This window comes from Campylobacter volucris (genome assembly GCF_008245045.1).
Lineage (GTDB): Bacteria > Campylobacterota > Campylobacteria > Campylobacterales > Campylobacteraceae > Campylobacter_D > Campylobacter_D volucris.
In genome coordinates, this window is sequence record NZ_CP043428.1 from 916,083 (window position 1) to 973,753 (window position 57,671).

Consider the following 57,671-nt stretch of genomic DNA (forward strand, 5'->3'; position numbering starts at 1 on the left):
AATCTAAATTCGCTTGGATATTTTCTTCATTAATCTCAAGTTTTTTTTCAATAACTTTTTTTACAGCTCTTACTATTTCATCTTTTCCACCATAAGAAATAGCTAAATTTAAATTTAAAGCATTGTGGTGTTTGGTTTGATCTTGAACTTTATTAATCTTATCTAGCGTTTTTTTATCTAAATAATCAAAATTTCCTATCGCCTTAAAACGCACATGATTGGCTAAAAATTTTGGCAATGCATCATCTAAATATCTATCTAATAAACAAAATAAATACTCAATCTCCTCTTTAGGTCTTTGCCAATTTTCAGTGCTAAAAGCATAAAGTGTAAGATGAATGATTTTTTCTTCTATGCAAACTTCTATAATCTTTTCTATGGTTTTAGCCCCTTGTTCATAACCGACTTTTTCTAAAAGTCCATTTTTTTTAGCCCATCTCCTATTACCATCCATTACCACAGCTAAATGCTTTAATTCATTCATATTTAGCCTTTAATATCCATCAATCTTTTAAACACAAACAAAGGTGATAAAATAGAAACAACTTCAAATTTAAAATACTCGTGTAAAAATTGCGCTACTTTTGCAAAAGGAGTTTGTATGCGTATAACTTTACCATCATTAATATAAATTTTTAAAGCACCAAAAATCTCAAAATACAAATAAACTTCTACATTTTTTCCACTTTTTTTTGCCTCAAACAAAGCTCTTTCTGAGCCATACACAAAAGGTATATGATAAATTCCCTCAAAAAAAGCAAAAAACATTTCTTTGTAAATTTCATACTCATATGCATTTTTACTTTCTATGATTTTATTGACAATGTAGTTTTTATACCAAGAATTTTCATCTCCATGTTCTAATAATTTTTCTATGATTAAATTTCCTTCTTCAAAAAGCTTTATATTAGGTTTTTTTAAAAGATTTTTAAAAGAAATTACGCCCTTATCCTCATAAACTTCTGCTAAATACTCTTCTCCTACTTCAAGCTCTATCATGCTTTTTGTTTCAAGCTTTTTTGTGTTTAATAATAAAACATAACGATTGTATGATTTTTTTTCTAAAATTTGCATTCTTATAGGTAAAGTTGAATTAATAATATTCACCATAAATCCTTCATATAAGAAGCCAAAACAAAAGCCAGTTTTTCTTTGCTCATTTTTTCACTTTGATAAATTTTATCTTTGGTGATAAAACTAATACAATTTTCATCATCTCCAAAAGTCATATTTTCATTTAAAACATTCAAACATACCATATCTAATCTTTTTTCTACTAAAGATTTTTTAGCATTACTCAAAGCATTTTGCTCATCAAATTCCATTTTAAAGCCTATTTTTTTACCTTTAAAATCTAAATTTTTTAATATATCTTCATTAAGATAAAGTTTTAAATCAAATCCATCTAAATAATCACTCTTTTTGATTTTCCCAGAATACATTTTTGGTACAAAATCGCTCACTGCTGCACTCATGATTAAAACATCAAAATGCTTATAATTTTGTAATTTTTCTTTCAACTGGGCTGAAGAATTAAATTTTTCTATCTCATAAGCAACATCAAATTCAATAGAGCTTAAAAAAACCACCCTAGCTCCTAAAAAATACAAAGCATCGGCAATAGCCTTTGCCATTTTACCACTTGAAAAATTACTTATACATCTAACATCATCTATTTTTTCTTTAGTTCCACCACCGCTTATAACGATTTGTTTATTTATAAAAAAATCATCTTTAAATAAAGCTCTTTTTAAAGCATAAAATATAGTATTAACTTCGGCTAAAGCACCTAAACCATAGTCTTTACAAGCTAAATTTTTTACTACAGGATCAATGATGATATAATCATTTTCTTTAAGAATTTGCAAAGATTTTTGGGTGCTAAAATGCAAATACATATTCGTATTAGCCGCAGGAGCTATTAAAAAAGGTTTATGTTTTTGCACTGTTATTAAAGTTTGGATAAATAAATTATCTGCTATACCATTAGCAAGTTTGTTAATAGAATTTATACTAGCAGGGGCAAAAATTATAGCATCACAATCTTTGCTAAAAGCTATATGATTATTTTGATTTTGCCAACTTTCATTTTCTTCATATAAAATTTCATCTACCAAAGCTTCAAAACTAAGTTTAGTACAAAATTTTAAAGCTCCATTAGAAAGCAATACTTTAACCCTATAACCTTCTTTTTTGCATAAAGAAATTAACTCATAAGCCTTATAAAATGCTATACTGCCACTTACTGCTAGCAAGATAGTTTTCATTTTTTACCTAATTTGTGATAGAAAAAATCTTCTTTAATTTCAGCCTTAGCTCTATTTATATACAAAGAACCTTTTTTTACATCTTTATAAACCGTGCTTCCAGCAGCTATGATCACATCATCTTCGACATTTACAGGCGCGATAAATTGCGTATCAGATCCAACAAAAACATTTTTACCTATTTTAGTTTTGTGTTTTTTTACTCCATCATAATTACAAGTAATACTTCCACAGCCTATATTACTTCCCTCATCTATCTCACAATCACCCAAATAACTTAAATGCCCAGCTTTTACACCATTTAATAAAGCATTTTTACACTCTACAAAATTTCCTATATGAGTATTTTTTAAATGACACTTTGGACGCAAATGTGCTAAAGGTCCTATATCGCTATTTTTTACTATACTATCTTCAATCACACTTGAGCTTTTAATGATGGAATTAATAATTTTTGATTTTCCTTCTATACGAACATTTTCATATACTTCACATTCACCTATAAATTCAACCTCATCTGAAATAAAAGTCGTAGCAGGCATATGAAAAATCACTCCTTGTTTCATCCATTCTTTTTTAATTTCTTCTTGCATAATATCTTGAGCTAAAGATAATTCGATTTTATCATTTACGCCCATAAAATTTTGCTCATCAACAAATACAGCATTAACCACATATCCTTTTTCTTTAGCTAAAAATACTGCATCGGTTAAATAATACTCTTTAGCTTTATTGTCATTTTTTATTAAAGGTAAAACTTCTTTTAAAATTTGAGCCTTAATCGCATAAACTCCACTATTACAAGCCTTTATAGCAAGTTCTTCTTTGCTTGCATCTTTGGTTTCTACAATTTTTTCAATTTTTTCTTCTTTTAAAACTATTCTTCCATAGCTTTTTGGATCTTTTGCTTCAAAAACAGCCACGCTAAAATCATTTTCATTGAAAGCTATTTTTTCTAAATCACTAGATTTAACCAAAGGCATATCACCACATAAAATCAACACCTTGTCGTATTTGCTTTCATAACCTCTTAAAGCTCCTGCTGTTCCTGGATAATTTTGCAAATCTTGCTCTAAAAAGCGTGTATGTGGAAAATGCTCACGGACTACCTGCTCTACTTTTTCCTTTTGATGAGAAAGCACTATGCAAACATCATCACTAATTTTATAAGCTTGTTTTAAAATATGTAAAATCATAGGTTTAGAAGAAATTTTTTGCAAAACTTTTGGATTTTGTGATTTCATACGAGTTCCAAGCCCTGCTGCTAGTATAAGTATGGAAGTTTTCATGGTTTTACCTTTTTTGTAAAAGTTATTACTCAATTTTAACAAGCTAAAGTAAAAATTATAAAAATAACTTATGTCTAAAACAATCTTTTTAATAAATTTAAAAAATATTTTTCAATTCTTTTAAGAGTAAAATTGCTAAAATAATGCTTTAAATTTTCATTCTAAGGAAAAAATTTGAGGTTTTTACTGGTTTTATTTTTATCAAGTTTAGCTCTTTTTAGTGCGGAAGTTACCATACCTACAGTAAATTTAAGCCTTAGTGCACCTAATAATCCTCAACAACTTGTAACCACCTTAAATATCGTCATAGTTTTAACCATACTAGCACTTGCTCCAACTATTATTTTCGTAATGACTTCATTTTTAAGACTTGTAGTAGTGTTTTCTTTTTTAAGAACTGCCCTTGGTACTCAAACTATGCCACCAAATACTATTTTAGTTACCTTGGCTTTGATTTTAACCTTTTTCATCATGGAACCTGTTGCAACCAAATCATACAACGAGGGTATAAAACCTTACATAGCTGAACAAATTGGCTATGAAGAAGCTTTTGAAAAAAGTGTAAAACCTTTTAAAGATTTTATGCTAAAAAACACTAGAGAAAAAGATCTAGCACTTTTTTATAGAATTAGAAATTTAGAAAATCCAAAAACCATAGACGATGTTCCTTTAACTGTTTTAGTACCTGCTTTTATGATTAGCGAGCTTAAGACAGCTTTTGAAATAGGCTTTTTGCTTTTCTTGCCATTTTTAGTTATTGATATGGTGGTAAGCTCGGTTTTAATGGCTATGGGTATGATGATGCTTCCACCTGTAATGATCTCTATGCCTTTTAAATTGCTCATTTTTGTATTAGTAGATGGATGGAATTTACTCATTCAAAATCTAGTCAAAAGTTTTTTAACTTAGATGATATATACTTCTTTATTTGGTATATTTTGCCTACTTTTTACTGGCTATCTTGCAAAAAAAATCAAAATTTTAAAACAAAAACAATCAAGAACATTTCTTGATTTTGCTATTATCTTTGCTTTACCATGTTTAATTTTTGAGCGTGTTTATCATTTAAATTTTGATTTTTCTTTAATTATTGTAATTTTACTGGGATTATTTAGCGCTCTTTTTTCAGCCTTTTGCTGCACACTTTTAGCAATGTATTTTAATTTTAGCAAGAACACATTGGTGAGTATTTTTTTACTTGCTAGTTTTGGAAATACTTTATTTGTAGGAATTCCCATCATAACAGGAATTTATCCACAAACTAATTTTTTAGGAGAAATCATACTTTATGATGCACTAGCCACTGCCTTACCTGTAGCTTTGTTAGCACCTTTTATCATCTCTTTAGCAAGCAACCAAAAGACTAATTTTTTCACAAATATTAAAAAAGTTTTAACTTTTCCGCCATTTATTGCTTTATTTTTAGGACTAGTTTGTAAATTTTTTACTTTGCCAGAATTTATCTTTGAACCATTGCGTATGCTTGGAGCAAGTGCTACACCCATAGCTCTTTTTGCTATAGGATTAAATTTAGGATTTTTAAGTATTGTAGCTTCTTACAAAAGCACAATAATAGTAATTTTTTCTAAAATGATCTTAACTCCTTTAATATTTTTAATGCTTTTAAAATTTTTTAATTTTCACTTAAATTCAAGTCTAAATATAGCCATATTAGAATCAGCTATGCCAACTATGACATTAATTGCAGCAATGATCATGAAAGCAAAATTAGATACAAATTTAGCTGTAAGCGCTGTAGCCTTTGGTATCATCTTTGCCTTTATTTCTTTACCTATTTGGGTATATGTTTTAGTGTGAAAAAATGAATTTTGGAATTTTTGGTGATTATATTTATCATGATTTAGCCTTTAGTCTAAAAGCTTATAATAAAAAACAAAGTAAAAAAGTTTTTAAAATCATTGAAAAAAACCAAGATAAATTTTATTTTTTAGGCTATGTAAAATATGAATTTTATAAATATTTAAAAGATAAAAACTACGCAAGTGCTGAACCTTTTGTGTATTTTTTAGCTTTTAAAGAAAAAACTCATTTTACTCATCAAGAACAAATTTTAGATTTTTGTGCTATTTTCACTCAAGATTTTGATCAACAAAAATATTTTAAAAATTTTAACGAAGTTAAAAACGCCATAGCAAAAGGACAAAGTTACCAAGTCAATCTAACCCAAGAATTACATTTTAAATCAAATCTTAATTTATATGAAATTTTTCTTAGTCTTTATCTTAAACAAAATACTAAATTTAAAGCATACATAAAAAATGAATTTTTAGAACTTGCTTCATTTTCCCCTGAACTTTTTTTTAAAATAAAAAATAATACCATTTGCACCAAACCTATGAAAGGGACTATAAAACGATCTTTAGATTTAAAAGAGGATGAAAATTTAAAAAAATTCTTACAAAATGATGAAAAAACCATTAGCGAAAATGTGATGATAGTTGATTTATTACGCAATGATTTATCAAAAATTATCAAAAAAAATACTCAAAAAACAAAACTTTTTATAACAAAAACCTATCCTACTTTACACCAACTTATATCAAAAATTAGCGGAAAATTAAAAAATAATATGGATTTTTTCACCATCTTTAAAGCTCTTTTTCCATGTGGTTCTATAACAGGAGCTCCCAAACTAGAAACCATAGAGCTTATAAAAAATTTAGAGCAAAGAGAGCGAGGAATTTATTGTGGTGCTATAGGATTGATACATAAAAATAAAGCTAAATTTAGCGTTGCAATTAGAACCATAGAAAAAAACAATAACGAGAATTTTTATAGATACGGCGTTGGTAGCGGACTTGTATGGGATTCTAAACAAGAAGATGAATTTGAAGAATTGCGTTTAAAAAGTAAAATTTTACAATCAGATTTTTATTTATTTGAAACGATGTTTTATCAAGATGGTAAAATTTTATTTTTTAAAGAACACTTACAAAGACTCTTAAATTCAGCCATATTTTTTCATTTTGATACTCAAAAAATCATGCAAGATTTTAAATTCACAGCAAAAAAAGATAAAAAAATTCGTTTTAAATCTTTGCAAGAATTTAATGACTTTATTTTTAATAATAATTATTTTTTCACTAAAAGCACTTTTAAATATCAAGGACAAAAAATCATAAAATTAAAACTTTTTAAAAATGGTTTATATGAGTTAGAATTTAGCGATATAAAAGAAAATACTAATGATAAATTAATCCTTAGCAATGAACTTTTAAAAGTCAATTTTTTAACTCACCACAAAAGCTCTTTACGCAGTATTTATGAAAAAAATTCATATTTATGGAAAGAAGATTTATGCTATGATGTAGCTTTTTTTGATAAAGAAAATATTTTACATGAGGGCTCAAGAAGTAATATCATAGTAAAAATTGATGATAAATATTTTACCCCTTATGCTAAAAATTGCTTAAATGGAATTTATAGACAAAAACTTTTAAAATACAAACTCATTCAAGAAAAAAATATCAGCAAAAACGAACTTTTAAATTCCAAAGAAATTTATGCTATCAATTCTGTAAGAGGCTTAAAAAAGGTAGTTTTATGAAAGTTTTAATTATAGATAATTATGATTCATTTACTTACACCATAGCCTTTTATCTTAAAGAACTTGATGTTAAATATAAAATCATTAAAAATGATAAATTCAAACACCCAAAAAAACTTAAAAAATATAATTTTACCCATCTAATCATTTCTCCAGGGCCTAATTCCCCTAAAGAATCAAAACTTAGTCTAAAAGCTATTAAATACTTTAAAAAAGATAAAAAAATTCTTGGAATTTGTTTAGGACACCAATGCATAGCACATGTTTTTGGTGGTAAAATTTCTAAACTTTCAAACCCAACTCATGGTAAAATAAAAACTATCGATTTTGCACCAAATCCTCTTTTTAAAAACATAAAAACAAATTTTCAAGTCTGTTTGTATCACTCTTTATATGTTAGTGATATAGGTAAAAAATGCAAAATTCTAGCCAAAAGCAAAGATGGTATCATAATGGCCTTAAAGCATAAAAAATACGATATTTACGGAGTGCAATTTCACCCAGAAGCTATTTTAAGTCAAAATGGTAAGAAGCTTTTGCGAAATTTTATTTTATTATAAAAAATGTTTTAAATATATTTATTTTTAAATATATAAAATATTATCATTTTCATTGCAAAAAAATATTTTTTCTATTATAATTCAAAATAATTTTTAAATATTAGTAAATATTTAATGCTTTATTTTAAATTATTTTTATAATGGAGAAAATATGGAAAAGTTATCTAGAAGGGGTTTTATAAAACTTGCTACTGCTTCTGCCATAAGCACACCTTTAATTTTAAATGCTTCGCCAAATCAAACATCTAAAATCAATTTTGATGAAATTTATGATGTTATAGTGGTTGGAAGTGGTATTAGTGGGCATATATGTGCAACTTATCTTGCAAAAAACAAGCTTAATGTTTTAATGATTGAAAAAATGGATAGAATTGGAGGTAACTCTGCTTTATCTCAGCAAGATTTTGCTGTAATGGGTTCTGATTTGCAAAAAAAGGAAAATATACAAGATAGTGTTGAACTTTTCCTTAAAGATTTAAATAAAGTTGGACAAGGATATAACCATAAAGAGCAAAGTTTAAGATTAGTAAAACACTCTAATGAAGCTTATGAATTTGCCAAAAGTTGTGGTATAAAATATTCAGACAAACTCAAATTCTTAGGTGGCCATAGTGTGCCAAGAACCATACAAACCATAGGTGGTGGTGGTCAAGCTATCCAAACAATACACCAAACCTTTCTAAAAGAAGGTGGAAAATTTAAAAAAGAAACTAAATGTGATGAAATTTTAAAAAATGAACAAGGTGAAGTAATAGGGATTAAAGTAAGAGAAAATTATCGTTTTAATCGAGAGTTAAGAAACGATGATAGAGAAAATACTTCAGGAAATACAAAAACATATCAAGCAAGATTAGCAGTTGTTTTTGCAACAGGAGGATTTAGTAGAGATGTGGAATATAGAAGCATTGCTAATCCTAGACTAAAGCTTGCATATACTCCTTCAAATTTAGGCCAAACAGCTGGTGCTTTAAAAATCATGGCAAAAGCCGGAGGAAACCCTGTGCAAACTGCTTTGAGTAGATTTTCTTTTGGTATTCCAACAGAAGATTTAATATATGGTATTATAGTAGATGATAGATCGCAAAGATTTTTAAATGAAGATGGTGATCGTCAAGTGCTTTCTAATAAAATTTTATCTCATATGGATACGATAAATACAACAAATTACCCTATTGTTATTTTTGACTCCAATGGTTTTGCAAATTCTCATGATCCAAGAAGAATGAATAGTTTTATAACTTCTGGCAAAATGCACAAATTTCAAACCTTAGAAGAATTATCAACATATTTTGATTTAAATCTTGATACTTTAAAACAAACCATAGCAAAATACGAAGAAGGTTTAAAAAATAACAAAGATGAATTTGGCAAAGACTTAAGCAAATCAAAAAATTCAGGTATCAACAAAGCTCCATTTTATGCTATGAAAGCTGCACCAAGCTTAAGCTATACACCTGGTGGAATTTTCATTGATACCAATATGAAAGTTTTATCTTTGCAAGATAACGCCCCAATTCCTAATCTATATGCGATAGGAGAAGCTACAGGAGGAGTCCATGGAGCAAGTAGATTAACAAGTTGTTCCATACCTGATTGTATGACATCTGGATTATTGTGTGCAAAAAATATCATTAATGAGAAAAAAATATGAAAAAAATACTAAGTTTATTGACATTTTTTTTATGTTTTAATTTTTTATATGCTGATAATGTGGATTTAAATAAAACGATGAAGCCTCATCATAAAAGCGTTCAGATTAGTTGTAAGGATTGTCATGGAGCTATTCCAAAAGAAAAATTTAAACCCGTGCAGACTCAAACCTGTCTTAATTGCCATAAAAGTAAAGAATTTCTAGCGCAAAGATTAGATTTTTTAGACAAGAAAAATCCTCACAATTCTATCCATGATGGGTTAAATTTAAATTGTTATTCATGTCATAATGAGCACAAACCATCTTATAATATGTGCAAAGACTGCCATAATACTTCAAAATGGATGAGAGAGATAAAATAATGAAAAAAATGATATTTTTAATTTTATTTGGATTTGTAATTGGACTAGTTACGATTTTTTTTGGTCATAAAACCATTCAAATCACAGGAGATTTACCATTTTGCGGTGCTTGTCATGTGATGGAACCTATGGAAAAATCATATTTAAATGATGTTCATTCTGGAATAGGAAAAACTGGAGTTAAAGCAGCTTGTGTTGATTGTCATCTTCCTCATGATAATATTTTCAACTATCTATTGACCAAAGCTTACAATGGAACAAAAGAAGTTTTTATAACAGCTATAGGAAAGGATAAAGATGTTGATTGGCTAGAAAAACTCAACCATAGGGAAAAATTTACCTATGACTCTGGTTGTTTAAATTGTCATTCAAATATAACAAACAACCTAGCATCTAATTCCCAAAATACTATGCATATGAAATATCTTGATTCTAATAATACTCTAAGTTGCGTAAGCTGCCACAAACAAGTTGGACACTCAGGTCTTAGAGGAGAATTGCATAAATTTGATCCTGAAAAATATCCATTATACAAATAAATATAAAAGAGTATCAAAACTATAAATTTTGATACTCTTTAGCAATTAATACTTTATCATTACCTACAACAATAGGTCTTTTTATCAGCGTTGGATTTTATAAAATAATGCTTTTAATTTCTTCTAAATTTAAACTAAGCAATCTTTCTTTGTTAATACCTAATTTTCTAGCAGTCATTCCGGTTGTATTTATAAATTCTAAAACATCTCTTTTGCCAAGCCAAAAATCTAAAGTTTTTTCATCTAATTTTTTTATATCTAAAAATTCAAATTCAATTTGTTTTGATTTTAAAAACTCAATAGCATTTTTTACACTATTACAATTTTTTATACCATAAAATTTCAACATTTTCTTCCTTTAAAAATTTCACATCAATTTAATCTTGCTTTTTTTAGCAAATCTGCTATCAAAAATGCTAATTCCAATGCTTGATCAGCATTTAATCTTGGATCACATTGTGTCTCATAGCGTTTAAAAAGCTCTTCTTGAGTCACATTTAAACTACCACCCACACACTCAGTAACATTTTGTCCAGTCATTTCCAAATGCACTCCACCAGGATACACACCCTCGCTTATAGCAATTTCAAAAAACGAGCATAATTCTTTCATGATTTTATCAAATTCTCTTGTTTTAAAATTGCCCGATTTTACTGTATTTGCATGCATTGGATCAATACTATATAATATATTTAATCCTTCTTTTTTTAATTCTTTAAATAGTTTAGGCAAAGATTTTTCTATCTCATCATGCCCCATACGAATAATGAAATTTAACCTACCTAAATCATTACTTGGATTTAACATAAAACTAAGTTTTTTAATCTCATCAATATCAAATTTAGAGCTTATTTTAACACCGATAGGATTTTGAATCCCACTTAAAAAATACACATGAGCTTCATTAGGATTTCTTGTTCTTTCTCCTATCCATAGCATATGCGCAGAACAATCATAAATTTTTCCACTTAAACTATCAACCCTTGTTAAAGCTTCCTCATATGGCAAAAGTAAAGCTTCATGTGATGTATAAAAAGCAGTTTGAGACAAATTTGGAGAATCAATAATCCCACAAGCTTGCATAAAAGCCAATGCTTGGGTAATTTTTTCGCTAAGTTCTTCATATTTTTTATCCAACTCAGCTTTTTTTAAAAAACCTAAATTCCATTTATGCACCACTCTTAAATCAGCTAAACCACCCTTTGAAAAAGCTCTTAATAAATTTAAAGTCGTTGCACTTTGATAATAAGCCTCAAGCATTCTTTGTGGATCAGGTTCTCTTAAATTTTCATCAAATTCAAATCCATTGATAATATCACCTCTATAGCTTGGAAGCTTTAAACCATTTTGCTCTTCAAAATCACTGCTTCTAGGTTTAGCAAATTGTCCTGCAACACGCCCTACTTTTACAATAGGACAAGATCCTGCAAAGGTTAAAACTATAGCCATTTGTAGCATAACCTTAAACATATCTCGAATATTATCAGCGCCAAAATTTACAAAACTCTCAGCACAATCACCGCCTTGAAGTAAAAAAGCTTTTTTTTCACTTACCTTTGCCAAATCTTTTTTTAACATATCAACCTCACCTGCAAAAACCAAAGGTGGAAGTTTTTCTAATTTAGCAATAATCTGATTTAATCGTGTTTGATCTTTATAAATAGGTTGTTGCTTGATTTGATAATTTCTCCAAGAATTCTTCGTCCATTTCATATATCATCCTTAAATACTTACAATAATCAAGATTATATAAAATAAACTTAAATTTTTAAAACATTTTCAACGCGTTTGATGGTATCGTGTTTATATAAAGTCAAACGAACAATGGAATTTTCTAATGCAAAAAGATTATGTATCTCATTAGCCTTTAAACTAATACTATCTAATTCTTTCAATCTAACTTGCTCTTTTGCAACTTTAAAATCAATCAAACCTTTTAAAACTTGTATAGTGATAGCAAAAGGAGCTTTATGATCTTTCATAAAACTACCTTTTGAAATATTTATGCAGATTTCTTTAGTATATTCGTTTTCTATTTTCTTAGAAATATTTATACCTTCTTTAAAATCCTCATCCCAAGATACAACTTGATAAGGACTGGTTTTAAATTTCAAATTATTTCTTAAGTTCTTTAATACGAGCAGCCTTACCTCTTCTATCTCTTAAATAGAATAATCTCGCACGACGAACACGACCTCTTCTTAAAACAGTAATACTTTCTAAACTTTCACTATAAATAGGGAAAATTCTTTCTACTCCAACATTGTTAGCACCGATTTTTCTAACAATGAAAGTTTCATCTACACCATTACCTCTACGAGCTATGCAGATACCTTCAAAATTTTGAATTCTTGTTTTGTCGCCTTCTTTAATACGAATAGCAAGTCTTAAAGTATCTCCAGCACGAAATTCTGGAACATTTTTACCTTCAATTTGTTTTTGTTCAAACTGCTCAATATATTTATTTTTCATAATGATATTCCTTAAAATTTGCGTTCATGCTTTTGATACAAATCAGGACGAAAAAACTTCGTTTTGCAAGACGCCATAGTAGTTTTTAAAGCTGTAATTTTAGCGTGATTTCCCTTTAAAAACTCTGAAGGCACATAAAATTTTTTATTATTTTGCTCATATACAAATGGTTTTGAGAAAGAAGGGGCTTCTAAAAGATTATTTTCAAAACTTTCTTCATTTAAGCTTTCAAGGTTACCTAATACACCTTGAATATTTCTACTAATAGCATCACACATTACCAAAGACGCAAGCTCTCCACCGGTGAGAATAAAATCTCCTATAGAAAAAATCTCATCTGCAAAATTTTCCACAACTCTTTCATCAATACCTTCATATCTACTACAAACAAAACAAATATGTTCTTTTTTTGCAAGTCTTTTAGCATCAACTTGTCTAAAAGGCTTCCCGCAAGGTAAAACAAAGACAAAATGAACTTTGTCATCTTTTTGTTTAATGCTTTCTAAGCAATCAAACATTGGTTGATTTTGCATTAAAAGGCCAGCTCCACCGCCTATTTTTTTATCATCTACTTTTAAATGCTTATTTTTAGTAAAATCTCTAGGGTTGATATAATTAAATTGGAGAATTTGTTTGTCTTTTGCCTTTGATAATATAGAACTTTCAAAATAAAAACTGATTAATTGTGGAAAAAGACTTACAAAAGAAAAATTCATGAATTTTCTAGCAATTCTAAGGCATACTTAGTAAAAATTTTTTTATTTTCAATATCGATTTTTTGAATGTATTTATCCACATAAGGAATATAAAATTTTTTTGCTAAAGATTGTTTGATTAGCTCATCTTCACTTTTAACTAAAAATAAAAATCCTATGCCATTTTCTAAAATATCTTCAACAATACCTATTTTTTTATCATCTTCAATAATCTCACATCCAATAATATCAAAATAAAAATATTCATCTTTTTCTAAAATGCAATTTTGTTTTGTAAATTCTTTGGTTTGATAAAGCATAGTATTTGTTAAAGTTTTAGCCAAATCTAAATTTTCATAATTTTCAAATAAAACTAAAGATTTGTTTTGATCAAAATCTTTAATAGTGTAAATTTTTTGATTGATATCAAAAAATTTAGCACCTCGTTTAAACTGCTCAAAAAAATCACTTAAATTGTGTAATTTTAAATAACCTTTTAAGCCAACGCTTTTGCCAAGTTTAGCAACTTGAACCAAATCATTCTTCAATAGCTTTTACCGTTATACGATAAGATGTAGCATCCTTGACTTTATAAGCCATAATCACTGTTTTTATAGCATTAATTAATTTTCCATTTTTCCCTATAAGCTTACCAGTATCTACAGGATCTACATAAATAATAATTTCAGCAAAATCATTTTCTAAATTTTGTCTTGTAATGTTTATTTTTTCAGGAAAATCAACAATTAATTTTGCATATTCTCTTAAAAAATTTTCAATCATATATTATTTACTTGTAATAGCAGCTACTCTATCGCTTAATTTAGCACCAACGCTTTTCCAATAAGCCAAACGCTCAGCGTCAAATTTTACCACTTCAGGTTCAACCATAGGATTATAATAACCTATACTTTCAATCCAGCTACCATCTCTTCTTTTTCTACTATCAGTTACAACTATACGATAAAATGGTCTTTTTTTACGGCCCATTTTTGTAAGTCTAATCACTGTCATTTAATACTCCTAAAAATTAAATTTTTGTTATAGATATTTTAGCTCATATATCCATAAAAAAAATTTAATTATTGAGGTCTTTTAGCTTGAGCTAACATATTCATAAAATTTTCCATTCCTTTTTTATTGGAAAATTTCTTAGCTAACTTTGCTGCATTACTAAATTGTTTTAAAAAACGATTAACTTGCATTTGAGATAAACCTGCACCTTCTGCGATACGACGCTTTCTAGCATTATTTAACAAATCAGGATTTTCTCTTTCCTTTGGAGTCATAGAAGAAATCATGGCTTTAATATGTATAATTTCTTTAGAATTATCCAAATCAATATCTTTAATACTACTAGCCATAGAAGACAATCCTGGGATCATACCTATGATTGATTTCATACTTCCAAGTTTTTTCACACTTTCCATTTGATTTAAAAAGTCATTAAAGTTAAATTCACCTTTTTTGATTTTCTTATTTAAAATTTTAGCTTCTTTTTCATCTATAATTGCAGCTGTTTTTTCGGCCAAAGTTGCTAAATCACCTTCGCCCATGATACGATTAACAATTCTATCAGGAATGAAAATTTCCAAATCTGCGACTTTTTCACCAACACCTATAAATCTTAAAGGCACATTAATTTGCCTTGCAATACCTAAGGCAACGCCGCCTTTAGTATCAGCATCAAATTTACTTAAAACAACCCCAGTAAGATTTAACATTTCATTAAAGGTTGTAGCTGTTTTTACCCCATCTTGACCACTCATTGCATCAGCAACATAAAAAATTTCATCAGGAGTTAAAATATTTTTTATTTCTTTTAACTCATCCATTAATGCCGTATCAATTGCTAAACGACCAGCAGTATCAACAAGCAAAACATCATACATTGATTTTCTTGCTTTTTCTAAAGCTTGTTTTGCTACATTTAAAGGATTATTTTCATTTTCAATAAAAAATAGATCAATTTCATTAGCTTGAGTTAATTGTCTAAGCTGTTCAACTGCTGCTAGTCTTTGCAAATCACACGCAGCAACTAAAACTTTTTTATGTCTTAATTTTAAATAATTAGCAAGTTTTACAGTGCTAGTAGTTTTACCACCACCTTGCAAACCACACATTAATACAACAGTAGGAGGTTTAACCGCAAAGACAAAGCCTTGATTTTTACCTTTAACACTAAGTATATCTTCTAAATTCTTTTTTATAGAATCTAAGAATTGTTTTTGGCCTATACCATTTGTTTTAAGATCGTTTTCTACTAAATTTAATAGTTCTTTTGTTACTTTATGATGAACATCTGCTTTTAAAAGGGCTTTTTTTAAAGTATCTAGTGCGTTTTTTAAGGCTTTTTCATCATCTACAAAACGGAGTTTATTTACTGCAGATTTAAATGATTCGCTAACTATCTCAAACACTTCTTTCCCTTTTTTCAAATTAAGATTTAATTATATTTTCTTTTAGCTTTAAACGCCTTTAAAAATTTAAATTTTTTATTTCAAATCCATACACATTAAAGCTTTCATCCAGTAATGCTTTAAAAGTATAATCAAAAATTTTTGTTTCATAGCTATGTAAAAACATTCTTGATGAAATATTTTTAGCATATTTTTCATCACCAATAACACCATGTTTTATATGATTTAAATGCACTCTAATTTGATGAGTTCTACCCGTTTTTATAATGGCTTTAATCAGTGTTTTTTTGGCATTAACCATCAAAGGTTCAACATAAGTTATCGCCTCTAAACCAAATTTATCAATTTTACTAAAAGCCCCGTTGCTACCTTTATGGGTAGAAATTTTTTCACAAATTTCTATTTCTTCAGCTATTACTCCATCTACAATGGCTAAATAACTTTTATAAACATTTTGCTTTTTATATTCATTAATACATTTTAATCTAAATTCTTCATTTTTACTTAAAAGCAATACTCCACTTGTTTCTTTATCGAGTCTATTAATCAATTTTGCATTAAAAATATTTTCTAAATTTTCACTAATTTGTCCAAATGGTTTATTTAAAACAATGATATTATCATCTTCAAATAATATTTTTGCTTTTTTTATTTTATGAACGACAAATTTTATTTTTACATTCATCAAAGCCCTAGCAATAACTACTTTTTTACCCATTGCAAAAACACAACCATTATCTATAAGTTCTTTTGCTTGGTTGTTAGAAATTTTTTCTTGTATAGCTAATAATTTATACGCTTTATCTTGCATTTACACCTTCTTTTATGCTTTGAATAATCTCTGTTAAATCACCTTGATGTTTAATTTTTGCACAAGTTAAATTTTGAGTTAAAATGTTTTTAATTTCATCTAAATTTTGACAAATATAAATATTTTCAACTTCATTATACAAAGCTTCTTGATTAAAAAAATATTTTCCTGAAATAATAATATTTTCATATTTAGCAGCCTCAATTGGATTATGCCCTCCAATATTTTTTTCAAAAGAACCACATAAAAAAACAATATCACTAATACTATAAAAATTTTCAAGCTCACCTAAACAATCAAGCAATAAACATTTTTCGCAAAAAACACTTTGCAAATCATTTGATTTTAAATCAAGTTGTGAAAATTTTTGCATACCATAACCATTGATTTTACAAAAATCTAATAAAATTTTCTCTACCATCTCAAAACGCTCAGGATGTCTTGGTACAAGAACTAGCTTATCATTTTGTTCTAGTTTGATTTTAGAAAGAAGTGCTTTTTCTTCGTTTTCATGAGTGCTTGCAAGAACTATCAATCTAGATTTTAATTTTTCAAATTTTTTATCTTTTTTGTTTTTATTGATAATTTTAATATTTTTATATGCTATGACATTTTTTGCACCAAGCTCTTGAAGTCTTTCTTTATCTTTTAAGCTTTGAGCAAATACTTCATCGATATATCTAAAAAGTACTTTATAAAAAAAGTTAAATTTTTTATACTTAAAATAAGATCTATCACTGATTCTAGCATTAATTAAAATAACTTTTGCATTAAAAAATTTAGCCATAAACAATAGTATCAACCAAAGTTCAGCTTCAAATATCACTAAAACCTTACAAGGTTTCATCCAAAAAGGAATAAAAATTTCAAATGGCAAAAAATTAACTTTATGCGTATATTTTAAAGCTTCACTAAAGCCTGTGTTTGTGATAGTAGAAATTCTAAAATTATTAAAATGATTAAACAAAAAGCGCATACTTTTTATCTCACCAAAAGAACACCCATGAAAATGGAGATCTGCGTATTCTTGTTTTAAATTTTTGTAAAGAAAAAAACGAGATTTTAAAGAGATTTTATATTTATCTTTATAAAAACTTAAAATTAGTAAAAAAGGTGCTGCAATAACATAAAGTATTACAGCAAGAGCATAATAAAAAAAAATCAATTTTGATTTTCTTCTTTTTCTTTATATAAAATTCTACCACAATGTGGACAAGTAACTATTTCATCACCTTTTAAAACTGCAAGATAAGTTTTATCATAAATTCTCATAAAACATCCATAACAAGCATGTTTTTTTACAGGAACCACAGCACTATTATGTGCCCATTTTCTAATTTTTTCATAAAAAGTTAAAACTTTTTGATTGATTTCTCCAACAAGTTTTACTTTTTTATCATAAATTTCTAATCTTTCTTTTTCTATATCTACCAGAACTGCCTTGGTATCAACTTCAATTTTTTCCACTTCTTCTTCTAGCTGAATTTTCTTTGCTTGCAATTCTTGTTTGAATTTTTCTTTGTTTTCTAAAATTTTATCTAATCTTTCAATTTCCTCATTAGCTGCATCTAATTGCTCTTTAGCTATATCTTCTTCGATTTTTAAAGCATTTGCTTCTTTTTCTGTTTTAACAGCAGCACTTTTTTTAGAAATTTCTTTAATTTTCTCACCAAATTCTGCGATATGGTTATTGTTTTGACTTTTTTGATTTTCTATATCTTTAATATCTTTATCAAATGTGCAAATTTCTTCTTCTGTTTTATCAAGCATTAAACGCTTTTCTTTTAATTTTTTAGTAGCTTCATCTACTTTAAGCGTAAAACCATCTAATTCTTTATCGATTTGCGATAAAACTATGAGTTGATCTAAATATTTATTCATTTATTTTATCCTTAAAAATATTGAAATGGATTTTTTGAAACTGATATTATAACTTCTAAAGGAAATTTTTGCAAATGTCTTGCCAAAATCTCTCCAAAATATTTTTCACTATCATAATGACCTATATCAATTAAATTTAAATTATTATGATAGCTTTCTAAAGCTTGATGGTATTTAAAATCACCGCTTAAAAAACAATCTGCTTTTATATTTGCAATCAAATCTCCACCACTTCCAGTGCAAATAGCAACTTTTTTTAATTGATTATTTTTTGTTTGAACCACTCTTAAATGTTCTATATTTAATTTTTCTTTTACATAAAATACAAAATCTTCAAAAGTAAAATCTACTTCACAATAAATTAAAAAATCCTCTTTGCTATATACACTTAAGCCTAAAATTTGCTCAGTAAAATATTCGTTTAAATGACTTAAATCAAAATTAGTATGCATGGCAATTAAAGCTATATTTTTTTGTATCATTTTGGTAATTAAATTTTGAGGATACAAATTACCACTAATGTGTTTAATACCTTTAAAAATCAAAGGATGATGAACAATAAATAAAGAATTTTCACAAGCTTTATCAAGCAAATACTCATCTATATCTAAACTAAGATAAATTTTAGTCACTTTATCATTTAAATTTCCAATTAATAATCCACTATTATCCCAAGAACTTTGAGTATCAAAAGGACTTATAAAATTAAGATGATCATAAATTTCTTTTATTTTAATCTTCATTTAAATTTTCTTTATAAATTAAAGCACAATTTTTAGATAATTCTCTAATTTTTAACATAAAATCTTGTCTTTGGGTTACCGATATAGCACCTCTTGCATCAAGTAAATTAAAAGTATGCGCAGCTAACATACAATAATCATATGCAGGCAAAGCAAGTTTTGCTTCAAGCGCATTTTTACATTCTTTGTAAGCATTTTCAAATTGAGAATTTAAAATTTGCACATCACTGATTTCAAAATTGTATTTGCTAAATTCATATTCTGTTTGTTTATGCACATCATGATAGGTAATTTTTTCACCATTAAATTCATTCCAAATTATATCATATACATTATCTACATTTTGCAAATACATTGCGATTCTTTCAAGACCATAGGTAATTTCAGCACTCACCAAATCAACAGCTATCCCGCCAACTTGTTGAAAATAAGTAAATTGAGTTACTTCCATACCATCAAGCCAAACCTCCCATCCTAAGCCCCAAGCTCCCAAACTAGGACTCTCCCAATTATCTTCTACAAAACGAATATCATGAGACTTTAAATTAAAACCTAAATTTTCCAAACTTTTTAAATATAATTCTTGGATATTGTCAGGACTTGGCTTCATTAAAACTTGAAATTGATAATAAGCACCCAATCTATTAGGATTTTCACCATATCTACCATCAGTTGGCCTTCTACTTGGAGCCACATAAGCAGCTGCCCAAGGTTTTTTTCCTAAACTTCTTAAAAAGGTGGCTGGATGAAAAGTACCTGCTCCTGCTGGAAAATCATAAGGTTGCATAATCGCACAACCTTGTTTTTGCCAATACTCCTGCAAGGTTAAAATCATTTTTGAAAAAGTCATCATTAGTTTATTTCCTCTGGTTTTTCTTGGGTATTTGCATAAAGATCTACTGTTTTATTCCACATCATTTTATATTTTCGTTTTAAAAATTCTATTTCATCTCTAGCATGTTTTAGCTCTAAATTTAAAGTTTCAATAGTTTTTCTATCTGCATCGTATAATTCTTGCATTGAATAAAGAGCATCTTTTAAAAATTTATTTTCACTTTTTAAAGCTTCTAAGGTTTCATCTTTAGCATCTAAAACTTTTTCATGTAAATTTAAAATAGTTCCAATGGTTTTTTCTACAAAACTTTCTCCAGCTAAAGTCATAGAATTTACCATAGCAGGTTGATGATTAGAAGCTGTTGGAACAACACTAAAGGTTCCTTGATTTGCTTCGATATAAATTTTTCCATCTTCATCTTTAAAATTTAAAGCTCCTTTTGCCATCATTCCTTTGACTACATCTTCAGACAAATGGACTAATTGACAAAATTCTTTTAATTCTAAATAAGTTTGCATGTAATTTCCTTAAAGAAAAATTTCTATTTGACTAGAATCTTTGCTTAATTTTTCTTGCTGTTTTATTCTATCTTCTAATAATTTGCTAGCTAAATTTTCATCATTAATTGCTAAAATTTGGATAGCTAAATATGCAGCATTAATCGCTCCAGCTTTGCCAATAGCTAGCGTAGCAACAGGAATTCCACTTGGCATTTGAACAGTTGAAAACAAAGAATCCATACCTACTAAATTACTCCCTGATATTGGCACACCAAGAACAGGTTTGGTTGTATGTGCAGCAACCGCTCCTGCTAAATGCGCAGCCATACCAGCTGCAGCGATAAATACTTTAGCACCTTTAACTTCTGCTTCTTTAACATACTCTTGAGTTCTTTGAGGGCTTCTATGAGCTGAAGTGATTAAAACTTCATATTTTACACCAAAATCATCAAATATTCTCAAAGCTTCTTTTATAACATCATAATCATTTTTGCTTCCCATTAATACCGATACAAATTTCACTCGATATTCCTTCTTAAAAAGCTAAATTCTGGAAGCTTAAATGGTAAATAAATTTCATTTTCATTGCCGCTATGAATTTCTTGAAATTCTTTATTGTTTTTTGCCAATAATTGTTTAAAAACTACAAAATTTTTTCCATCTTTTTGATAAGTTATGCCTATTTTATTATCTCCTAATTCAATTTTACTATTTATAGGAGTTAAAATTTCATATTCTTTATTTAATTGTATTTTACCTTTGCATTTAAAAAATTCGCCATCTTCACTAATAGCATGAACTTGGTGAGTTCCCTCTTCTATACTAGTGTCGTGATTAATAGAATCAGTCTTTTCATAAGCTCTTGAAACCAAATATCCATCCGTAAAACCTCTATTTTTTAAGGTTTGAATTTCTTTTTCATATTTATTTGCTTCAAAAGTATCATTAAGCACATCTTCTACAGCCATTTTGTAAGTTCTAGTTGTTAAAGCAACATAATACTCACTTTTTGTACGACCTTCTATCTTAAATGCATTAATACAATTTTCTTGCATAATTTTTTGTATATAAGAACTTAAATTTAAATCTTTAGAATTAAAAATATGCGTTCCATTTTCATCTTCTTCGAGCCTAAACAAGGTGTTAGTTTGTGGATTTTTAGCGTAAAGTTCGTAATTAAATCTACAATCATTTGCACACGAACCACGATTGCTCATACGACCACTTTGTACTGATGAGATTAAACACCTTCCAGAATATGCAAAACACATAGAACCATGAACAAAACTTTCTAGTTCGATATCGCAATTATTTTTTAAATCCTTAGCATCTTTTAAACCAAGCTCTCTTGCTATCACAACACGCTTTGCACCCATATCTTTATAGACTTTTGCATCAAGATAGTTTAAGATATTTGCTTGAGTGGAAACATGAAGATTGATCTCAGGAGCTAACTCCTTAACCAATCGCATCGCTCCAACTGAAGCAACAATAAAAGCATCAGGTTTCATTTCTTTTAGTTTTAAAATATGTCTTTTTAAACCTTCAATTTGAGAACTAAAATGAAAACCATTGATAGTCACATAAATTTTTTTACCCCTAGAATGAGTATAATCAATAGCTTCTTTAAAACTATCATAGGTAAAATCTCGAGCAGTTCTTGCTCTTAATGAAAAATTATTCACACCAGCATAAACTGCATCAGCACCATAAGCTAATGCAATTTTTAATTTAGTAAAATTTCCTGCTGGAGAAACAATCTCAGGAATAATCATTTTTTTCCTAAACTAGCGATCAAAGCCTCTATATCATCATTACTTACAACATCTGCAGTTGTGTCACCTTCAATATGCACCGCAGATCCAACGCGTTTTTCATCATCAATTTTACCTTCAAATAAACTACTCATATATCTACTTAAAGCTCTCATTACATTTATAACGCGTTCGATTTTTTGACGATGTATATCTTGATACTGCATAGCATCCATAGCCATCATCACCTCATCTTGACCAGTTTGCAAACAACCTGTAATCTCATCAATAATATTTTTAGCATTATTATTTGTATCAATAGCTTCTTTAAAACTTGCTACATTTGGAAATTTAGCATTTAATTTTTCAAAAATATCAATATTTTTATTTAAAGCGTCGCTAATAACACAAAGATCATTCTCAGAATTTGCAAAAAAGTCATTGATAGCCTCAAGCTTTTCCATCATTTCAGTAGCTTTAATCTCACTATCTCTTGTAACATCATCAAGCTGATGCACAACTTTATGTTCTTTACTTGGTGGTGGTGGTGGCCAAGCCATATCTGCTCTTGCTTTATAATCGCCACTCATCATATCATCGACCATTTTTTTGTTTTTTTCTTCATCCTCGCAATCTGTTTCCGGTTTTTCTTCCTTTGTTTCTACAGAATCAAGATCTAAATCATCAGAACCATTCATTAAAGCATCTAATTCTTCTTGAGTCATCTTACACCTTTTGTTGTGATTAAAAATAATTCGAGATTATATTATAAAAATTATAATTACGCGATTAATTTTTAAAAATTATTTTAAATTTTAATAATAAAAATATAATTTTTACATTTGCTTATAAAAATTATATTAATTTAAACTTAATTTAAAAAAAATATACTACAATTTTGAAATTTAGATTTATACATCTATAAATTTGTTCATTTTAATAAGGAAAGCAAGATGGGAAAATTTGTAAAAAATGTGGAAGAATTTTTTGGATATTGCAAAGAGCATGAAGTTTTGTTTGTTAATTTTAGATTTACAGATATGATAGGAACTTGGCATCATATCACATACAATATCAAAGCAGTAGATGAGGATACTTTTAAAAATGGAATTCCTTTTGATGCTAGTTCTTTGCATGGATGGCAACCGATAGAAAAGTCTGATATGATTTTAAAACCTGATGTAAAAAGTGCATTTTTAGATCCTTTCACTGCTGATCCAACTATCATTGTAATTTGCGATGTTTATGATATCTATAAAGGACAAATGTATGAAAAATGTCCTAGAAGTATTGCAAAAAAAGCGATGGAATATTTAGCCAATAGCAACATTGCAGATAGTGCTTATTTTGGCCCTGAAAATGAATTTTTCATCTTTGATGATGTAAAAATTATAGATTCTCCAAATTGCTCAAAATATGAAGTAGATACAGAAGAAGGAGAATGGAACGATAATAAAGATTTCACAGATAGTTATAATACTGGCCATAGACCTAGAAATAAAGGTGGATACTTCCCTGTTTCACCAATTGATTCTAGTGTAGATATACGCTCTGAAATGGTTCAGGTTTTAGAAAGAGTTGGATTAAAAGTTTTTGTTCATCATCATGAAGTAGCTCAAGGACAAGCAGAAATTGGAGTAGAATTTGGAAATCTAGTTGAAGCAGCAGATAATGTTCAAATTTATAAATATGTTGTAAAAATGGTTGCTCATCTAAATGGAAAAACTGCTACTTTCATGCCAAAACCTTTATATGGTGATAATGGAAATGGTATGCATGTGCATATGAGTCTTTGGAAAGATGGAGTAAATTTATTTTATGATAAAGATGGGTATGGGAAATTAAGTCAATGTGCTATTAATTACATAGGTGGTATTTTGGCTAATGCTAGGAGTGTTGCTGCCTTTACAAATCCAAGTTCAAATTCATACAAAAGAATAGTCCCTGGCTTTGAGGCTCCTTGTATTTTAACCTATTCTTGTCAAAATCGCTCAGCAAGTTGTCGCGTGCCTTATGGAATCAATGAAAAAAGCGCTAGGATAGAAATAAGATTTCCAGATAATACCGCAAATCCTTATCTAGCTTTTACAAGTTTATTGATGGCTGGACTTGATGGTATTAAAAATCAAACAAAACCAGTTGGACCAATGGATGAAAATCTTTTTGCTTTAACTTTAGATGAAATCAGAGAAAAAGGTATAGAGCAACTTCCTCACACTTTAAGAGGTTCGCTTGAAGCATTAATTCGTAAAAATGCTTTCTTAAAACCTGTAATGAGTGATGTTTTTATAGATGATTATCAGCATATGAAATTTGAAACTCAAGTTTGGCCAGTTGAAGCTCGACCGACTGCTTATGAATTTAAAACTTGTTATTCTTGCTAAATTGATGCCATTTTGGGCATCAATTTAAAATACTATTGTTTTATTATTATAAATAAAAATCCTATCATCAAAGACAAGATCTAAAGCTTTTGATAAAACATTTTTTTCGACATTACGACCAGCTTGCTGCATCATCTGCCAAGAATATTCATGTGTTACAGGAATGACATCTTGAGTGATGATAGGACCTTCATCTAAATCATTATTAACAAAATGCGCAGTCGCTCCAATAATCTTAACACCTCGCTCATATGCTTGTTTATATGGGTTTGCTCCTATAAAAGCTGGTAAAAAAGAATGATGGATATTAATGATTTTTCCTTCAAAATGCTGCACAAAAGAAGGAGATAAAATTCTCATATATTTGGCCAATACTATATAGTCAAATTCATATTGACTTAAACACTCAAGTATTTTTTCTTCATGATTTTCTCTGGTTAAATTTTGAGCTTCTATGGTATGAAAAGGGATGCTAAATTTATCCACTAAAGGCTTTAAAATATCATAATTTGCTATTACAGCTTTGATATTAGCATTAAATTCATTGCTAAAATGACGGATTAATAATTCTCCAAGACAATGTGTTTCTTTAGTAGCAAAAACAATGATATCTTTTTTTCTTTTTTCACAAATTTCTATCAAAGCATCATTTGGTAAAACTGCTTCTAAAGTTCCTTTAAAAGCTTGTAAGTCAAGCTCTCCTTCTAAGTGGGCTCTAAAGAAAAATCTTTCCTCGCCGACAAATTCATCGTTTTTAACAATATTTATCCTATATTTAAAAATCACATCTGAAATTCTATAAATCAAACCTTTTTCATCACTACAAGAAATTTTTAAAATATACTCTTTCACACTAACTCCTTTAAATATTTTTTAATTTCTTCAAGCTTACTCTCGCGAAGTTTTACTCCAAGATCTTTTCCAATATAACCTTGTTTTATTAAATCTTTAGCACAAATCTTATTTTCAAATTTTTTATCAAATAATCTTATTTTCCTAGCTTGCTCGATACGCTCTTTATTCCACAGACCTAGCCAATCACAAAGCTTAATTTCTAAAGCAATTGTAGCCAAATCAAAATCACTTATTTTATCTAAAATAAATTTTTGTTCGCTTTTTTTAAAAAATTCTTTTTTGATTTTAGTTTTTTTAAAAAAATCATCTTTTGAAATTTGAAAAAAATTTAAATACAAATATAAAAACAAAGCCTCATCTTTGATGTATTTTTGACTCATACCAAGCAATGCTTTAAAATTTTGATCATTATAACTTTTATAATAAAAAATTTTATCTTCTAAATTTAAAATTTGAAAAAATTCATAAGCTTTGTCTAAATTTGAAGTTTTAAAAATTTTATAAAGCTCTTCATTGATTCTTTCTCTTGAAAGATCGCTAATATCCATATTTTGCATTAAAGCTAAAGTAGTATCAGCTATATTTAAATCAAAACGACAAGCAAAAGAAATAGCACGCAAAATTCTCAAACTATCTTCTATAAAGCTTTCATCATTTATATGTCTTAATATTTTTAAATTTAAATCTTTCAAACCATCATAAAAATCATAAAATTTATAATCAAAGATATTAACCATCAAAGCATTAAGAGTAAAATCTCTTCTTTTTGCACCATCTTTTTCATCATTGCAAATTTTAACTTCAAAGCCTTTATGGCCTATAGAAGTTTTATTTTCATATCTTGCAAGCGCAAGATCAAAATTTTTATATTTATACACAAAAAAACTTTTTCCAAAACCTTTTGCGCCAAGTTGTGTCATTAAATGATCAAATTTTAAAGGATCTATATCATAAATTTCTATATCATAATCATTGCTGGGTAAATTTAAAAAAGAATTTCTTACACAACCTCCTACTAAATATGCTCTTTTAGTATGAGGTTGTAAGATTTTTTTGATGCTTAAAAAATCGTTGTTATTTTTTAAGTCTATCTTCAATTTTTGCAAGTAAAAACTCTAAAAAAGTTATAGTTATATCTAATCTCTTTTCTAAATGTTCATCTTTGGTGTTTTTTAAACCTTCAAACAATACTAAAATTCTTTCTCTAAGATTTTTTAGAAAAAACTCTTCATTATTTTGTATAGGTTCTTCTTTTGCAACAAGTTCTTCGATCTTTAAAACAGGTTTTTCTTCAGCAATTTTTACTTCTAATTGATCAAGTTCTTGCATGAGCTCTTGTGTTACTTTATTAAGCTCTTCTTTGATTTGCATATCTTGCTCTTTTGGTTCTTCTTGGACTTGAGGAATTTCTTCTACCATAGGAGCAAATTCATCGTTTTTGGTATTTTTGTTATCAAGCTCTAAATTTACTTCACTAATTGCTTTTTTTGCTAAATCTTCGATATTCATAGTTTTATTAACCACCTTTTAAATTCATTAATTTCTTCTTCGCTTTTCATATTTACAAAAAAATCAAGCATTTCATAATTTAAATCTTCATGATTTGAACGCAATCCGCTTAATCTTCTAATCGCATCAATAGCATTTTTATTTTGTGGATCTTGTTTTAAAATATTTTTATATATTTCCAAAGCTTCGCTTTTAAGTCCTTGTGCCTCATATATTGACGCTTCAGTAACTGTGTATCTCATATAAAACCTACAAATTATAATTTTATAAATATTATCTAAAAAGTATTTAATATAATTTTAATTTTATTTGATTACCTTTGCATTATAAGCTAAAAATACAAAAATATTCAACAAAATTCCAACCAAAATCAATAATAATAAACCAAAATTAAAATTTCCAAATTTATCATGAAAAATCCCTATAACCCAAGGAGCTTGAGCTGCTATTAAATACCCTATCCCTTGTGACATTGCAGAAAGTTTTGCTGCTATGGCTGTGTTTGAACTTTTGGTAGCTATTAAAAGCAAAGTTATAGTAAAAATACCACTTGATCCACATCCTATTAAAAATGCAACACAAAATAAAGCAACTTTAGAATCAAAAAACAAAAGCATACAAAAACTCAAAAAATACGCAATACTTAAAGATAAAATATAAAAAATTCTAATTTTGTATTGAATTTTTCCTAAAATTACAGGAGTTAAAAAAGCCACAGGAAGACCTATGATTTGAGATAATAATAAAATATTAGAACCAAAACCAATATCATAACCTTTTTGACTTATTATCACACTAAGCCATGCAAAAAGACTATAGGATAAAAAACTTTGAAGCCCCATTAATATAGTTATTTTCCAAGCATCTAAGCTTTTGAAAATATCTAAATTAATATATTTTTTATTTTGATTTCGGATTAATCTTTTATTTTTTAAATGAGGTAGATAAAAAATAATTGCTAAAAATGCAAAAATTATCCAAAAAATCATTGCTTCTTTAATATTAAAAATATTTAACAAAGGCAAAGATAAAGCTACTCCAACAATAGAAGAAATTCCCAAAAATAAACTATATAGCCCCATGATATTGGAAGATTTTTTCGAAAATTTTTCTTTAATAAAACTAGGTAATAAAACATTTGCAATAGCTATACCACTACCTATAAAAAACACACCCGAAAATAAACCTATTTTTCCTCCATAGCTGCGTATAATCTCTCCTATTAAAATTAACAATAAAGCAAACAATAAAGCTCTAACTTGAGAAAAATATGATACAAAAAACGAAACAAAACCAAAGGCGATTAAAGGTAAAGCTGTAAGCATTCCTGCTAAAGCTGAGTTGATGTTATAATATTCTTTGATATGTTCTATCATAGGTCCTAAAGAGGTTATAGGTGCTCTAAGATTTAAAGCAACGACAATTACTATAAAAACATTAATCCAAAAGATTTTTTTGTAAGAAATTTGCATCATTAGATTAAAAATTACTTATGTTGATTAAGAATATTTTCAATATATTGTTGTTTTTCATTTTTTAAATCATCTTTGGTTTTTTGCTGGTGATTGGCTTTAGCAATTTCATTTTCCTTAGAAAAATAAATATGATCAATAACAAAAACGGAAACTATAATCACAAATATAGGAATTAAAAACACCATACACTAAAACTTTTTATAGATATTACCATAATATTCTAGATTGTCTTTTTTTAGTTTTTCATTAAAATCATCTGCTTGAAAATTTGCTTTTAAAATTTTTTCTCTTTCTTCATCTAAATCTTGATAGGAAAAAACCATATTAATACTTATAATATCATCAAGTTTTTCTAAATTTTTATAAGCACTTAATTCATCTTCTAAATTTTCACTTTCTATTATCACAACAATCTTATCATCTTGAACCAATTCCACACTGCAAAATGGAACTTTTTCAATTTTTTCTTTAATTTGTTCAATTTTTTCTTTTTTACTTACAATCAAAACACTAGAAAGATTCATTTATACTCCAAAATATTATTGTATTTTCATAACCTGCACTGATAAATTCATGATCATTTAAAAATATAAGATATTCTAACAAAAAATCCTTATTTTGAAATGTTTTTATAGTTTGTAAGGTATTTGTATCGACAAGTTCTATGGTATTTTTTTCATTATCTCCAAAAATAGCTATACTCGCATTAAAATTTAAAGCACAAGTGTATATCAAAAAATCCCTTTCTAAGCTTTTTTCTTCACCATTTTTTACAATACCTAATTTTCTATCAGTTCCACAGCTAACTATGGTTTTATTTTTAAAATCTAATTGATAAATATTATCTTTATGTATATTTTTATAATTTTTCACAATTTGAAATTTTTTTAAGTCAAAAACTATAATCTGGCCACTTTCAAAACCAGCAACCAAAGTATTTTTATCGTCATTTAAAACAACATCGCTTAAGCTTGAAGTAGAAAAAGTAAATTTTTTAATAGTATTTTTTGTTTTCAAATCTAAAATTTCAATACCAGATCCTAATAAAGCTAACAAAATAGTATTTTCATCCAAAAACAAAGCTTTTTTTACCCCATCATTTGAAAGTTTAAAACTTGTTAATTGATTGTCTTTGTAAATATTTATATTTTTACTACCAAAATCTCCTTCGCTTAAAACCAATATACTATTTTTAAAAAAATCAATGCTATAAATTCTAGCATTAGCATTTTCTTCATAAAAATTTTTAATCTTAGCTAGTTGGGTGATAGTATGAATTTTTTTATCTTTAATGGAGAAACTTAAAATTTCTCCATTATCAAGTCCTATAAGTAGTTTTTCATCTACTAATTTTATAGTATTTAGATTAGAATTTAGTTTTAATTCATATGAAAATGCACAAACCCAAACCAATAAGATGAAAAATACTACTCTCATAAAAATTATTTCACACCCTCATTTAAAACATCTAAAAGATTAGATTTTTTCTTTAATTCTTCGTTTTTAAATTGAGCTTTAAAACTATTTCCTACCAAAGGCTTTGCGTCACTTTGTGGCACATGGCATTGAGTACAATTAAACCTAGCTTCGCTTATCATATCTTTAGTAGATTTGTTTTTTCTAAAATCAAAATAATGACTCTTAGGAAGTGGCGTAGCACCAACATCTTTAGCAACTGATTGATCATGACAGCTTAAACAGATATTGTTATCTTTAACTATAGGCAACATACCATCTAAAGTATGCGGGATCAATGGAGGAGCATTTTCAAATGATCTTTCTATTAAAACAGCTTCTCCTGCAGATGCTTGAGAATACTTCACATCTAATAATTTTACATTTTCACTTTCTAAACTTGTTTTTCTTAAACCCAAATCTTTTGAATCAACACTATTAACAGCAAACCCACATGCACTTATAAAAACAGCTGCTGCTAAGGATAAAAAGATTTTATTTTTCATTTTCTCTCCTTAAATTTATTATACTAAAACCTAAAGCATCATCACCGCAAACATCAATACATCTTCCACATCTTATACATTCACCTAAAGTGACATCTTGATCTTTTTTACCTATCATCCAAAGTACTTGTTTTTCAGGGCATACATTAATACACTTATAGCATTTTGTGCATTTTTGCAAATTATATCTTACTTTTAAAAGTGAAAAACGAGACACTAAAGCCCAAAAAGCACCCAAAGGACAAAAATAAGAACATGTAAATCTAGGACTTAAAAAAGCATCGATGCAAAAAATAATCAATGCTATAAATATCCAAGAAATTCCACCAAATATAATCCCTCTTTGGATAATGCCTATATAAGAAAATTCTTCAAATACAGGAAAAGATAAAATAAAAGAAAAAAGCAATACCAAAAACAATACATAATAACGCAAATTTTTATTTACATTGATTGTTTTTATCGGACTAAGCTTAAATTTTATTCTAATAAAATTTGCAAAATCTGTTATGATATTTACAGGACAAACCCAAGCACAATATGCTCTTCCAGCAAAAATAGCATAAAAGCAAAATATCACCAAAGCTCCACTTAAAACTGCTAAATCCACTTGCAAACTTGCCAACATAAGTTGTAAAAGTGCAAAAGGATCGCTAAGTGGTATGGTTGAAAATAAAACCGAAGAGCTTAAATTTCCTTTTAAGATAAAACTACATGCACTTAAAGAAAATAATATTAAAATAGAAAATTGCACCATTCTTCTTAAAATAAGATATTTCATAACAATTCTCCATCATTAAGATAATCTTTAGCTTTATTTTTGTCAAATTTTTTCTCTGTATTTACATCTTGCAAACGCTTCTCATCCTTTTCATCCCAACCTTTAATGTAGTTATTTCCAGCTTCTCCTAAAACAAATTCTCTAGGTAAAATTTTAATAGCTGGTTTTTGAGTTATGCAAACTTTTTCACAAAATCCACATCCTACGCAAACTTCATGATCAACCACAGGAAGTAAAAATGCATGCTTTGCTGTCCTATCATTACGCTTTGATTCTAATTTTAAAGCTTTATCTATCAAAGGACAGGCTCTATAACAAGCATCACATTGAATTCCCCAATAAGCTACACAGCTTGCACTATCAATAATAGCTATGCCCATTTTTGTTTTATAAATTCCATCTTTTTGCTCTAAATATTTACGATCTAGCGCATCAGTAGGACAATCTCTAATACAAGGGATATCTTCGCATAACCTACATGGATCTTTCCTAGCTATAAAATAAGGCGTACCATTTGCAGGTTTTTCTTGCAAAGTAGCTAATTTTAAAATATCATAAGGACAAGCTTTCACACAAAGGCCACATCTTATACATTTTGACAAAAATCTCTTCTCATCATCTGCTCCAGGAGGTCTTAAAAAATATCCTTGAACAGAGCTAATGGCTAAACTTGCCAAAAATGCACTGCCACTGCCTATGCATAAAAGTTTAAAGCTAAAAGCTAAAAATTCTCTTCTATTGCTCATTGTTATGCTTTAGTAATTTTTACTGCACACTTTTTAAAATCAGTTTGCTTAGATAATGGACAAGTCGCATCAAGCGTAACCTTGTTTATATATACATTCTCATCAAACCAAGGCACATACACAAGTCCTTTAGATGGTTGATTTCTACCGCGTAAATCCACTCTTGCTTTTACTTTACCACGGCGTGATTGTACCCATACTATATCACCTTGAGCAATTTGCATTTTTTTAGCATCATCTTCATTCATATAACAAAGCGCTTCAGGGACTGCACGGAAAAGTTCAGGAACTCTCATAGTCATTGTCCCACTATGCCAATGCTCTAACACCCTACCTGTGCATAACCAAAATGGATATTCTTCATTTGGTCTTTCTGGTGCTTTCATAAATGGTCTAAAGAAAATTTTTGCTTTATTTTTTAAGCTATACTTTTCTTGAGTTTGTGGAGCTAATAAATCGCCTTTTGGTAATTCTTTTGCAAATTCACCATAAAAAGCAAAATCTGAATTTGGAGCAGCTTTTTTCGCATAATAATCAAATTTAGTATTAAATCTCCATTGAGTTTCTTTGCCATTTACAACAGGCCATCTTAAACCTCTTACTTTATGGTAAGTGTCAAAATCGGCTAAATCATGTCCATGACCTAAACCAAATTTGCGATATTCTTCCCATAAATATTTTTGAACAAAAAACCCATATCCATCAAATTCTTTACCATCACTTCCGATAACTTTTCTCTCATCGCCATTTACTTCGCTATTGTCAAATCCTTTTGCGATAGGATCTTTTGCTTTGAAAGATTTTGCTTCTTTATTGGCAAATAATACATCATATAAAGTATCATCTTCACTATATCCCATAGCTTTAGCTTCTTCTAATACACTTGGTAAAGTCAATTTATCATTTACCTTAGTCTCATCCCAAACTTCTTTTAATTTAAAGCGTTTAGAAAATTCTAAAATTTGCCAAGTATCACTCATAGCTTCACCTACTGGTAAAACTTGTTGTTTCCAGTGCTGAGTTCTTCTTTCAGCATTACCATAAGCACCCCATTTTTCATAAATCATAGCACTAGGCAAAATTAAATCAGCAACTTTTGCACTAATTCCTGGATAACAATCACTTACAACTATAAAATTATCCATATTTCTAGCAGCATTAATCCAGTGATTTGCATTTGCAGTATTTTGCCATGGATTATTTACTTGAACCCAAGCAAATTTAATTTTTCCATCTTCTAGATCTCTCATTATATTAAGATAAGGTGCACCTGGTTTTGGATTAATGGTTTTTGCAGGAACTTTCCAAATTTTTTCTGAAATTTCTCTATGTTTAGCATTTGCTACAACCATATCAGCAGGCAAACGATGAGAGAATGTCCCTACTTCTCTTGCTGTTCCACAAGCACTTGGTTGACCTGTTAAAGAAAAAGCTCCACTTCCTGGTTTTGCTTGTTTTCCAAGTAAAAAATGCACCATATAAGCTTGTTCATTTACCCAGCTACCGCGAGTGTGTTGATTAAAGCCCATGGTCCAAAAACTAACAACTTTTCTATTTTTCTCTATATATAAATTTGCTAATTCTTGTAATTTTTTCTTAAATTCATCAATGCTTTCATCTTCATTGCCCTTAGCAACCTTTGCTACATAATCAAGCGTATAAGGCTCTAAAGCTTTTTTAAATTCTTCAAAAGAAATTTCCCAATGTGCATCAGGAGTATTTTGGTGTTTCATTTCGAATTTATCACCTGCTTTAACACCTAAATATGCTAAAGAAACAGCTTCTTCATCATCTAAAATGATAGAATTTTGCTTAGCCACTGTATCTTTTTCACTAGCTTTAAATTTAGGATGGTTTGGATTATTTCTCATGCCATAACCAATATCAGCATAACCTGTAGCAAAAATACAATGTTTTTCAATAAATTCTTTATCCATAGCTTCAGGGTGATTATAAACAATTTCTCTTGCTATATAATTCCAAATAGCCAAATCCGTATTTGGTTTAAAAATAATTTCAGTATCAGCTATATGAGAAGTTCTATTAGAAAAAGTAGATAAATTTACAATTTTAACTTTATCTAAATTGCTCAATTTTCTATCACTTACTCTTGACCATAAAATCGGATGCATTTCTGCCATATTCGCACCCCAAGTAATGATAGTATCTGTAAGTTCTATATCATCATAACAACCAGAAGGCTCATCAACTCCAAAAGTTTGCATAAAACCAACAACAGCACTAGCCATACAATGTCTAGCATTTGGATCAATATTGTTTGATCTAAAACCAGCTTTTACAAGCTTAGCAGCAGCATATCCTTCTTGTATAGTGTATTGACCACTTGCAAAAACTCCAATACCCTCAACGCCTTTTTCTTTGTAAGCTTTTTTAAATTGTTTTTCCATCTCATCAAAAGCTCTTTGCCAAGAAACTTGTTGGAATTTTCCGTTTTTATCGTATTCTCCTTGTGCATTTACACGAAGTAAAGGAGTGACTAAACGATCTTCACCATACATAATTTTTGCATTAAAATAACCTTTAATACAATTTAACCCGCGATTTACTGGAGCTGCAGGATCGCCTTTTACAGCAACAATTTTACCATCTAAACTTGCAACTAATATTCCACATCCTGTGCCACAAAATCTACAAACAGCTTTATCCCAACGCCATTTGTTCTCAGTATTTGCAAGTACACTACTTGGAACACTAAGACCTGCAACACCGCAAGCACTTGCAATAGCGGTATTTTTAATGAAGTCCCTTCTGTTCATTGTTTTACCTCATTTATTTTTTTATTTGCATATTTTTTCAACATGCAAATACAATATTACTACAATTATTTTAATTTTTTATTAGAAAAAAAGAATATTTTGTAAATACCTATATTTAGGAGTTTTTTAGTATTTTTTAGAAAGATATTGCATATTAAAACGCTATTTAATTTAGCGTTTTAATTGATTTACTATTCCAAGCATATCATCACTTGTAGTAATTGCTTTTGAACCTGCTTCATAAGCTCTTTGGCCTGTGATTAGATCAGTCATTTCTTCTACAAGTTGAACATTGCTAAGCTCAACAAAGCCGTGTTTAATAGGAGAAAAACCATTTTCACCTGCAATACCTGCAATAGGAGCTCCACTTGCATCAGTTTCTACCAAAAGATTATCCCCTAAAGCATGTAATCCTGCTGGATTGATAAAATTTACAAGCTCAATTTGACCTATTTGGGTTTCAGCAGTATTTCCTGGCTGCATTACTGAAACAGTTCCATCACTTGCAACATTTATAGCAGTTGCATCTTCTGGTATGGTCATTTCAGGTAAAAGTCTATAACCATCTGAATTTACAATATTTCCTTCAGCATCCTTTGTAAATTGACCATTTCTAGTATAAGCTATAGTTCCATCAGGCATTTGAATTTGGAAAAATCCATTATTTCCAGCAATTGCCATATCAAGACCTGCAGTAGAAGTTTGTTTTAAACTACCTTCGCTAAAAATCTTACTAATTGCAGTTACTCTTGAACCAAGACCTACTTCTATACCACTTGGATGTTTAGTTGTACTTGAAGTTGAAGTACCTGCGTATTTCATAGTTTGATACATCAAATCTGCAAATTCTGCACGAGACTTTTTATAACCAACTGTATTTACATTTGAAATATTGTTTGAAGTAACATCAATTTGAGTTTGCTGTGACACCATCCCTGATGCTGCTGTGTATAATGATCTTAACATTTTACCTATCCTTAGTTTTATTTAGTACTTGCTAATTTATTAATAGCTTCTTGATTTAAATCATCCATATGAGAAGTCATAACTTTTTGATACATCTCAACCATTCTATTTGCTTCTATTAAACCTACCATTTCAGTAACTGGATTTACATTAGATCCTTGAGTAAAACCTTGTTTTACAGCATTTGAATTTGGTAAATCTCTGATTTTATTTAAATCAACCCTATACATATTATCGCCATCTTTTTGCAAATCTCTTAAGTCATCTACTTGAGCTACAAATAATCTTGCGATATTTTGATTAGAAGCACTTATTATTCCATTTTTATCAACATTAATAAAAGAAGTAGAATCTCCTATGCGTATGCCATCTGTTTGTGGATTATTAAAATAATCACTACTTAAAACTCTATATCCTTGACGATTTACCAAATACCCTTCTTCATCAAGCTGAAAATTTCCATCTTGACTTAATCTTACTTCTCCATTATTGGTTTTGATAAGATAAAAAGTATCTTCCCTTGTTAATGCAAGATCTAAAGGATTATGAGTCATCTTCATCGAGCCTACGCTAAAATTTGTATATACATGATTGATTTGAGGAACCCTATCTATAGTAGTATTTACAAATCTAGATGCATCTCTTGTATGATTTTGTATAGGTAACTCATCTTGAGTTTCTTTAAAAATCCTTTTAAAATCTGCAATTACAACATTATCTTTTTTATAACCACTAGTATTAACATTGGCAAGGTTATTGGTCACCACATCAAGACGATTAAACTGCGTAACCATAGCTCCAGTGGCTTGATAATATCCATTTTGCATCGTTTTTCCTATCTAAAATCTAAATTTTCCAACAATAAAGCAATATGTGTTCCAAAAAATATTTATTTGTTTTTAATTAAAATTTAGGAATAATATTTAGTTCTATATAAAAATCGTCCCAAAGGATATTTTATGGCTAGTGAAGCAACTACCCTAGAAGAATTATTTAAAGAAAATTCTAAAGATTATATCACATATGAAAAACTTGTCAAGTATTTAGCAAAACTTCCTAATGCAACAAGTGCAAAAAAAATTCGAGATTTAATGAATAAATATAAAGTAGAATTAATATCTTCAGCAGAAATTGCAAAAAAACGCAATCTTGAAGAAGCAAAAAAATTACAAGAAGAAAAACAAAAATTACAAGATACTAGCTTAGAAAATGAATTTGATTTAGCAAATGAAAATGATTTATTAGAATGGAGTAGATCTGATTCCCCAGTAAGAATGTATCTAAGAGAAATGGGACAAATTTCTCTCTTAAACAAAGACGAAGAAGTTGAAATTTCTAAAAAAATTGAACTTGGAGAAGATATTATCATAGATGCATTTTGCTCGGTTCCTTATTTGATTGATTTTATTCTTGATTATAAAGAACCATTAATCAATAGAGAAAGAAGAGTAAAAGAGCTTTTTAAAAGTTTTGAAGAAGATGACAAAAATGAAGATGACAAAAATGAAGATGACAAAAATGAAGATGAAATAGATTCTGAAGAAGAAAATGAAAACGAAGAGAATGAAAATAATTCTGATAAAAAAGTTAAAAAAACAAACAAAAAAGAAGACGAAAGAACTTTAAAAGTCATAGAAAGCTTTAAAGCCTTAGAAAAAGCCAAAAAAGAATGGCTTAAAACTATTTCAACTATAAATGCAGAAAAAAATGAAGATGAGTTGTTAGATAAGCTTGTTATAGCTTTTAAGAAAAATATATTAAAAGAAAAACTCATGGATTTAGGTCCAACTTCAAAATTAATCTCTGAAATTGTAAAATCAATGGAAACTGCTTTAAAAAGTGATGAAGAATTTGACAAAGAATTAAAACGCTTAGAATATCGCTTACCTATGTTTTCAGATGAATTAAAACAAAGACATCAAGATATTTTAAGAGATATCACAAAACTTAGCAAAGAAGAGATAGCCGAGCGTGCTTTAGAAACTACTATGGTTAGCACTTATATGGAAATTAAAAAACTCATACAAACCAAAGAAGCTAGTCAAAATTCATTTGATTTAGAAAAGGATCAATTAAAAGAAATTTTAGAACAAATCAAACGCGGTAAGAAAATTTCTGATGAAGCAAAGACTAGAATGGCTAAATCAAATTTACGCTTAGTTGTAAGCATTGCTAAAAGATATACTAACCGCGGATTGCCATTTTTAGATTTAATCCAAGAAGGCAATATAGGCTTAATGAAAGCTGTGGATAAATTTGAATATAAACGCGGATATAAATTTTCAACCTATGCTACTTGGTGGATAAGACAAGCCATATCAAGAGCAATTGCTGATCAAGCAAGAACCATTAGAATTCCCATACATATGATAGAAACAATTAATCAAATCAATAAAATCATACGCGAATATTTACAAAAAGAAGGCAAAGAGCCAGATGTAAGCATTATCGCAAAAGAAGTAAATTTAAGCATTGATAAAGTTAAACAAGTAATTAAAATCACCAAAGAGCCAATTTCCCTAGAAGCTCCTATTAGCAACGAAGATGATGGCAAATTTGGAGATTTTGTTGAAGATAGAACTTCGCTTTCTCCAATGGACCATATACTAAAAGATGATTTAAAAGAACAAATCGATGAAGTGTTAGATCAACTAAACGATAGAGAAAAAGCTGTTATTAGAATGCGTTTTGGTTTAATGGATGATGAAAGCGATAGAACCTTAGAAGAAATAGGTAAAGAACTTAATGTCACAAGAGAAAGAGTTAGACAAATTGAAAGTTCAGCTATTAAAAAATTAAAACATCCAAAAGTTGGTAGAAAATTAAAAAACTACATCGAAGGATGGAAATAAATCCTTGTAAATTTTACAAGGATTTAATTGTCCCTAAAAAGCTTTGTTGCTAAATGCGTTGCCCTGCTTTGATCTGTATCTTTTTTAAGAGTGTTGAAAATTCTGCTGATATATTCTTCTAAAATTTGTTGAGAATTATTTATTTTTTCTTCTTTATTAGTGTAAATTTTTTGATACTTTCCATTATTATCTAATTCATAAGCTAAATCATTATCACTAAGTTGTAATTTTAAAATTTGAGCCAATTTTGCACGAGAATGCTCATCAAATATAGGAGTCATAAGCTCCAAGCGTCTTTCTAAATTTCTTGGCATCCAATCAGCACTTGATATAAAATAATTTGGATGAGTATGTTTAAAATATAAAATTCTAGCATGTTCTAAATATTTTCCTACTATACTTCTAACCCTAATATTTTCACTATATCCTTTAACTCCAGGTTTTAAACAGCAAATTCCACGCACAATTAAATCAATTTTAACGCCTTTATTTGAAGCTTCATACAAAGCTTTAATCACATCAGCATCAACCAAAGCATTCATTTTAGCAATAATTACTCCCTCATTAGCATAACTTGCTTCAGTATTAATCATTTCTAAAATTCTTTCTTTAATTTGTTTTGGGCTCATAGATAATGTCTTTAAGCGACGACTTTTACTATACCCTGAAAGTATATGAAAAAAAGTTGTAGTATCTTGAGAATACTCTTCTTTTGAAGTAAAATAACTCACATCTGTATAAATTTTTGCCGAACTTGCATTATAATTTCCAGTGCTAAGATGATTATAAATTTTTAATTTATCACCTTCTTTTCTTATAACTTGAGCAAGTTTAGCATGCACTTTAAAACCAGTAATTCCATATATTACATGTGCTCCAGCATTTTCTAAAGACTTAGCCCAATGTAAATTATTTTCCTCATCAAAACGAGCTTTAAGCTCAACCATCACAGTAACTTGCTTTCCTTCGCTAGCTGCATCTATTAAAGCTTGAACGATATTGGAATTTTTTTCCACTCTATAAAGTGTCATTCTTATGGAAATAACTTTAGGATCCTTGCTTGCTTCTTTTATAAACTGATATACAGGCTCAAAGCTCTCATAAGGTTGAAAAATCAATACATCTTGTTTATCCATAGCTTTAAATATAGATAAATTTTCTCCAAAAGGAGGTAAAATTTTTGGAGTATATAAAGGACTTAATAGATGCGTAAATTCTTTATTAGCAACGATTTGCCATAATGATGATAAATTTAAAAGTATGTCATATTCATATATATCTTTATGAAATATATTCATGTGCGAGCTTAAAAATTCTATCAATTGCTCATCTGCATCTTTTTGAATTTGCAAACGAACAAAAGCTCCTTTTCTACGAAGTTTTAACCCCTGCTCTAAAATCATCATAAAATCATCTGCTTCTTCTTCTTCTATTTCCATATCTGCATTTCTAGTAACTCTAAAAGCAGCCGATGATAGCATTTTATATCCTGGGAAAATATGCTCTGTATGATGACGCACTATGCTTTCGATTGGAACATAGATATTTGAACTCACTTGACAAAATCTAGGCAAAACTCTAGGAATTCGTATCATTCCAAATTTTAAAAGCTCAGGGTGCATAGGATCGCAAAGTTTTACCGCCAAAGAAAAAGACAAATTATTTAAATGCGGAAAAGGATGAGTAGCATCAACAGCGATTGGAACTATCACAGGAAAAATATTTGAAAAAAACAACTCATCACACTGCTCTTTTAATTTTTCATCAAGATCTTCATAGGGTTTAATAAATAAATTTTCTTTTTCTAACTCTGATGTGATTTCACAAAAATACTTTTCAAGCGTAGATTTTTCTTCATGCAAATAATTTCTTATAGCTTTAAGTTGAGCCAAAGGAGACATTTCATCGTTACTTGCTGTGCTAACTCCAGCTACAAAAAGCTGTTTTAAACCTGCCACTCTAATCATATAAAATTCATCTAAATTAGTACAATATATAGCTATAAATTTGAGTTTTTCAAATAAAGGTAGATCTTTAGAGCACTGATCTAAAACTCTAGAATTAAAAGCTAACCAAGATAATTCTCTATTAATATACATAGATGAGTTAATTTGCATTTTATTTACCTTTAATTTTATAAACATATCTTAATTTTTTAAAATAATAAATTACATTATATATCAATAAGATTTTATTTTTAATTAAATTTTTATCAATGTTTTTTGTCTTGTAATTTTTAAAAGTATATTTTATATGATTTTATCAATATTTAATAATATGAAATTTTTATATTAATTTTTTTATAAAATTTTATATTTATAAAAAACACACTAGTGCAATTTTTTTATAATAATTAAATATCATAATTTTTATATTTTAGATTTAAAATTTTTTATTTATATTTAGTAAATTAAATATTTAAATATAATTTATAGTAATGTTTATTTTTAAGAATAATTTATAAATAAAGCTCAATATTGTTTATAAATTATTAGGACATTTTATATCCTTAAATCAATATTAAATAATATTTTGATAAAATTTTAAGTGCAACCAAATTTATATCTTAAATTATCAGGAGGAGCTTTGGGAGATAAAAAAGTATTTTCAAAACTTTTTAGTATTTTCTTATTCTTACTTTTAACCTTATTTGCGGTTGGTTTTTACACCTTTTATAATGCAAAAGGTGCTTCTTATCTTAGCAATGCTAGTGAATCTTGTAATAACTGTCATATTATGAATGAAGTTTATAATGATTATCTAGCTGCTCCACACTCTAAAAAAGTAAAGGGTGAAGCAAGGGCAACTTGTGTTGATTGTCACCTACCACATAGCTTTGTAGATAAATGGATTGCTAAAGCTCAAAGCGGTTTGGGGCATGCTTATGCTTTTACTTTTAAATTAGATGAATTACCAACCAACCTAACTGCAAATGAAAAAAGTAAAAAAATGGTGCAAGATAATTGCATTCGCTGTCATGCTGACTATGCTAGTGTAGCTATCAACGCAACAACTATGACTAATCCTCATAAGGATAGTTCTTTAAGCTGTGTTTCTTGTCACAATGGCGTAGGACATAAACGCGGATTTTAATTTTTAGGAGTTATAAATGAATAAAAAAAATCTTTTATACTTAGGTATAATTGCTTTGCTTGTTTTAATTTGTGCTGTTTTATGGCTTAATAATGATATAAGCAAAAAACAAAACGAAAGCGTAGGCGGAGTTATAAGTAAAAACTTCGTTGAAATGAGTGATGATAATCCTTCTTTTACTGAATGGGGTAAAAATTTTCCTGATTATTTAGATATGTATCTTACTGCACAAACCCAACAACCATTTGAAACAAATTTTGGCGGGAATTTAGCTTATTCAAAACTAATTCGCTATCCTCAACTTACCATACTTTGGGCAGGATATCCTTTTGCTCTTGATGCTAATGAAGAAAGAGGACACTTTTGGGTGCAAATTGACCAAATGGATACAGCAAGAAATAATAAAGATTTTCTAAACGCACATGGTTTTGCTAAATTTAATGGTCAACCAAGTGCTTGTATGAACTGCCATAGTGGATGGTCTCCTTGGCTTATAAAAAATGCACCAGGTGAAAATGAAAAAGAAAAATGGATAGCATTTAACTCAACCAAATATTGGACCTCTATTAAAAATATTCCAGCGGTAAATGGATACGAAGAAGGTTCTAAAGAACATAGCGGACCTCATGGTGGTAAAAGAATGGGTGTAACTTGTGCTGACTGTCACACTCCAAACAATATGAGCTTAAGACTTACAAGACCAGCAGCAATCAATGCTTTGGTAGAAAGAGGTTATGAAAGAGATCCTGAGCAAGGGGTGAAAGCATCAAGAGAAGAAATGCGAACACTGGTTTGTTCACAATGTCATGTGGAATATTATTTTAGACCAACAGGAGAAAAAGTAAAAGTTACTGGTGAGAGCATTACTAATGATTCTAGTAAAAAATGGTGGAATGGTACTCAAAAAACTTATGATGAATTTGATTCATGGAGAGATGGAAACAAACCGGTAGAAATTCAAGTAGATGGTTTAGAATTAGTCTTCCCATGGAGTGAGTGGAAAAAAGGACAACCATTTAGAATTGAAATGTTTGATGAGTATTATGATAAAATCAGAAGTGTTTTTGATAAAGACTGGTCACATAAATTAACAGAAGCTCCAATGATTAAAATTCAACACCCAGAAAGCGAACTTTATAGTGGTGGTGTTCATGCAGCAAATGGTGTAAGTTGTGCTGATTGTCATATGCCTTACATAAGAAAAGGTGCTAAAAAAATGACTCAACATAATATCACTTCACCTTTAAGCGATATCAATGCAGCTTGTAAGTCATGTCATACTCAAAGCGAAGATTATCTTAAAGCACAAATTAAAGATATTCAAAATTCAATCGCTTATGATTTAAGAACTGCTGAATATTCTATAGTTAGCTTAATCACAGATATCAAAACTATGCGTGATAAATTAGGACAAATACCTCAATACCAAGAAAATGGCAAAGCAGATGCGAAAAAAATCAATGATGTTCTTAAAGAAGTTTTAGAATTGCATAGAAAAGCACAAATGAGAGCAGATTTTGTTGGTGCTGAAAATTCTACAGGTTTCCATAATCCAAGAGAAGCTTCAAGAATGCTTTTACAAGCTGTGGATATGGCAAGAATGGCACAAACTAAATTAGTAGAAATCGCAAATGCAAATGCAATTAAAGATTTTAAAACTTCAAATTTAGGTTTTGAAGATATACAAAAATTCAATCCAGGACAAATTCGTTACAAAGTGGATTTAAATGGACATAAAGTAGGTGATCGTTACTATGAGCATGATAATGTTAATGGAGATCCTTCTCAAAAGCTTTTAGATAATGATAAAAATCTACAACCATACAATTATAAAGTCGTAGATAAATTATAATTTCAATCCCGTTTATAAACGGGATTGTTTCAATTTATTTTTTAATCAAGCTTACATCTTCGCCTTTTAAAATTTGATTCATTGTATTCATAGCACACATTTTTCCACACATAGAGCAAGAATTTAACTCATCAGGCTTTCTTTCGTTAAACATTTTTTTAGCTTTTTCTCCATCTATTGCAAGCTTAAACATCTTTTCCCAATCAATTTCTTGTCTTGCCTTACTCATTTCATCATCTATTTTTCTTTCTTTTGGAAGTTTAGCTATATCTCCAGCATGAGCAGCTATTTTTGTTGCTACTATGCCATCTCTAACATCTTCTAAATTTGGAAGTCTTAAATGTTCAGCAGGAGTTACATAGCAAAGCATATCAGCTCCAGCTGCTGCTGCAACTGCTCCACCTATAGCCCCACTTATATGATCATATCCTGCACCTATATCTGTTACCAAAGGCCCTAAAACATAAAATGGAGCTCCGTTGCAAATTCTTTTTTCTATTTGCATATTTGCTTTTATTTCATTTATAGCCATATGTCCAGGTCCTTCTATCATAATTTGCACATCTTGCGCCCATGCTCTTTTTGTGAGTAATGAAAGTTCTATCAATTCAGCTATTTGAGCACCATCGCTTGCATCGTGAGTACAACCTGGTCTTAGTGCATCTCCTAAAGATAAAGTTACATCAAATTCTCTACAAATTTCTAATAAATCATCATAGTATTCAAAAAATGGATTTTCGCAATCATTCATTTGCATCCAAGCATAAAGAACAGATCCACCTCTTGAAACTATATTTGTGATTCTATCACATTCTTTAAATACTCTTGCCGCACGAGAATTTATACCAGCATGAATTGTCATAAAATCAACTCCGCTTTTTGCATGATGATAAACTACATCTAAAAAATCTTTAGCTTTAATATCTTTTAAATCTTTTTCCAAAAATCCAACTGCATCATATACAGGAACAGTTCCTATCATAGCTTTTGAAGTAGCTATTAACTCATCTCTAAAATGACTTGTTTTACCATAATTGCTAAGATCCATTATAGCTTCTATATTAAATTTGTGTGCTAAATGAACTTTTTGCATTTCTTCACTATAATCTATACAATCATTTGAAACACCTAAATTTACATTTACTTTTGTGCGAAGTCCAAAACCTATACCATTTGGATCTAAGGCTTTATGATTTATATTCGCTGGTATTATGATTTTTCCACTCGCTATATTTTCAAGTAAAAAATCTTGACTAACTTGCTCTTTTTGTGCAACGATTTGCATTTGTTTTGTAAATATGCCTTCTTTGGCATAACTCATTTGAGTTTTATTCATTTTTTATCCTTATTTATAATTTGGATAAATGAAGGGTTATGTGAGTAGTTGATAAATTTTCCCAACGCTAGCATTATCTAGTTCTGGTTCGGTCTAAGCTTTTAGCTTACTCTCAGCCTGTATCACAAGCTCCCGTCATTTACATTTTAAGTATAGCGTAGAAAATTTAAATTTTTTAATTTTTGAGTTTATTTTTTGCTTGCTTACTAAATTTGAGTAATTCTTCTGTAGTTTTAATATAAAATGGAATTTTACCCATACAATATTTTAAAATTTCACAAGCTGCTAAAGCATCGCTTAAAGCTCTATGATGAGGATATTGTATATTTAAAAGTTCTTTTAAGGCTTCAAGTCCATATTTTGGACTTTCAATACATTTTTTCGCAAGATCTATAGTGCAAATTTTTCTATTTAACAATACACCAAAACCATTTTCTTGCATCACTTTAGATAAAAAATTATAATCAAAACGAACATTATGTGCTACAAAAATAGAATCTTTTAAAAATAATTTAAATTCACTCAAAACTTGTTTTAAAGAAGGAGAATCTTGCACCATTGCTGTTGTAATTCCTGTTAATTCTGTGATATTTTCCGGAATTTCATCAACCTTGATAAAACTCTCAAAACGACCTATTTCTTGAAAATTTTGAATTTTTATTGCTCCAATTTCTATAATTTTTCCACTTTTTATACTTCCGGTACTTTCTATATCTACTATGCAAAAAATTTCATCTTTTATTTTTGTGCTTTTTGTATTTAAACAAATTTCATTATTTTTATTTAAATTCACACCAAGCCCTAAAAGCTCTAAAGTATGTATATCAAAATCATAACAAGATAATTCTTCAATTTTTTCTAATTCTTTAACAACCCAAGCAAATGATTTATTTTCTTTGCTTAGCTTATTAACTAAATCATCGATTTGTTGGTGGCTCAAAATTCACACTTTAAAGAATTTATAGCAGTCTTTTTATCTTGCGAAGAAAAAATATAACTCCCTGCAACTAAAATATCCGCTCCAGCTTCATCTAAATCAGGTGCATTTAGTCCATTTACCCCGCCATCAACCTCTATGAAAACTTTTAGATTTCTTTGATCAATCATTTGTCTTAAATGGCGAATTTTTTCATAAACTAAAGGCAAAAATGATTGCCCTCCAAAACCAGGATTAACACTCATTAAAAGCACCATATCAACAAATTCTAAGATATGTTCTATACTAGAAATAGGAGTATGAGGATTTAAAACAATAGCAGGGCAAATTCCATTTTTTCTTAAATATTCACAAACTCTAATAGGATGATTTTCGGCTTCTACATGAAAACTAATAAATTTTGGTTTTAATGGTATAAAAAAATCTATAAATTTATTCACATCATTTACCATTAAATGAACATCTAAAGGAACTGAGCTAATTTTGCTAATATTTTCTAATACACAAGGTCCAAAGGTAAAATTTGGCACAAAATATCCATCCATCACATCAATATGCAATAAATCAGCTCCAGCTTGACACACTTCTTTAATTTCATTTTCTAAATTTAAAAAATTTGCTGAAAGCAAACTTGGTGCTATATACATAAATATTCTCCAAATTAACTACTAAATAATAATTTTATCATACTTAACATCAATATTTTCTTTATTTATTTTTTAAATATTTGATTTTTTTAAGCTTAGTTTAGATACAATTTCAAAAATTTTATAAAACAAATAAGGAAATATCAACATGTCAAGAATTTGTCAAATCACTGGAAAAGGACCTATGGTAGGTAATAATGTAAGCCATGCGAATAATAAAACCAAAAGACGCTTTTTACCAAATTTAAGAACTATTCGTATCACTTTAGAAGATGGAACTACAAGAAAAGTTAGAGTAGCAGCTTCAACTTTAAGAACCCTTAAAAAACAAAACAACAAATAATTGCTAATCATTACATTATTTAAAGAGGAATTAATATGTCTTTTTTAAAAAAGCTTCAAAAATTCCTCAATTGGTCTCCTTCTCCAAAACCCGCAATTAATCTCAATGATGAACTTTACGAACAACTTAAATTTTTAAGAATTCCACTTATTGCTATCGTCATTATGACACTTGTAGGGGCTTTTGGATATATGCTCACTAGTAATTTTGATCTTAATGATGCTATATATCAAGCAGGGATGACTTTTACAACACTAGGATATGCTGAGATAAACCCCATACCAACAGCAGGAAGAATTTTTACTATTTTATATGTGCTATCAACTTTTACCATTTTTACATTTTGCATGGGTTTGGTTATAGAAATAGTAAAAAAAGGAATTTTATCTAAAATTATAAAGGAAAGAAGAATGCTTCATAAAATTGCAAGATTAAAAAATCATTTTGTTATATGCTATCATAATGATTTTACCATAGAATTAACGCGGCAGTTTAGAGAAAATCATATTCCTTTTGTTGTAGTTGATGAAATAGAAAATTTTAGCGAGATAGCAGAAAAATACAACTATCCTTATTACATAGAAAGTGCGCCACATACAAATCTTGCTTTCTTAAAAACTAATCTTTCTAGTGCAAAAGGAGTAATTACTCTAAGCAACAACATCGCAGATAATATCGCTATCATAGCATCTGTAAGATTATTTGAAAAAGAATTACAAAGAATTAACCCATATTTCATACTTGCAAGTTCAAACAATGAAGACGAAACAGAAAAACTAAAAAAACTTGGAGCAAATTCCATAGTATCTGCTACAAAATTAGTAGCTCAAAGGCTAAGTGCAATGTCAGCAAGACCTGATATGGAAAATCTTTTAGAAAATTATCTTTACAAGAAAAATAGTCCTATTGATCTTGAAGAAGTTAAAATTCCAGATGGTTCTTGGGTGAGATTTAAAAGATTAAAAGAAATTCATCTTAGAGATATGGCTAATGTTAGCATAGTTGGAATTATCGAAAATAAAAAATTCACACCTATGCCAAGAGGTGATACACTTATTGGAACAGGAGCAAAATTATTAATCATCGGGACAGCTGATAGCATAAAAATAGCTAAAAAAATCATTAAAAACAAACAAAAGCCTAACGAGTTAAAATATATTTAATTTTTTTAAGTTATAATCCAACTTAAGGTAAATAAAAAATAAAAAGGGGTTCCCATGCTACATGAGTTTAGAGATTTAATCACTCAATTAAAAGGTAAAGATATGCACTTTGATAAACTTTTTGAAGAGCATAACAAACTTGACCACAAAATAAAAGATGCAGAAGAAGGTAGAATTCACTTAGATAGTTTAGAAATCTCAAATCTTAAAAAAGAAAAATTAAGATTAAAAGATGAGTTAAATACTTATTTGTCAAACTACAATAAATAGGATATACCAATGTTTGGCAATAAACAACACTTAAAAACTATTGAAAAGTTAAAACAAGAAATCAAGGCTTTAGAAGAAAAAAATCACAAATTAGAACTTCAAAACAAAGAGCTTCTAGAAAAACAAAATATAGAAAATGACAATACTCAAGATAATTCTTTTGAAAGAAAAATATTAGATTTACTTTTTGAAGGTGCTTTAAAAGGCATTAGCAATGTTCAAGCTGATATGCAAAATAATGTCAATAAAGCAGATATTATTTCTGAACATTCTGTATCTTCTTTAAGCGATATGCAAGAATTAAATTCAACCACGCATTCTATCATCTCCTCTTTGCAAAGTATTATAGAATCAGCAAATCGCTCTCGAGATACAGCAGGAAATTTACACAGAAGTGTTGATGAAATTACCAATGTCATTGGTTTAATCAAAGATATTTCTGATCAAATTAATCTTTTAGCATTAAATGCTGCTATTGAAGCAGCGCGTGCTGGAGAGCATGGCCGTGGATTTGCTGTTGTTGCTGATGAAGTTAGAAAATTAGCTGAAAGAACACAAAAAGCAACTGCTGAAGTAGAAATGAATATAAATTTATTAAAACAAAATGCCAATGAAATGCACTCTCAAAGCGAACAGGTAGAAAAAGTATCTTTAGAATCTAATGAACATATAGTTCAATTTTCAAATAAATTTACCCAACTAATCGAAAGTGTTAATTCCACTAGCTCAAATGCCAAACAAATTACTTCAGAAATTTTTATTTCTCTTGCAAAATTAGATCATATTATGTTTAAGCTAAATGGATATAACGAAATTTTACATGTTTCAGGTAAAACTCTTTCTGATCATTTAAGTTGCAGACTTGCAAAATGGATTGCAGGCATTGGAAAAGAAAGATTTTCAAGTGGTAGAGCTTTTGGAAAATTAAACATTCCTCATCAAAAAGTACATGAAAACATTAATCAAGCTATAACCTTAGCACATAATGAGCAAATAACAGATCATTTACTTCAAAATCAAATTTTAGACAAATGCTCTAATGCTGAAAAATCTTCTGAAGATTTATTTGCAATTTTTAAAGAAATGCTAGAAGAGCGAGAAGAAAATCTAGCAACTGCAAATAAAACCACTAATTAAGGATAGATTTTCTATCCTTAAACCATAAATATGCAAATTCTAACAATGGAGTTTTTATAAGATTTGCTTTGGAAAACTTTTCAAATTCATCTCTTTTAATCCACACTGGTTTAATATCTTCTCCGTCTATTCCTCCACCATTTCCGATCTTATCTTCTTCACTAATACTTGCAAAATATAAAAATTGCCTATTTACACCTGAGCCAAAACCTGCATAATATTCACCTATAAATTCTACGCTACTTGGATAATACCCTAATTCTTCTACACACTCTTCTTTAGCAATTTCTTCTAAACTAAGTTTTTTATCCACCAAACCTGAACACAATTCTATACTATAGCCCATATCATCTATGGTGATATTGTTGCGTTTTTGATAATCCCATAATGGAATTCTAAATTGTTTGACAAATAAAAAAGAATCTTTTTGCGTATGATATAAAAATACCGATACACTATCCATAGCTTCTATAAAATCCCAAGTATATGTTTTTTCGTCTTTGCCTTGATAAGAATATCTTTTTGGAGTAATATATTTTGAGTGAGTAAATTTCTCTTCTTTTAAATTTTTCATAACAAAAGCCTTAAAATGATTTATTTTATTATATTAAAAGAAGAATAATTAAACAATAAAACAACCATCTAAAAAGATGGTTGTTGAAAAATAGAATGGGTAGATTACATCATTCCACCCATACCGCTCATATCAGGCATAGCAGGTTTTTCTTCTTTTATTTCACTTATTGTAGCTTCTGTTGTAAGTAACATGCTAGCAACTGAAACAGCATTTAATAAAGCTATTCTTTCAACTTTAACAGGGTCTATAATACCTGATTGTATCATATCTACATATTCACCTTTTGCAGCATCAAAGCCTAAATTTTCATCTTTGCTATTTTCAACACTATTTACAACTACTCCAGCATCAAAACCAGCATTTTCAGCTATTTGTCTTAAAGGTGCTCTTAATGCTCTTTCAACTATAGCTGCGCCTATAGCTTCATCACCTTGTAAATTTAAATTAATTTTTGATTTTGCTTTTATAAGTGCAGCTCCACCGCCTATTACTATACCTTCTTCAACAGCAGCTTTTGTAGCGCTTAAAGCATCATCAACTCTATCTTTTTTCTCTTTCATTTCTGTTTCAGTAGCAGCACCAACTTTAATTAATGCAACTCCACCACTAAGTTTTGCAAGCCTTTCTTGTAATTTTTCTTTATCATAATCACTTGTTGTTTCAGCTATTTGAGTTTTTATTTGATTAATTCTAGCATCTATATTTGCTTTTTCGCCAGAACCATTTACTATAGTAGTATTATCTTTATCTATGATAACACTTGAAGCTTGACCTAAATCTTGTAAAGTAGCACTTTCTAATGTTCTTCCAAGCTCTTCTGAGATAACCTCACCACCTGTTAAAATAGCTATATCTTCAAGCATAGCTTTTCTTCTGTCTCCAAAACCAGGAGCTTTAACAGCTGATATATTTAAAACACCTCTTAATTTATTTACAACTAAAGTTGCCAAAGCTTCGCCTTCTATATCTTCAGCTATTATTAATAAAGGTTTTCCTGTTTTTTGAATTTGTTCTAAAATAGGTAATAAATCTTTTAAATTTGTTATTTTTTTATCAAAAAGTAAAATGTAAGGACTTTGTAATTCAACTAACATTTTATCAGCATTTGTTATAAAATATGGGCTTAAATAACCTCTGTCAAATTGCATACCTTCAACTACATTTAATTCATCATTTATAGATTTTGCCTCTTCAACTGTTATAACACCATCTTTACCAACTTTTTCCATAGCATCAGCTATTAAATTTCCTATTTTTTCATCAGAATTCGCTGAAATTGTAGCAACTTGAGCTATTTCTTTTTTATCTTTTACTTCACGAGATAGTTTTTTAAGTTCAGCTACTATAGCTTCGCAAGCTTTATCCATACCTCTTTTAACTTCAATAGGATTTGCTCCAGCTGTTATGTTTCTTAAACCTTCTTTGAATATAGCATGAGCTAAAACTGTAGCTGTTGTTGTTCCATCTCCTGCTTGATCAGCAGTCTTGCTAGCAACTTCTCTTACTAAAGAAGCACCCATATTTTCTAAAGAATCTTTTAATTCTACTTCTTTAGCAACACTTACACCATCTTTAGTTATAGTAGGTGCACCAAAACTTTTTTGTATTAAAACATTGCGACCTCTTGGTCCCATAGTAACTTTTACTGCATCGTTTAATTTTTTAACACCTTCGTAAAGTTTATTTCTTGCTTCGTCTGAAAAAAATATTTCTTTTGCCATTTTTATATCCTTATTTTAAAATTCCTAAAATATCATCAGTATTTAATACTAAATATTCTTCATTGTCAAGTTTTATTTCACTTCCGCCATATTTAGCAAATACTACTTTATCACCTGCTTTTATATCTTCTACTTCTTTGCTTACTGCAACAACTTCACCATTTAATGGCTTTTCTTTAGCATTATCTGGTATAATAATGCCAGAAGCAGTTGTTTTAGTTTCTTCAACGCGTTTAACTAATACACGCTTTCCTAGAGGTTGAAAATTCATGTTTTTCCTTTCAATGTATTATTAGCACTCTTTATATTTGAGTGATAAAATTATACATAAAACAAAGTAAATTGTCAATAAATTAAATAAAATATATCATATAAGTTTAGTTTATATGACTAAACTTATATGATATATCAATATAAAGGTTTGAAAATGAAAAAGATTTTCTATGTATTTTTGGGGATTATGTGTTTTTTATTATTGGGTATTTATACTCTACTTTTTACAGCTGCAGGTAATAGTTTTTTAAAACCTCGTTTAGAAACAATGATCGCAGAAAAAAGTGGGATAAATATTCAATTTGATCAATTTCAAATTCGTTTTTCTACTTTAAACATTAAGGCAAATATAGATGATAAATTTTTTGCTGATGTTAAAGGAGATATATCTCCTTTAAGTTTAGGTTTTGATTTAGATTATATTATAGGTTTGCAAAATCAATACACAAAAGAACTCAATTTAGACAACAAACAAGATCTTACTTTTAAGGGTAAAATCCTTGGAAAAAGTAGTGATTTTATAGTAAATGGAAAAGGATTTTTATTTAATTCTAATCTCAATTTAAATGCAAAACTTGTTAATTACAATGTAGAAAATTTAGAACTTCTAGGCAAAGACATCGATATAGCTCAAATTTTAGATTTTGCAAGTTTGCCTCGATATATTCATGGTAAAATCAATCTCCTAGCTACAATAACTACGCAAAATTCAAAACCAAATGGAAATGCATTGATAAATTTTTACACTAGCTCCATCAACAATAATTTAATTTACAAAGATTTTAATCTTACTTTACCTAAGCAAAGTTTTGTAAAAGGAGAAATAAAATCTTTAATACAAGATAAACTTATCATTTCAACAAGTACAATTTTAAGTAACTTTTTTAATTTAAACACAGATAAAAGCGTTTATAATTTGGCTAACAATATCTTAGAAAGTGATTTTAATATCAAAATAAATGATTTTGATCAATTTTCAAGCATTCTTAAAACAAGATTGCAAGGAAAAAGCCAAATCCAAGGTAATCTAAAATTAACTAATAATCAATTGCAAGAATTTAACGCAACCCTTTTAGGATTTGGTGGAGAATTAAAAGCCATATTTGCCGATAATATCTTAAATATAAACACAAATACCATAGAAATTGATCAAATTTTAAAAACATTTTCGGTTCCAAGCGTTGTTGATTCTAAATTGGATTTTTCTTTAAATGCCAAAGGTTTAGATTTTAAAAATTTCAATGCTTTGGTAAAACTTGATAATGCAAAAATCAATACTGCCGAATTTAGAAAACTAAGCGGATTGGATTTTCCTCAAACTAATTTTAATTTGCAAGCCAAAGCTGATGCTAAAGATTTTGTAATAGCCTACAAAGCTGCTTTAAATTCAAATATAGCCACAATTTCAAATTTAAATGGCACATATAATCTTAACGATAAAGATTTAAAAATAGATTTAAGTGCTTTTGTGGATAATCTTAACAAATTAAAAGTCTTAACAAAGCAAGATTTAAATGGTCCTTTAAATATCAATACTAAATTAAATTTACAAGCAAACACCATTAAAGATCTTGATGCTAACATCGAAATTATGCAAGGAAAAATCAATGCAAAATCTAATGGAAATAATCTAGAAGCTACTATAGATAATGTTAAATTAGAACAAATTTTTCCGCTCATAGGACAACAAATTCTAGCTTATGGCGATATTGATGCTAATATAAAATTAGATTCTTTAGATTTTAGCAATATAAATGGAAAATTTAATGCAAATATCGATTCAGCTTTTAATGAGCTAGAACTTTCAAAATTACTTAAAAAGCAATTTCCTAAAAATACCTCAGCAAAAATTAATTTAGATGGAAATATCAAAAATTCTTTACTTGACTTTAATGCAAAAGTAAAATCATCTTTTGCTAACATCGATAAATTCCAAGGAAAATTTGATTTTAATAAGCAATCTTTACAAAGTATTTATGAAATTTCATTGGATGATTTTTCCAAACTTGGATTTTTAGTTGATAGAAAATTACAAGGAAATGCTAAATTTAATGGAAAATTAAATTTTGAAAATCAACTTATTGATGCAAGCATAATTAGCGAAAAAATCTTTAATGGACAACTAAACGCAACGATAAAAAATAATATCATAAAAGCAAATATTGACAATGTAGATTTATCAAATTTAGCTCAAAGCTTAGACTTTCCAGATTACTATGAAGCAAAATCCAATGTAAAGATCGATTATAATCTCTTAAAAGAAAGTGGAGAAGTTTTGCTTGATCTAAACAATGGAAAATTAAAAAAGAATTTAATCACTAGCGCTTTAATGATTTTATTACAAAAAGATATTACTGAAGATGTTTATAAAAACGGCAAAGCAAGCGCAATCATTAATAAAAATATTATAGATTTAAATCTTGATTTATTTGCAGATCGTAGCAAAATCAATATCACTAATGGAAAAATCGACACAAAAAGCACTAATTTAAATATACCTTTTAATATCATCATCGATAGAGCTAATTTTAAAGGTGCTATAAAAGGAACAACACAAAATCCTAAAGTAGATCTTAATGCAGGAAGTGTTGCAAAATCTATCGCAAATACTCTAGGAGGAAATACAAGTGACGCAGCTAAAAACACAGGAAAAAAAGTAGATCAAGCTATCGATAAGGTCTTTAATAAAATCTTTTAAAATCTAGCCTAAAAAAGGCTAGATTTTTTAAAATAAACCAAATTTTCCATCTTTTTTCTTAAATAAAACTCTCATTTTAGCATCCATATCATTAAATACTAAAAATATATCTTTACTCGCTTTTAATTTCTCCAAAGCTTCATCAATCTCTAAAGGCTTATAAAGCTCAAGTTCCATAGGAACAATTTCATCTTCATCCACTATACTAGGTAAGGCAAAATTTTGTTTTATTTCATCTTGGTGTTTATGGGTAATATTTTTATCATGCAATCTTCGTAAAACTTTAGAAATTCTATCAATTGCCAAATCTATAGCTGCGTATAAATCTTTATCTTTTTGTTTTACTACAACGGTGTTAATTCCTGCTAAATTGATACTAAATTCAGCCCAAAATCCTTTTTTTCCATGTCTCTCATCTGCACTTATAACACAACGAGCAGAAATCACATCAAGATTATATTTGGCTAATACATCAAAACTTTTTTCAATATATTCTTTAATAGACTCTGTAAGTTCAAACTGCTTTCCGACTATACTTGTATTCATCACTTCTCCTTTTTTTGAAGTTAAATACATTATAGCACTTTAAAAGTAAAGATAAAAATTAAATAAATAATAAATTTAAATTAATAAAGGCTTTAATATCCTTTGACCATCATCTGAGAGTTTTTTTCCTTGAAAATGTTCTTTACAAAAAGAAACAATCATCGCATGAAAAATTTGGTAAAGCTCGAAAAGTTCATATTGTTTTTGTAGCAATTGATTTAGATTATTTTGATTTGTTGCTATATCTTGTCTTAAAAATTCATTTAAACTTTCATAATTATCCAATTCATAGCCTAAATACTGCGTGATTTTTGCACTATAATTATCTACAACTAAAATCTCACGCTTGCAAACATAATTTAAAATTCCATCCACACTTTCATTACCCAAGCCTTTGATTTTTAAAAGCCATTCTCTATCTACTTGTGTTTTAAACTCATTCAAAGATTCATAATCATTAAAAAATTTTTGAGTAAAATTTTTAATATATTTTGCCTTAGTATTGTAAAAACCACTAGGTTTTATTAAAAGTGCTAGAGTTTGGGTGTTTAAATTTTGCAAATCTTCAAGTTTGGTAATATTTGCATTTTTTAAATTTTCCAAAGCTTTTAAAACATTTTTCCAATTTGTATTTTGGGTTAAAATTGTAGAAATTAAAATTTCAAATTCACTTAAATTGCCATTTGGTAGCCACTCAAAATCTTGAAATTTTACATTTGCTAGTATAAAAGTCTTAAAAATTTCATAACCACTCATGATACATTTTTCCTAAGATGAGTAAGTATGGTTTCGATAATATCATCATCGTCTTTGCTTCTAGCTTTAATCACTTCTTTACTCTCATCATCTTTTACAAAACAAATATTTTGTTCAAAATTACTGATAGTTTTATAGTTTTTACTAGCTAAAATTTTAATTATTATTAAATCTAAAAATTGTTTAGTATAAATGTCTAATTTTCCAAAGCGATCATTCATTTCGCCTTCTATCTCATACACTTCATTTACACTAGCACATTTACTAAGTCTTCTATAAAGTTCTAACCGCAAACGATCTTCACTAATATAATCACTATTTATAAAAGCATTGATATTTAATTTTAAATCAATTTTTTTCTCTTTAACAATCTCATTTTTACTTAGCTTATTAATCTCATCTTCAAGCATTTTAAGATACAAACTATAGCCAATTTGCTCTATATGCCCACTTTGATCCACGCCTAATAAATTCCCACCACCTCGAATTTCTAAATCATGATAAGCCAAAATTGATCCTGAGCCTAAAAAAGAATTGCTTTCTAAACTAGCAAGTCTTTTTAGGGAATCTTTGGTGATTTTTTCTTTATCTTCAATTAAAAAATAACAATATCCTTGCTTAAAGCTACGCCCTACTCGCCCTCTTAATTGATGCAAATCAGCCATACCAAAACGATCTGCATTTTCAATTATAATAGTATTTGCATTTGCTAGATCAATACCGCTTTCAACTATAGAAGTACAAAGCAATAAATCATATTCCTTGTTTTCAAATTTAAGCATTTGTTCTTCGGTGGTTTTAGCATCAATTTTAGAATGTAAAATTAAAATTTTTAAATTTGGAAATAAATCTAAAAGATATTTTTTACTTTCATTAATGCTTGCTATATGATTGTGTATATAAAAAATTTGCCCTGCTCTTCTTAATTCTCTAGAAATTGCTTCTTTAATTAAAGCATCATTACTTTCTCTTACAAAAGTTCTTACATCCAAACGATCTTGAGGTGGGGTTTGTAAAACACTATAAGATTTTAAAGAACTCAAGGCTTGATTTAAACTCCTTGGTATAGGTGTTGCCGACATTGAAAGAATATGAGAATTTTTACTAAGCTCTTTTAATTTTTCTTTTTGTTTTACGCCAAATTTATGTTCTTCATCAATCACAACCAAACCTAAATTTTCACACTCTACACTCAAAAGCGAATGTGTACCAATTACCACGCATGGTTTTTTTTCTTTTAAAATTTGTAAAATTTGTTTTTTTTCTTTTGAGTTTGTAAAACGATCTAGTTTAAAAACATCAATTTCAAAAGGATCAAACCTTTTTTTTAAAGTTTTATAATGCTGCGAAGAAAGCAAGGTAGTAGGCACAAAAAATAATGCTGTAAAATCACTCTTAACACAAGTAAACATAGCATTCATAGCAATTTCTGTTTTTCCAAAACCCACATCACCGCTTAACAATCTATCCATCACACGAGAACTTTTAAGATCTTGATTAATTTCTTTACATACTAATTCTTGATCTTTAGTGTATAAAAATCCTGCCTTGCTTATAAATTCATCTTGTAATTTTTCAGATATATCTAAAACTTTAGCCTTAATCAAAGCCCTAGTGGCAGCTAAAGAAACAATATTTGAAGCAATTGCAAAAAGTTTTTCTTTGAGTT

At 28.6% G+C, this 57,671-nt stretch carries 60 protein-coding genes, 3 pseudogenes and 1 riboswitch (2 of these 64 cut by a window edge); of the genes and pseudogenes, 17 read left to right on the top strand and 46 right to left on the bottom strand.

Translation table 11 applies throughout. The features are described from left to right. The 4 genes in view from uppS to glmU are tightly spaced (at most 2 nt apart) and all read right to left on the bottom strand, a layout consistent with a single transcriptional unit that may run on beyond the window. Positions 1–484 carry the 5' portion of a polyprenyl diphosphate synthase gene (gene uppS, locus CVOLT_RS04835; protein WP_039665693.1) on the bottom strand. The gene continues 185 nt to the left of window position 1, outside the view, so the window shows 484 of its 669 coding nt (coding positions 1–484); the start codon lies at positions 482–484; its stop codon lies beyond the left edge, outside the window. Positions 485–486: 2 nt separating this feature from the next. Then, entirely contained in the window at positions 487–1,107 is a 621-nt protein-coding gene (locus CVOLT_RS04840; RefSeq protein ID WP_039665694.1) for a hypothetical protein, read from the bottom strand. Next, positions 1,104–2,267 carry a bifunctional phosphopantothenoylcysteine decarboxylase/phosphopantothenate--cysteine ligase CoaBC gene (gene coaBC, locus CVOLT_RS04845; RefSeq protein ID WP_039665695.1) on the bottom strand — a complete coding sequence of 388 codons (1,164 nt, stop codon included), beginning with the start codon at positions 2,265–2,267 and terminating at the stop codon, positions 1,104–1,106. Before coaBC ends, CVOLT_RS04840 begins: the two co-directional genes overlap by 4 nt. Further along, complete coding sequence (glmU, locus tag CVOLT_RS04850; protein WP_039665696.1) at positions 2,264–3,556, bottom strand: bifunctional UDP-N-acetylglucosamine diphosphorylase/glucosamine-1-phosphate N-acetyltransferase GlmU; 1,293 nt, start codon at positions 3,554–3,556, stop codon at positions 2,264–2,266. The genes coaBC and glmU overlap by 4 nt, the downstream gene beginning before the upstream one ends. Positions 3,557–3,730: 174 nt before the next feature. On the opposite strand from glmU, the gene fliP reads away from it, so the two are divergent. The 7 genes from fliP to CVOLT_RS04885 all read left to right on the top strand — a co-directional run bounded on the left by fliP (position 3,731) and on the right by CVOLT_RS04885 (position 10,236). Continuing rightward, the gene (gene fliP, locus CVOLT_RS04855; protein ID WP_039665697.1) at positions 3,731–4,465 is read left to right on the top strand and encodes a flagellar type III secretion system pore protein FliP; all 735 of its coding nucleotides are present in this window, start codon (positions 3,731–3,733) and stop codon (positions 4,463–4,465) included. After that, positions 4,466–5,374, top strand: a complete 909-nt coding sequence (locus tag CVOLT_RS04860; RefSeq protein ID WP_039665698.1) for an AEC family transporter — start codon at positions 4,466–4,468, stop codon at positions 5,372–5,374. 4 nt (positions 5,375–5,378) lie between these two features. Next, positions 5,379–7,124, top strand: coding sequence for a bifunctional chorismate-binding protein/class IV aminotransferase (locus CVOLT_RS04865; protein WP_039665699.1), 1,746 nt, complete (start codon positions 5,379–5,381; stop codon positions 7,122–7,124). Continuing rightward, positions 7,121–7,684 (top strand): anthranilate synthase component II, encoded by a 564-nt coding sequence (locus CVOLT_RS04870; RefSeq protein ID WP_039665700.1) that lies wholly within the window; start codon positions 7,121–7,123, stop codon positions 7,682–7,684. The genes CVOLT_RS04865 and CVOLT_RS04870 overlap by 4 nt, the downstream gene beginning before the upstream one ends. 151 nt (positions 7,685–7,835) lie before the next feature. Beyond that, the gene (locus CVOLT_RS04875) at positions 7,836–9,335 is read left to right on the top strand and encodes an FAD-dependent oxidoreductase (protein ID WP_039665701.1); all 1,500 of its coding nucleotides are present in this window, start codon (positions 7,836–7,838) and stop codon (positions 9,333–9,335) included. Continuing rightward, complete coding sequence (locus CVOLT_RS04880) at positions 9,332–9,697, top strand: cytochrome c3 family protein (RefSeq protein ID WP_039665702.1); 366 nt, start codon at positions 9,332–9,334, stop codon at positions 9,695–9,697. The genes CVOLT_RS04875 and CVOLT_RS04880 overlap by 4 nt, the downstream gene beginning before the upstream one ends. Next, entirely contained in the window at positions 9,697–10,236 is a 540-nt protein-coding gene (locus CVOLT_RS04885; RefSeq protein WP_158336549.1) for a cytochrome c3 family protein, read from the top strand. The genes CVOLT_RS04880 and CVOLT_RS04885 overlap by 1 nt, the downstream gene beginning before the upstream one ends. A 19-nt stretch (positions 10,237–10,255) precedes the next feature. Here the strand turns inward: CVOLT_RS04885 and CVOLT_RS04890 are convergent. The 18 genes and pseudogenes from CVOLT_RS04890 to CVOLT_RS04975 form a co-directional block, all read right to left on the bottom strand. Next, positions 10,256–10,582: pseudogene (locus tag CVOLT_RS04890) on the bottom strand (arsenate reductase family protein). Between the two features lie 26 nt (positions 10,583–10,608). Continuing rightward, positions 10,609–11,949 carry a class II 3-deoxy-7-phosphoheptulonate synthase gene (locus CVOLT_RS04895; RefSeq protein WP_039665703.1) on the bottom strand — a complete coding sequence of 447 codons (1,341 nt, stop codon included), beginning with the start codon at positions 11,947–11,949 and terminating at the stop codon, positions 10,609–10,611. 47 nt (positions 11,950–11,996) lie between these two features. Continuing rightward, complete coding sequence (locus CVOLT_RS04900; RefSeq protein WP_039665704.1) at positions 11,997–12,350, bottom strand: cupin domain-containing protein; 354 nt, start codon at positions 12,348–12,350, stop codon at positions 11,997–11,999. A gap of 1 nt (position 12,351) precedes the next feature. Then, positions 12,352–12,708, bottom strand: coding sequence for a 50S ribosomal protein L19 (gene rplS / locus CVOLT_RS04905; protein ID WP_012661698.1), 357 nt, complete (start codon positions 12,706–12,708; stop codon positions 12,352–12,354). Positions 12,709–12,719: 11 nt separating this feature from the next. Beyond that, a complete protein-coding gene (gene trmD / locus CVOLT_RS04910) occupies positions 12,720–13,424 on the bottom strand; it encodes a tRNA (guanosine(37)-N1)-methyltransferase TrmD (RefSeq protein ID WP_039665705.1) in 705 nt (234 codons plus the stop codon). Beyond that, complete coding sequence (rimM, locus tag CVOLT_RS04915; RefSeq protein ID WP_039665706.1) at positions 13,421–13,951, bottom strand: ribosome maturation factor RimM; 531 nt, start codon at positions 13,949–13,951, stop codon at positions 13,421–13,423. Before rimM ends, trmD begins: the two co-directional genes overlap by 4 nt. After that, positions 13,941–14,186 (bottom strand): KH domain-containing protein, encoded by a 246-nt coding sequence (locus CVOLT_RS04920; RefSeq protein ID WP_039665707.1) that lies wholly within the window; start codon positions 14,184–14,186, stop codon positions 13,941–13,943. The genes rimM and CVOLT_RS04920 overlap by 11 nt, the downstream gene beginning before the upstream one ends. Positions 14,187–14,189: 3 nt before the next feature. Then, positions 14,190–14,417: a 30S ribosomal protein S16 gene (gene rpsP, locus CVOLT_RS04925; protein WP_012661702.1), complete on the bottom strand. Its 228-nt coding sequence runs from the start codon at positions 14,415–14,417 to the stop codon at positions 14,190–14,192. Between the two features lie 68 nt (positions 14,418–14,485). Continuing rightward, a complete protein-coding gene (ffh, locus tag CVOLT_RS04930; protein WP_039665708.1) occupies positions 14,486–15,823 on the bottom strand; it encodes a signal recognition particle protein in 1,338 nt (445 codons plus the stop codon). A gap of 58 nt (positions 15,824–15,881) precedes the next feature. Further along, positions 15,882–16,634, bottom strand: coding sequence for a pseudouridine synthase family protein (locus CVOLT_RS04935; protein ID WP_039665709.1), 753 nt, complete (start codon positions 16,632–16,634; stop codon positions 15,882–15,884). Further along, positions 16,624–17,799 carry a lipid IV(A) 3-deoxy-D-manno-octulosonic acid transferase gene (gene waaA, locus CVOLT_RS04940; protein WP_039665710.1) on the bottom strand — a complete coding sequence of 392 codons (1,176 nt, stop codon included), beginning with the start codon at positions 17,797–17,799 and terminating at the stop codon, positions 16,624–16,626. Before waaA ends, CVOLT_RS04935 begins: the two co-directional genes overlap by 11 nt. Then, positions 17,796–18,359, bottom strand: a pseudogene (locus CVOLT_RS04945) (zinc ribbon domain-containing protein); the annotation flags it as partial. The gene waaA and the pseudogene CVOLT_RS04945, both read right to left, overlap by 4 nt. A gap of 167 nt (positions 18,360–18,526) precedes the next feature. After that, positions 18,527–19,252, bottom strand: a complete 726-nt coding sequence (locus CVOLT_RS04950; RefSeq protein WP_039666287.1) for a Nif3-like dinuclear metal center hexameric protein — start codon at positions 19,250–19,252, stop codon at positions 18,527–18,529. After that, complete coding sequence (gene glyQ / locus CVOLT_RS04955; protein ID WP_039666288.1) at positions 19,248–20,108, bottom strand: glycine--tRNA ligase subunit alpha; 861 nt, start codon at positions 20,106–20,108, stop codon at positions 19,248–19,250. Before glyQ ends, CVOLT_RS04950 begins: the two co-directional genes overlap by 5 nt. Positions 20,109–20,110: 2 nt before the next feature. Continuing rightward, positions 20,111–20,611 (bottom strand): DUF3972 domain-containing protein, encoded by a 501-nt coding sequence (locus CVOLT_RS04960; protein ID WP_039665712.1) that lies wholly within the window; start codon positions 20,609–20,611, stop codon positions 20,111–20,113. 9 nt (positions 20,612–20,620) lie between these two features. Beyond that, positions 20,621–21,115: a 5-(carboxyamino)imidazole ribonucleotide mutase gene (gene purE, locus CVOLT_RS04965; RefSeq protein WP_039665713.1), complete on the bottom strand. Its 495-nt coding sequence runs from the start codon at positions 21,113–21,115 to the stop codon at positions 20,621–20,623. After that, positions 21,112–22,368 (bottom strand): peptidase U32 family protein, encoded by a 1,257-nt coding sequence (locus CVOLT_RS04970; protein WP_039665714.1) that lies wholly within the window; start codon positions 22,366–22,368, stop codon positions 21,112–21,114. The genes purE and CVOLT_RS04970 overlap by 4 nt, the downstream gene beginning before the upstream one ends. Beyond that, complete coding sequence (locus CVOLT_RS04975; protein WP_039665715.1) at positions 22,365–23,072, bottom strand: hypothetical protein; 708 nt, start codon at positions 23,070–23,072, stop codon at positions 22,365–22,367. The genes CVOLT_RS04970 and CVOLT_RS04975 overlap by 4 nt, the downstream gene beginning before the upstream one ends. 228 nt (positions 23,073–23,300) lie before the next feature. On the opposite strand from CVOLT_RS04975, the gene glnA reads away from it, so the two are divergent. Then, a complete protein-coding gene (gene glnA, locus CVOLT_RS04980) occupies positions 23,301–24,731 on the top strand; it encodes a type I glutamate--ammonia ligase (RefSeq protein WP_039665716.1) in 1,431 nt (476 codons plus the stop codon). Between the two features lie 24 nt (positions 24,732–24,755). On the opposite strand, the gene purU is transcribed toward glnA, so the two are convergent. The 14 genes from purU to CVOLT_RS05045 form a co-directional block, all read right to left on the bottom strand. Further along, positions 24,756–25,583: a formyltetrahydrofolate deformylase gene (gene purU, locus CVOLT_RS04985; RefSeq protein ID WP_039665717.1), complete on the bottom strand. Its 828-nt coding sequence runs from the start codon at positions 25,581–25,583 to the stop codon at positions 24,756–24,758. After that, positions 25,580–26,692 (bottom strand): multifunctional tRNA nucleotidyl transferase/2'3'-cyclic phosphodiesterase/2'nucleotidase/phosphatase, encoded by a 1,113-nt coding sequence (locus CVOLT_RS04990; protein ID WP_039665718.1) that lies wholly within the window; start codon positions 26,690–26,692, stop codon positions 25,580–25,582. The genes purU and CVOLT_RS04990 overlap by 4 nt, the downstream gene beginning before the upstream one ends. Continuing rightward, positions 26,661–27,095, bottom strand: a complete 435-nt coding sequence (gene ciaD / locus CVOLT_RS04995; protein ID WP_039665719.1) for an effector protein CiaD — start codon at positions 27,093–27,095, stop codon at positions 26,661–26,663. The genes CVOLT_RS04990 and ciaD overlap by 32 nt, the downstream gene beginning before the upstream one ends. After that, positions 27,092–27,337 carry a hypothetical protein gene (locus CVOLT_RS05000; RefSeq protein WP_039665720.1) on the bottom strand — a complete coding sequence of 82 codons (246 nt, stop codon included), beginning with the start codon at positions 27,335–27,337 and terminating at the stop codon, positions 27,092–27,094. The genes ciaD and CVOLT_RS05000 overlap by 4 nt, the downstream gene beginning before the upstream one ends. A gap of 63 nt (positions 27,338–27,400) precedes the next feature. After that, positions 27,401–28,570: an MFS transporter gene (locus CVOLT_RS05005; protein ID WP_235362395.1), complete on the bottom strand. Its 1,170-nt coding sequence runs from the start codon at positions 28,568–28,570 to the stop codon at positions 27,401–27,403. An 11-nt stretch (positions 28,571–28,581) separates the two neighbouring features. Next, positions 28,582–28,755, bottom strand: coding sequence for a hypothetical protein (locus CVOLT_RS07930; RefSeq protein ID WP_158336551.1), 174 nt, complete (start codon positions 28,753–28,755; stop codon positions 28,582–28,584). A 3-nt stretch (positions 28,756–28,758) separates the two neighbouring features. Next, positions 28,759–29,094, bottom strand: coding sequence for a chaperone NapD (locus CVOLT_RS05010; protein WP_039665721.1), 336 nt, complete (start codon positions 29,092–29,094; stop codon positions 28,759–28,761). Beyond that, positions 29,081–30,007: a nitrate reductase accessory protein gene (locus tag CVOLT_RS05015; RefSeq protein WP_039665722.1), complete on the bottom strand. Its 927-nt coding sequence runs from the start codon at positions 30,005–30,007 to the stop codon at positions 29,081–29,083. Before CVOLT_RS05015 ends, CVOLT_RS05010 begins: the two co-directional genes overlap by 14 nt. A 5-nt stretch (positions 30,008–30,012) precedes the next feature. Next, entirely contained in the window at positions 30,013–30,531 is a 519-nt protein-coding gene (locus CVOLT_RS05020; protein ID WP_039665723.1) for a periplasmic nitrate reductase, small subunit, cytochrome c550 protein, read from the bottom strand. Further along, on the bottom strand, positions 30,521–31,312 hold the full coding sequence (gene napH, locus CVOLT_RS05025; RefSeq protein WP_039665724.1) for a quinol dehydrogenase ferredoxin subunit NapH: 792 nt from the start codon (positions 31,310–31,312) through the stop codon (positions 30,521–30,523). Before napH ends, CVOLT_RS05020 begins: the two co-directional genes overlap by 11 nt. After that, positions 31,309–32,058: a ferredoxin-type protein NapG gene (gene napG / locus CVOLT_RS05030; protein ID WP_039665725.1), complete on the bottom strand. Its 750-nt coding sequence runs from the start codon at positions 32,056–32,058 to the stop codon at positions 31,309–31,311. The genes napH and napG overlap by 4 nt, the downstream gene beginning before the upstream one ends. Before the next feature lie 2 nt (positions 32,059–32,060). Then, a complete protein-coding gene (gene napA, locus CVOLT_RS05035) occupies positions 32,061–34,835 on the bottom strand; it encodes a periplasmic nitrate reductase subunit alpha (RefSeq protein WP_039665726.1) in 2,775 nt (924 codons plus the stop codon). Between the two features lie 171 nt (positions 34,836–35,006). Continuing rightward, positions 35,007–35,801 carry a flagellar basal-body rod protein FlgG gene (gene flgG / locus CVOLT_RS05040; protein WP_039665727.1) on the bottom strand — a complete coding sequence of 265 codons (795 nt, stop codon included), beginning with the start codon at positions 35,799–35,801 and terminating at the stop codon, positions 35,007–35,009. 17 nt (positions 35,802–35,818) lie between these two features. Beyond that, complete coding sequence (locus CVOLT_RS05045) at positions 35,819–36,628, bottom strand: flagellar hook-basal body protein (RefSeq protein WP_039665728.1); 810 nt, start codon at positions 36,626–36,628, stop codon at positions 35,819–35,821. A gap of 132 nt (positions 36,629–36,760) precedes the next feature. Between CVOLT_RS05045 and rpoD the strand changes: the two genes are divergently transcribed. Further along, the gene (rpoD, locus tag CVOLT_RS05050) at positions 36,761–38,653 is read left to right on the top strand and encodes an RNA polymerase sigma factor RpoD (RefSeq protein ID WP_039665729.1); all 1,893 of its coding nucleotides are present in this window, start codon (positions 36,761–36,763) and stop codon (positions 38,651–38,653) included. A 23-nt stretch (positions 38,654–38,676) separates the two neighbouring features. On the opposite strand, the gene CVOLT_RS05055 is transcribed toward rpoD, so the two are convergent. After that, positions 38,677–40,770 carry an RNA degradosome polyphosphate kinase gene (locus tag CVOLT_RS05055; protein ID WP_039665730.1) on the bottom strand — a complete coding sequence of 698 codons (2,094 nt, stop codon included), beginning with the start codon at positions 40,768–40,770 and terminating at the stop codon, positions 38,677–38,679. 469 nt (positions 40,771–41,239) lie between these two features. Here CVOLT_RS05055 and nrfH point away from each other — a divergent pair, with 469 nt between their 5' ends. Both nrfH and CVOLT_RS05065 read left to right on the top strand, forming a co-directional pair. Continuing rightward, positions 41,240–41,746: a cytochrome c nitrite reductase small subunit gene (nrfH, locus tag CVOLT_RS05060; RefSeq protein ID WP_039665731.1), complete on the top strand. Its 507-nt coding sequence runs from the start codon at positions 41,240–41,242 to the stop codon at positions 41,744–41,746. 16 nt (positions 41,747–41,762) lie between these two features. Beyond that, complete coding sequence (locus CVOLT_RS05065) at positions 41,763–43,598, top strand: ammonia-forming cytochrome c nitrite reductase subunit c552 (protein WP_039665732.1); 1,836 nt, start codon at positions 41,763–41,765, stop codon at positions 43,596–43,598. A gap of 34 nt (positions 43,599–43,632) precedes the next feature. Here CVOLT_RS05065 and thiC read toward each other — a convergent pair whose 3' ends face one another. From thiC to rpe, 3 genes are all read right to left on the bottom strand, one after another. Continuing rightward, complete coding sequence (gene thiC / locus CVOLT_RS05070; RefSeq protein WP_039665733.1) at positions 43,633–44,934, bottom strand: phosphomethylpyrimidine synthase ThiC; 1,302 nt, start codon at positions 44,932–44,934, stop codon at positions 43,633–43,635. Between the two features lie 41 nt (positions 44,935–44,975). Further along, positions 44,976–45,080: riboswitch (TPP riboswitch) on the bottom strand. 29 nt (positions 45,081–45,109) lie between these two features. Next, a complete protein-coding gene (locus CVOLT_RS05075; protein ID WP_039665734.1) occupies positions 45,110–45,874 on the bottom strand; it encodes a 3'-5' exonuclease in 765 nt (254 codons plus the stop codon). Then, on the bottom strand, positions 45,871–46,518 hold the full coding sequence (gene rpe, locus CVOLT_RS05080) for a ribulose-phosphate 3-epimerase (RefSeq protein ID WP_039665735.1): 648 nt from the start codon (positions 46,516–46,518) through the stop codon (positions 45,871–45,873). Before rpe ends, CVOLT_RS05075 begins: the two co-directional genes overlap by 4 nt. Positions 46,519–46,666: 148 nt before the next feature. Between rpe and rpmB the strand changes: the two genes are divergently transcribed. The 5 genes and pseudogenes from rpmB (at position 46,667) to CVOLT_RS08220 (ending at position 49,431) form a co-directional block, all read left to right on the top strand. Continuing rightward, positions 46,667–46,861: a 50S ribosomal protein L28 gene (gene rpmB, locus CVOLT_RS05085; protein ID WP_039665736.1), complete on the top strand. Its 195-nt coding sequence runs from the start codon at positions 46,667–46,669 to the stop codon at positions 46,859–46,861. 35 nt (positions 46,862–46,896) lie between these two features. Continuing rightward, a complete protein-coding gene (locus CVOLT_RS05090; RefSeq protein WP_039665737.1) occupies positions 46,897–48,024 on the top strand; it encodes a potassium channel family protein in 1,128 nt (375 codons plus the stop codon). A gap of 54 nt (positions 48,025–48,078) precedes the next feature. Then, entirely contained in the window at positions 48,079–48,294 is a 216-nt protein-coding gene (locus CVOLT_RS05095) for an HP1242/YdcH family protein (RefSeq protein ID WP_039665738.1), read from the top strand. Between the two features lie 399 nt (positions 48,295–48,693). Further along, positions 48,694–48,981 (top strand): annotated as a pseudogene (locus tag CVOLT_RS08215) (methyl-accepting chemotaxis protein); the annotation flags it as partial. 99 nt (positions 48,982–49,080) lie between these two features. After that, the gene (locus tag CVOLT_RS08220; RefSeq protein ID WP_229238150.1) at positions 49,081–49,431 is read left to right on the top strand and encodes a CZB domain-containing protein; all 351 of its coding nucleotides are present in this window, start codon (positions 49,081–49,083) and stop codon (positions 49,429–49,431) included. Here the strand turns inward: CVOLT_RS08220 and CVOLT_RS05105 are convergent. From CVOLT_RS05105 to groES, 3 genes are all read right to left on the bottom strand, one after another. Then, positions 49,424–50,005: an NUDIX domain-containing protein gene (locus CVOLT_RS05105; RefSeq protein WP_039665740.1), complete on the bottom strand. Its 582-nt coding sequence runs from the start codon at positions 50,003–50,005 to the stop codon at positions 49,424–49,426. The two genes, CVOLT_RS08220 and CVOLT_RS05105, sit on opposite strands and share 8 nt — an antisense overlap. Before the next feature lie 104 nt (positions 50,006–50,109). Further along, complete coding sequence (gene groL, locus CVOLT_RS05110) at positions 50,110–51,729, bottom strand: chaperonin GroEL (protein ID WP_039665741.1); 1,620 nt, start codon at positions 51,727–51,729, stop codon at positions 50,110–50,112. 10 nt (positions 51,730–51,739) lie between these two features. After that, a complete protein-coding gene (gene groES, locus CVOLT_RS05115; RefSeq protein ID WP_039665742.1) occupies positions 51,740–52,000 on the bottom strand; it encodes a co-chaperone GroES in 261 nt (86 codons plus the stop codon). 156 nt (positions 52,001–52,156) lie between these two features. Between groES and CVOLT_RS05120 the strand changes: the two genes are divergently transcribed. Next, a complete protein-coding gene (locus tag CVOLT_RS05120; RefSeq protein WP_039665743.1) occupies positions 52,157–54,700 on the top strand; it encodes a hypothetical protein in 2,544 nt (847 codons plus the stop codon). 27 nt (positions 54,701–54,727) lie between these two features. Here CVOLT_RS05120 and hpf read toward each other — a convergent pair whose 3' ends face one another. The 3 genes from hpf to mfd all read right to left on the bottom strand — a co-directional run. Next, positions 54,728–55,246: a ribosome hibernation-promoting factor, HPF/YfiA family gene (hpf, locus tag CVOLT_RS05125; RefSeq protein ID WP_039666290.1), complete on the bottom strand. Its 519-nt coding sequence runs from the start codon at positions 55,244–55,246 to the stop codon at positions 54,728–54,730. Between the two features lie 75 nt (positions 55,247–55,321). Beyond that, positions 55,322–56,002, bottom strand: coding sequence for a 3-methyladenine DNA glycosylase (locus CVOLT_RS05130; RefSeq protein ID WP_039665744.1), 681 nt, complete (start codon positions 56,000–56,002; stop codon positions 55,322–55,324). Continuing rightward, positions 55,999–57,671 carry the 3' portion of a transcription-repair coupling factor gene (mfd, locus tag CVOLT_RS05135; RefSeq protein WP_039665745.1) on the bottom strand. 1,264 nt of this gene lie beyond the right edge of the window, so only the last 1,673 of its 2,937 coding nucleotides appear in the window; the start codon falls outside the window, past its right edge; it ends in the stop codon at positions 55,999–56,001. Before mfd ends, CVOLT_RS05130 begins: the two co-directional genes overlap by 4 nt.

Excerpts from the sequence above, each read along its gene's own strand:
- coaBC (WP_039665695.1), bottom strand. The coding sequence starts at position 2,267 with ATGAAAACTATCTTGCTAGCAGTAAGTGGCAGTATAGCATTTTATAAG.
- glmU (WP_039665696.1), bottom strand. The coding sequence starts at position 3,556 with ATGAAAACTTCCATACTTATACTAGCAGCAGGGCTTGGAACTCGTATG.
- CVOLT_RS04860 (WP_039665698.1), top strand. The coding sequence starts at position 4,466 with ATGATATATACTTCTTTATTTGGTATATTTTGCCTACTTTTTACTGGC.
- CVOLT_RS04865 (WP_039665699.1), top strand. The coding sequence starts at position 5,379 with ATGAATTTTGGAATTTTTGGTGATTATATTTATCATGATTTAGCCTTT.
- CVOLT_RS04870 (WP_039665700.1), top strand. The coding sequence starts at position 7,121 with ATGAAAGTTTTAATTATAGATAATTATGATTCATTTACTTACACCATA.
- CVOLT_RS04875 (WP_039665701.1), top strand. The coding sequence starts at position 7,836 with ATGGAAAAGTTATCTAGAAGGGGTTTTATAAAACTTGCTACTGCTTCT.
- CVOLT_RS04880 (WP_039665702.1), top strand. The coding sequence starts at position 9,332 with ATGAAAAAAATACTAAGTTTATTGACATTTTTTTTATGTTTTAATTTT.
- CVOLT_RS04885 (WP_158336549.1), top strand. The coding sequence starts at position 9,697 with ATGAAAAAAATGATATTTTTAATTTTATTTGGATTTGTAATTGGACTA.
- CVOLT_RS04895 (WP_039665703.1), bottom strand. The coding sequence starts at position 11,949 with ATGAAATGGACGAAGAATTCTTGGAGAAATTATCAAATCAAGCAACAA.
- rplS (WP_012661698.1), bottom strand. The coding sequence starts at position 12,708 with ATGAAAAATAAATATATTGAGCAGTTTGAACAAAAACAAATTGAAGGT.
- trmD (WP_039665705.1), bottom strand. The coding sequence starts at position 13,424 with ATGAATTTTTCTTTTGTAAGTCTTTTTCCACAATTAATCAGTTTTTAT.
- CVOLT_RS04920 (WP_039665707.1), bottom strand. The coding sequence starts at position 14,186 with ATGATTGAAAATTTTTTAAGAGAATATGCAAAATTAATTGTTGATTTT.
- rpsP (WP_012661702.1), bottom strand. The coding sequence starts at position 14,417 with ATGACAGTGATTAGACTTACAAAAATGGGCCGTAAAAAAAGACCATTT.
- CVOLT_RS04935 (WP_039665709.1), bottom strand. The coding sequence starts at position 16,634 with ATGCAAGATAAAGCGTATAAATTATTAGCTATACAAGAAAAAATTTCT.
- glyQ (WP_039666288.1), bottom strand. The coding sequence starts at position 20,108 with ATGACTTTTTCAAAAATGATTTTAACCTTGCAGGAGTATTGGCAAAAA.
- CVOLT_RS04960 (WP_039665712.1), bottom strand. The coding sequence starts at position 20,611 with ATGCAAACTTATTTAGAATTAAAAGAATTTTGTCAATTAGTCCATTTG.
- CVOLT_RS04970 (WP_039665714.1), bottom strand. The coding sequence starts at position 22,368 with ATGATTATTCCTGAGATTGTTTCTCCAGCAGGAAATTTTACTAAATTA.
- CVOLT_RS04975 (WP_039665715.1), bottom strand. The coding sequence starts at position 23,072 with ATGACTCAAGAAGAATTAGATGCTTTAATGAATGGTTCTGATGATTTA.
- glnA (WP_039665716.1), top strand. The coding sequence starts at position 23,301 with ATGGGAAAATTTGTAAAAAATGTGGAAGAATTTTTTGGATATTGCAAA.
- ciaD (WP_039665719.1), bottom strand. The coding sequence starts at position 27,095 with ATGAATATCGAAGATTTAGCAAAAAAAGCAATTAGTGAAGTAAATTTA.
- CVOLT_RS05000 (WP_039665720.1), bottom strand. The coding sequence starts at position 27,337 with ATGAGATACACAGTTACTGAAGCGTCAATATATGAGGCACAAGGACTT.
- CVOLT_RS05005 (WP_235362395.1), bottom strand. The coding sequence starts at position 28,570 with ATGATGCAAATTTCTTACAAAAAAATCTTTTGGATTAATGTTTTTATA.
- CVOLT_RS07930 (WP_158336551.1), bottom strand. The coding sequence starts at position 28,755 with ATGGTGTTTTTAATTCCTATATTTGTGATTATAGTTTCCGTTTTTGTT.
- CVOLT_RS05010 (WP_039665721.1), bottom strand. The coding sequence starts at position 29,094 with ATGAATCTTTCTAGTGTTTTGATTGTAAGTAAAAAAGAAAAAATTGAA.
- CVOLT_RS05015 (WP_039665722.1), bottom strand. The coding sequence starts at position 30,007 with ATGAGAGTAGTATTTTTCATCTTATTGGTTTGGGTTTGTGCATTTTCA.
- CVOLT_RS05020 (WP_039665723.1), bottom strand. The coding sequence starts at position 30,531 with ATGAAAAATAAAATCTTTTTATCCTTAGCAGCAGCTGTTTTTATAAGT.
- napH (WP_039665724.1), bottom strand. The coding sequence starts at position 31,312 with ATGAAATATCTTATTTTAAGAAGAATGGTGCAATTTTCTATTTTAATA.
- napG (WP_039665725.1), bottom strand. The coding sequence starts at position 32,058 with ATGAGCAATAGAAGAGAATTTTTAGCTTTTAGCTTTAAACTTTTATGC.
- napA (WP_039665726.1), bottom strand. The coding sequence starts at position 34,835 with ATGAACAGAAGGGACTTCATTAAAAATACCGCTATTGCAAGTGCTTGC.
- flgG (WP_039665727.1), bottom strand. The coding sequence starts at position 35,801 with ATGTTAAGATCATTATACACAGCAGCATCAGGGATGGTGTCACAGCAA.
- CVOLT_RS05045 (WP_039665728.1), bottom strand. The coding sequence starts at position 36,628 with ATGCAAAATGGATATTATCAAGCCACTGGAGCTATGGTTACGCAGTTT.
- rpoD (WP_039665729.1), top strand. The coding sequence starts at position 36,761 with ATGGCTAGTGAAGCAACTACCCTAGAAGAATTATTTAAAGAAAATTCT.
- CVOLT_RS05055 (WP_039665730.1), bottom strand. The coding sequence starts at position 40,770 with ATGCAAATTAACTCATCTATGTATATTAATAGAGAATTATCTTGGTTA.
- CVOLT_RS05065 (WP_039665732.1), top strand. The coding sequence starts at position 41,763 with ATGAATAAAAAAAATCTTTTATACTTAGGTATAATTGCTTTGCTTGTT.
- thiC (WP_039665733.1), bottom strand. The coding sequence starts at position 44,934 with ATGAATAAAACTCAAATGAGTTATGCCAAAGAAGGCATATTTACAAAA.
- rpe (WP_039665735.1), bottom strand. The coding sequence starts at position 46,518 with ATGTATATAGCACCAAGTTTGCTTTCAGCAAATTTTTTAAATTTAGAA.
- rpmB (WP_039665736.1), top strand. The coding sequence starts at position 46,667 with ATGTCAAGAATTTGTCAAATCACTGGAAAAGGACCTATGGTAGGTAAT.
- CVOLT_RS05090 (WP_039665737.1), top strand. The coding sequence starts at position 46,897 with ATGTCTTTTTTAAAAAAGCTTCAAAAATTCCTCAATTGGTCTCCTTCT.
- CVOLT_RS05095 (WP_039665738.1), top strand. The coding sequence starts at position 48,079 with ATGCTACATGAGTTTAGAGATTTAATCACTCAATTAAAAGGTAAAGAT.
- CVOLT_RS08220 (WP_229238150.1), top strand. The coding sequence starts at position 49,081 with ATGTTTAAGCTAAATGGATATAACGAAATTTTACATGTTTCAGGTAAA.
- CVOLT_RS05105 (WP_039665740.1), bottom strand. The coding sequence starts at position 50,005 with ATGAAAAATTTAAAAGAAGAGAAATTTACTCACTCAAAATATATTACT.
- groL (WP_039665741.1), bottom strand. The coding sequence starts at position 51,729 with ATGGCAAAAGAAATATTTTTTTCAGACGAAGCAAGAAATAAACTTTAC.
- groES (WP_039665742.1), bottom strand. The coding sequence starts at position 52,000 with ATGAATTTTCAACCTCTAGGAAAGCGTGTATTAGTTAAACGCGTTGAA.
- CVOLT_RS05120 (WP_039665743.1), top strand. The coding sequence starts at position 52,157 with ATGAAAAAGATTTTCTATGTATTTTTGGGGATTATGTGTTTTTTATTA.
- hpf (WP_039666290.1), bottom strand. The coding sequence starts at position 55,246 with ATGAATACAAGTATAGTCGGAAAGCAGTTTGAACTTACAGAGTCTATT.
- CVOLT_RS05130 (WP_039665744.1), bottom strand. The coding sequence starts at position 56,002 with ATGAGTGGTTATGAAATTTTTAAGACTTTTATACTAGCAAATGTAAAA.